General features: G+C 54.9%; 49 protein-coding genes and 1 tRNA gene (2 of these 50 cut by a window edge). 31 read left to right on the top strand and 19 right to left on the bottom strand.

Features of this window, described 5'->3' with window-relative positions; genetic code table 11:
- On the top strand, nt 1–495 hold the final stretch of the coding sequence (locus AC2FH0_RS05910; RefSeq protein WP_281972899.1) for an ATP-binding protein. The gene continues 669 nt to the left of window position 1, outside the view; 495 of the gene's 1,164 nt are visible here — the last part of the coding sequence; its start codon lies off the left edge, out of view; it ends in the stop codon at nt 493–495.
- A gap of 410 nt (nt 496–905) precedes the next feature.
- Complete coding sequence (locus AC2FH0_RS05915; protein WP_496788812.1) at nt 906–2,927, top strand: DEAD/DEAH box helicase; 2,022 nt, start codon at nt 906–908, stop codon at nt 2,925–2,927.
- 382 nt (nt 2,928–3,309) lie between these two features.
- On the opposite strand, the gene AC2FH0_RS05920 is transcribed toward AC2FH0_RS05915, so the two are convergent.
- From AC2FH0_RS05920 to AC2FH0_RS05930, 3 genes are all read right to left on the bottom strand, one after another.
- Nucleotides 3,310–4,911: a BCCT family transporter gene (locus tag AC2FH0_RS05920; protein WP_496691575.1), complete on the bottom strand. Its 1,602-nt coding sequence runs from the start codon at nt 4,909–4,911 to the stop codon at nt 3,310–3,312.
- Nucleotides 4,912–4,940: 29 nt separating this feature from the next.
- Nucleotides 4,941–6,020, bottom strand: coding sequence for an extracellular solute-binding protein (locus tag AC2FH0_RS05925; RefSeq protein WP_496788813.1), 1,080 nt, complete (start codon nt 6,018–6,020; stop codon nt 4,941–4,943).
- Between the two features lie 847 nt (nt 6,021–6,867).
- Nucleotides 6,868–7,902 carry an AraC family transcriptional regulator ligand-binding domain-containing protein gene (locus tag AC2FH0_RS05930; protein ID WP_496788815.1) on the bottom strand — a complete coding sequence of 345 codons (1,035 nt, stop codon included), beginning with the start codon at nt 7,900–7,902 and terminating at the stop codon, nt 6,868–6,870.
- A gap of 343 nt (nt 7,903–8,245) precedes the next feature.
- Between AC2FH0_RS05930 and AC2FH0_RS05935 the strand changes: the two genes are divergently transcribed.
- From AC2FH0_RS05935 to AC2FH0_RS05955, 5 genes are all read left to right on the top strand, one after another.
- Entirely contained in the window at nt 8,246–8,710 is a 465-nt protein-coding gene (locus tag AC2FH0_RS05935) for a hypothetical protein (RefSeq protein WP_496701821.1), read from the top strand.
- Nucleotides 8,711–9,348: 638 nt separating this feature from the next.
- Nucleotides 9,349–10,728 (top strand): tyrosine-type recombinase/integrase, encoded by a 1,380-nt coding sequence (locus AC2FH0_RS05940; protein WP_496788816.1) that lies wholly within the window; start codon nt 9,349–9,351, stop codon nt 10,726–10,728.
- A 567-nt stretch (nt 10,729–11,295) separates the two neighbouring features.
- A complete protein-coding gene (locus AC2FH0_RS05945; RefSeq protein ID WP_496788818.1) occupies nt 11,296–11,532 on the top strand; it encodes a hypothetical protein in 237 nt (78 codons plus the stop codon).
- A 27-nt stretch (nt 11,533–11,559) separates the two neighbouring features.
- Nucleotides 11,560–12,234 (top strand): Arm DNA-binding domain-containing protein, encoded by a 675-nt coding sequence (locus AC2FH0_RS05950; protein WP_496788819.1) that lies wholly within the window; start codon nt 11,560–11,562, stop codon nt 12,232–12,234.
- A gap of 338 nt (nt 12,235–12,572) precedes the next feature.
- Complete coding sequence (locus AC2FH0_RS05955; RefSeq protein ID WP_496788821.1) at nt 12,573–13,919, top strand: AlbA family DNA-binding domain-containing protein; 1,347 nt, start codon at nt 12,573–12,575, stop codon at nt 13,917–13,919.
- A 653-nt stretch (nt 13,920–14,572) separates the two neighbouring features.
- On the opposite strand, the gene AC2FH0_RS05960 is transcribed toward AC2FH0_RS05955, so the two are convergent.
- From AC2FH0_RS05960 to AC2FH0_RS05975, 4 genes are all read right to left on the bottom strand, one after another.
- The gene (locus AC2FH0_RS05960; protein ID WP_496788822.1) at nt 14,573–15,814 is read right to left on the bottom strand and encodes an MBL fold metallo-hydrolase; all 1,242 of its coding nucleotides are present in this window, start codon (nt 15,812–15,814) and stop codon (nt 14,573–14,575) included.
- Nucleotides 15,811–16,659: a hypothetical protein gene (locus AC2FH0_RS05965; protein ID WP_496788823.1), complete on the bottom strand. Its 849-nt coding sequence runs from the start codon at nt 16,657–16,659 to the stop codon at nt 15,811–15,813. The genes AC2FH0_RS05960 and AC2FH0_RS05965 overlap by 4 nt, the downstream gene beginning before the upstream one ends.
- A gap of 728 nt (nt 16,660–17,387) precedes the next feature.
- Nucleotides 17,388–17,464 (bottom strand) — tRNA-Pro (locus tag AC2FH0_RS05970).
- 115 nt (nt 17,465–17,579) lie between these two features.
- Nucleotides 17,580–18,695 carry a THUMP domain-containing class I SAM-dependent RNA methyltransferase gene (locus AC2FH0_RS05975; protein WP_496788825.1) on the bottom strand — a complete coding sequence of 372 codons (1,116 nt, stop codon included), beginning with the start codon at nt 18,693–18,695 and terminating at the stop codon, nt 17,580–17,582.
- A gap of 276 nt (nt 18,696–18,971) precedes the next feature.
- Between AC2FH0_RS05975 and AC2FH0_RS05980 the strand changes: the two genes are divergently transcribed.
- Genes AC2FH0_RS05980 through nqrF form a run of 6 tightly spaced genes read left to right on the top strand, consistent with a single transcriptional unit; the run spans nt 18,972 to nt 24,832 of the window.
- On the top strand, nt 18,972–20,315 hold the full coding sequence (locus AC2FH0_RS05980; RefSeq protein ID WP_496691578.1) for a Na(+)-translocating NADH-quinone reductase subunit A: 1,344 nt from the start codon (nt 18,972–18,974) through the stop codon (nt 20,313–20,315).
- A gap of 5 nt (nt 20,316–20,320) precedes the next feature.
- Complete coding sequence (locus AC2FH0_RS05985) at nt 20,321–21,529, top strand: NADH:ubiquinone reductase (Na(+)-transporting) subunit B (RefSeq protein ID WP_271948924.1); 1,209 nt, start codon at nt 20,321–20,323, stop codon at nt 21,527–21,529.
- Entirely contained in the window at nt 21,522–22,337 is an 816-nt protein-coding gene (locus AC2FH0_RS05990) for a Na(+)-translocating NADH-quinone reductase subunit C (protein ID WP_271948921.1), read from the top strand. The genes AC2FH0_RS05985 and AC2FH0_RS05990 overlap by 8 nt, the downstream gene beginning before the upstream one ends.
- Nucleotides 22,337–22,990 carry an NADH:ubiquinone reductase (Na(+)-transporting) subunit D gene (locus tag AC2FH0_RS05995; RefSeq protein ID WP_142636378.1) on the top strand — a complete coding sequence of 218 codons (654 nt, stop codon included), beginning with the start codon at nt 22,337–22,339 and terminating at the stop codon, nt 22,988–22,990. Before AC2FH0_RS05990 ends, AC2FH0_RS05995 begins: the two co-directional genes overlap by 1 nt.
- Nucleotides 22,990–23,598, top strand: a complete 609-nt coding sequence (gene nqrE / locus AC2FH0_RS06000; protein WP_142636377.1) for an NADH:ubiquinone reductase (Na(+)-transporting) subunit E — start codon at nt 22,990–22,992, stop codon at nt 23,596–23,598. Before AC2FH0_RS05995 ends, nqrE begins: the two co-directional genes overlap by 1 nt.
- A 10-nt stretch (nt 23,599–23,608) precedes the next feature.
- A complete protein-coding gene (gene nqrF, locus AC2FH0_RS06005; RefSeq protein WP_282021772.1) occupies nt 23,609–24,832 on the top strand; it encodes an NADH:ubiquinone reductase (Na(+)-transporting) subunit F in 1,224 nt (407 codons plus the stop codon).
- A 53-nt stretch (nt 24,833–24,885) separates the two neighbouring features.
- On the opposite strand, the gene tviB is transcribed toward nqrF, so the two are convergent.
- Together tviB and AC2FH0_RS06015 are read right to left on the bottom strand one after the other, a co-directional pair.
- A complete protein-coding gene (gene tviB / locus AC2FH0_RS06010; RefSeq protein ID WP_496701843.1) occupies nt 24,886–26,169 on the bottom strand; it encodes a Vi polysaccharide biosynthesis UDP-N-acetylglucosamine C-6 dehydrogenase TviB in 1,284 nt (427 codons plus the stop codon).
- A 5-nt stretch (nt 26,170–26,174) separates the two neighbouring features.
- On the bottom strand, nt 26,175–27,188 hold the full coding sequence (locus tag AC2FH0_RS06015; protein ID WP_281995105.1) for a GDP-mannose 4,6-dehydratase: 1,014 nt from the start codon (nt 27,186–27,188) through the stop codon (nt 26,175–26,177).
- A 159-nt stretch (nt 27,189–27,347) separates the two neighbouring features.
- Between AC2FH0_RS06015 and AC2FH0_RS06020 the strand changes: the two genes are divergently transcribed.
- Entirely contained in the window at nt 27,348–28,118 is a 771-nt protein-coding gene (locus tag AC2FH0_RS06020) for a metallophosphoesterase family protein (RefSeq protein WP_496788826.1), read from the top strand.
- 3 nt (nt 28,119–28,121) lie between these two features.
- Here AC2FH0_RS06020 and AC2FH0_RS06025 read toward each other — a convergent pair whose 3' ends face one another.
- Entirely contained in the window at nt 28,122–28,646 is a 525-nt protein-coding gene (locus AC2FH0_RS06025) for a CBS domain-containing protein (RefSeq protein ID WP_496788828.1), read from the bottom strand.
- 363 nt (nt 28,647–29,009) lie between these two features.
- Here AC2FH0_RS06025 and AC2FH0_RS06030 point away from each other — a divergent pair, with 363 nt between their 5' ends.
- The 6 genes from AC2FH0_RS06030 to AC2FH0_RS06055 all read left to right on the top strand — a co-directional run bounded on the left by AC2FH0_RS06030 (nt 29,010) and on the right by AC2FH0_RS06055 (nt 36,121).
- Complete coding sequence (locus AC2FH0_RS06030; RefSeq protein ID WP_496788829.1) at nt 29,010–30,035, top strand: FAD:protein FMN transferase; 1,026 nt, start codon at nt 29,010–29,012, stop codon at nt 30,033–30,035.
- Between the two features lie 14 nt (nt 30,036–30,049).
- Nucleotides 30,050–30,286, top strand: a complete 237-nt coding sequence (gene nqrM, locus AC2FH0_RS06035) for a (Na+)-NQR maturation NqrM (RefSeq protein WP_271948901.1) — start codon at nt 30,050–30,052, stop codon at nt 30,284–30,286.
- A gap of 66 nt (nt 30,287–30,352) precedes the next feature.
- Complete coding sequence (locus AC2FH0_RS06040; protein WP_496705082.1) at nt 30,353–32,026, top strand: sulfatase-like hydrolase/transferase; 1,674 nt, start codon at nt 30,353–30,355, stop codon at nt 32,024–32,026.
- Between the two features lie 103 nt (nt 32,027–32,129).
- A complete protein-coding gene (gene gpmI / locus AC2FH0_RS06045; RefSeq protein WP_496788832.1) occupies nt 32,130–33,647 on the top strand; it encodes a 2,3-bisphosphoglycerate-independent phosphoglycerate mutase in 1,518 nt (505 codons plus the stop codon).
- On the top strand, nt 33,644–34,774 hold the full coding sequence (locus tag AC2FH0_RS06050; RefSeq protein WP_281972910.1) for a murein hydrolase activator EnvC family protein: 1,131 nt from the start codon (nt 33,644–33,646) through the stop codon (nt 34,772–34,774). The genes gpmI and AC2FH0_RS06050 overlap by 4 nt, the downstream gene beginning before the upstream one ends.
- A gap of 6 nt (nt 34,775–34,780) precedes the next feature.
- Entirely contained in the window at nt 34,781–36,121 is a 1,341-nt protein-coding gene (locus tag AC2FH0_RS06055; protein WP_142636359.1) for a S41 family peptidase, read from the top strand.
- 125 nt (nt 36,122–36,246) lie between these two features.
- On the opposite strand, the gene AC2FH0_RS06060 is transcribed toward AC2FH0_RS06055, so the two are convergent.
- Nucleotides 36,247–36,603 carry a VOC family protein gene (locus tag AC2FH0_RS06060; protein ID WP_142636355.1) on the bottom strand — a complete coding sequence of 119 codons (357 nt, stop codon included), beginning with the start codon at nt 36,601–36,603 and terminating at the stop codon, nt 36,247–36,249.
- A 133-nt stretch (nt 36,604–36,736) separates the two neighbouring features.
- Here AC2FH0_RS06060 and AC2FH0_RS06065 point away from each other — a divergent pair, with 133 nt between their 5' ends.
- On the top strand, nt 36,737–37,435 hold the full coding sequence (locus tag AC2FH0_RS06065; RefSeq protein ID WP_496701850.1) for a helix-turn-helix transcriptional regulator: 699 nt from the start codon (nt 36,737–36,739) through the stop codon (nt 37,433–37,435).
- A gap of 74 nt (nt 37,436–37,509) precedes the next feature.
- Here AC2FH0_RS06065 and AC2FH0_RS06070 read toward each other — a convergent pair whose 3' ends face one another.
- Both AC2FH0_RS06070 and AC2FH0_RS06075 read right to left on the bottom strand, forming a co-directional pair.
- Nucleotides 37,510–37,857, bottom strand: a complete 348-nt coding sequence (locus AC2FH0_RS06070) for a hypothetical protein (RefSeq protein ID WP_496691587.1) — start codon at nt 37,855–37,857, stop codon at nt 37,510–37,512.
- A 10-nt stretch (nt 37,858–37,867) separates the two neighbouring features.
- A complete protein-coding gene (locus AC2FH0_RS06075) occupies nt 37,868–38,629 on the bottom strand; it encodes a DUF6478 family protein (RefSeq protein ID WP_496788833.1) in 762 nt (253 codons plus the stop codon).
- 246 nt (nt 38,630–38,875) lie between these two features.
- Here AC2FH0_RS06075 and AC2FH0_RS06080 point away from each other — a divergent pair, with 246 nt between their 5' ends.
- Genes AC2FH0_RS06080 through AC2FH0_RS06095 form a run of 4 tightly spaced genes read left to right on the top strand, consistent with a single transcriptional unit; the run spans nt 38,876 to nt 45,111 of the window.
- Nucleotides 38,876–41,974 (top strand): ABC transporter transmembrane domain-containing protein, encoded by a 3,099-nt coding sequence (locus tag AC2FH0_RS06080; protein WP_496788834.1) that lies wholly within the window; start codon nt 38,876–38,878, stop codon nt 41,972–41,974.
- The gene (locus AC2FH0_RS06085) at nt 41,967–42,863 is read left to right on the top strand and encodes a CPBP family intramembrane glutamic endopeptidase (protein WP_496703213.1); all 897 of its coding nucleotides are present in this window, start codon (nt 41,967–41,969) and stop codon (nt 42,861–42,863) included. Before AC2FH0_RS06080 ends, AC2FH0_RS06085 begins: the two co-directional genes overlap by 8 nt.
- Before the next feature lie 59 nt (nt 42,864–42,922).
- Nucleotides 42,923–43,840: an acetyl-CoA carboxylase, carboxyltransferase subunit beta gene (gene accD, locus AC2FH0_RS06090; protein ID WP_496689318.1), complete on the top strand. Its 918-nt coding sequence runs from the start codon at nt 42,923–42,925 to the stop codon at nt 43,838–43,840.
- Nucleotides 43,837–45,111, top strand: coding sequence for a bifunctional folylpolyglutamate synthase/dihydrofolate synthase (locus AC2FH0_RS06095; protein WP_496788835.1), 1,275 nt, complete (start codon nt 43,837–43,839; stop codon nt 45,109–45,111). Before accD ends, AC2FH0_RS06095 begins: the two co-directional genes overlap by 4 nt.
- A 59-nt stretch (nt 45,112–45,170) precedes the next feature.
- Here the strand turns inward: AC2FH0_RS06095 and zapE are convergent, their stop codons facing one another.
- Nucleotides 45,171–46,229, bottom strand: coding sequence for a cell division protein ZapE (gene zapE, locus AC2FH0_RS06100; RefSeq protein WP_496788837.1), 1,059 nt, complete (start codon nt 46,227–46,229; stop codon nt 45,171–45,173).
- A 146-nt stretch (nt 46,230–46,375) separates the two neighbouring features.
- On the opposite strand from zapE, the gene AC2FH0_RS06105 reads away from it, so the two are divergent.
- Nucleotides 46,376–47,614 (top strand): MFS transporter, encoded by a 1,239-nt coding sequence (locus AC2FH0_RS06105; protein ID WP_496788839.1) that lies wholly within the window; start codon nt 46,376–46,378, stop codon nt 47,612–47,614.
- Between the two features lies 1 nt (nt 47,615).
- Here the strand turns inward: AC2FH0_RS06105 and AC2FH0_RS06110 are convergent, their stop codons facing one another.
- From AC2FH0_RS06110 to AC2FH0_RS06130, 5 genes are all read right to left on the bottom strand, one after another.
- Nucleotides 47,616–48,236 carry an HAD family hydrolase gene (locus AC2FH0_RS06110; RefSeq protein ID WP_496788841.1) on the bottom strand — a complete coding sequence of 207 codons (621 nt, stop codon included), beginning with the start codon at nt 48,234–48,236 and terminating at the stop codon, nt 47,616–47,618.
- Nucleotides 48,237–48,378: 142 nt separating this feature from the next.
- The gene (locus tag AC2FH0_RS06115; protein ID WP_281972917.1) at nt 48,379–48,834 is read right to left on the bottom strand and encodes a YaiI/YqxD family protein; all 456 of its coding nucleotides are present in this window, start codon (nt 48,832–48,834) and stop codon (nt 48,379–48,381) included.
- A complete protein-coding gene (gene sthA / locus AC2FH0_RS06120) occupies nt 48,831–50,279 on the bottom strand; it encodes a Si-specific NAD(P)(+) transhydrogenase (protein ID WP_142636327.1) in 1,449 nt (482 codons plus the stop codon). Before sthA ends, AC2FH0_RS06115 begins: the two co-directional genes overlap by 4 nt.
- Nucleotides 50,280–50,282: 3 nt before the next feature.
- Nucleotides 50,283–51,116, bottom strand: coding sequence for an S-formylglutathione hydrolase (gene fghA, locus AC2FH0_RS06125; protein WP_282027190.1), 834 nt, complete (start codon nt 51,114–51,116; stop codon nt 50,283–50,285).
- Nucleotides 51,117–51,219: 103 nt separating this feature from the next.
- Nucleotides 51,220–52,149, bottom strand: coding sequence for an AEC family transporter (locus AC2FH0_RS06130; RefSeq protein WP_142636323.1), 930 nt, complete (start codon nt 52,147–52,149; stop codon nt 51,220–51,222).
- Nucleotides 52,150–52,342: 193 nt separating this feature from the next.
- On the opposite strand from AC2FH0_RS06130, the gene AC2FH0_RS06135 reads away from it, so the two are divergent.
- From AC2FH0_RS06135 to AC2FH0_RS06155, 5 genes are all read left to right on the top strand, one after another.
- Nucleotides 52,343–52,960 carry a TetR/AcrR family transcriptional regulator gene (locus tag AC2FH0_RS06135; protein ID WP_142636321.1) on the top strand — a complete coding sequence of 206 codons (618 nt, stop codon included), beginning with the start codon at nt 52,343–52,345 and terminating at the stop codon, nt 52,958–52,960.
- 368 nt (nt 52,961–53,328) lie between these two features.
- Nucleotides 53,329–54,912 (top strand): ABC transporter substrate-binding protein, encoded by a 1,584-nt coding sequence (locus AC2FH0_RS06140; RefSeq protein ID WP_496691598.1) that lies wholly within the window; start codon nt 53,329–53,331, stop codon nt 54,910–54,912.
- 65 nt (nt 54,913–54,977) lie between these two features.
- On the top strand, nt 54,978–56,072 hold the full coding sequence (locus tag AC2FH0_RS06145) for a M24 family metallopeptidase (RefSeq protein ID WP_496691599.1): 1,095 nt from the start codon (nt 54,978–54,980) through the stop codon (nt 56,070–56,072).
- Nucleotides 56,072–57,079, top strand: coding sequence for an ABC transporter permease subunit (locus tag AC2FH0_RS06150; RefSeq protein ID WP_142636316.1), 1,008 nt, complete (start codon nt 56,072–56,074; stop codon nt 57,077–57,079). Before AC2FH0_RS06145 ends, AC2FH0_RS06150 begins: the two co-directional genes overlap by 1 nt.
- Nucleotides 57,079–57,671: the 5' portion of an ABC transporter permease subunit gene (locus AC2FH0_RS06155; RefSeq protein WP_185956667.1), read on the top strand. It continues 310 nt past the right edge of the window; 593 of the gene's 903 nt are visible here — the first part of the coding sequence; its start codon is at nt 57,079–57,081; its stop codon lies off the right edge, out of view. The genes AC2FH0_RS06150 and AC2FH0_RS06155 overlap by 1 nt, the downstream gene beginning before the upstream one ends.

Below are 57,671 nucleotides of genomic sequence, written 5' to 3' on the forward strand. Positions count from 1 at the left end.
GTTGCCCGCTATCTTGATTTGCTGGTCGACCTGATGCTGGTGCGCCGTTTGCAGCCATGGCATTCCAATGCCGGAAAACGTTTGGTCAAATCTCCCAAGGTTTATATTCGCGATTCCGGGTTGGCCCATGCGCTTCTTGGGATCGAAACACCGGAAGACCTGCTTGGGCATCCGGTTGTCGGCGGCAGTTGGGAAGGGTTCTGCATCGAAAACCTGATCGCCGCGGCACCGCGCGGAACAGAAGCAAGCTTCTATCGCTCTTCAGCAGGGGCTGAGGTGGATTTGATGTTGAAACTTCCCCGCGGCGGCCTCTGGGCCATAGAGATCAAGCGGACGACATCAGCGAAGGTCACGCGTGGGTTTCACATCGCGACAGAAGAATTGGACGCCTCAGAGCGCATCCTTGTCTATGCCAACGACAAGGAAGTGCAGGGGCAGGGAGGTGTGCGGGCTATGCCTCTCATGAGCGCAATGAAACGGCTGGCGTCTGCATAGACGCAAGAGGGACCGCGCCATTGGCTCAACGTCATGCCCTAAATTCGAAGATAACGTGGTCGTAGAAGCCATCGAATCCGACTGCTTGTAGTAGATTTCCCGAAGGAGTAGTCACGTTGACCGCCAGCCCGACAGGGACAGCGGGTTTACAGACGGTTGAAAGCTCTACAGAAAAACGCCTGTTTTGACTATCCCAAGCCTGCGCTTCTGCCGCGTCTCAACAAATTGAACCGAATGCAGCGAGGGTCTCAAGCCGCTACTGAAAGGGAGCAGTACGGACAGGATACGGGATTTTCAGCGCATCTGTCCCGGTTCGTGGCTATACAATAGTCAAGACACTCGTTAAGGGGCTGTCTTTACCCATGGATGATGCATTGATTGCAATACCGCACAATCCCATCTCCTGACCGATGAAAAGAACCACCGCTGTGAAACAAACCATTGCAAATGCGCTGGCTCGCAAGGGCTATGACACCTTAACCCAAGTTCAGCAGGCTGTAACCCGGCCCGAACTGGAAGGGAAGGATATGCTGGTTTCGGCCCAAACCGGATCGGGTAAAACCATCGGATTCGGCCTGGCGATTGCGCCGCGACTTTTGGGTGACGCTGAGACTTTCGAAACCTCGGGCGCACCGCTGGCACTTGTTGTAGCACCAACAAGGGAACTGGCGCTGCAGGTAAAGCGTGAACTGAGCTGGTTGTTCGCCGATGCGGGCGCGTTTCTGGCGTCCTGCGTCGGAGGCATGGATATTCGGGATGAACGTCGCGCGTTGGCGCGTGGCGCGCATATTGTTGTTGCCACTCCGGGACGGCTGCGGGATCATATCATGCGGGGCTCGATCGACCTGACGGCCATTCGCGCCGTGGTTCTTGATGAGGCCGACGAGATGTTGGATCTCGGGTTCCGAGAGGATCTGGAATTCATTCTGGATGAAACACCATCAGACCGTCAAACTTTGCTGTTTTCTGCCACTGTCCCACGTGCGATTGCCAATCTGGCGACACGGTATCAGCGCGATGCAGAACGTGTGAGCACCGTCAGCGAAAAGACGCAGCACGCCGATATCGATTATCGTGCTATGTTGGTCGGCCCGCGCGACGGCGAGAATGCAATTATCAATGTGTTGCGCTATTATGAGGCGCCGAACGCCATCGTGTTCTGCAATACCCGCGCGATGGTGTCACGTCTGACCGCGCGCCTGTCAAACCGGGGCTTTTCGGTCGTCGCCCTATCCGGAGAATTGACCCAGAGCGAACGCTCGAACGCCTTGCAAGCCATGCGCGATGGGCGTGCCAGGGTCTGTGTGGCAACGGATGTTGCCGCCCGCGGTATTGATTTGCCTAACCTTGATTTGGTGGTCCATGCGGAACTGCCAAACAGCCATGAAACACTGCTGCACCGCTCGGGTCGAACAGGCCGGGCCGGGCGCAAGGGCGTTAGCGCACTAGTGGTTGCACCCGCGTCGCGGAAAAAGGCGGAACGTATTCTGAAATTCGCCAAGCTGACCGCCGATTGGGGGACAGCCCCGTCAGCCGAAGAGGTGACCGAACGCGATCAGGTGAGGATGTTCGCATCGGATGACTGGCAAGCAGAGATCACGGAAAGTGAACGCGCAGCAGTTCAGAAAATGGTAGAAAGCTTTACCCCTGAGCAGATTGCAGCAGCTTACCTGCGGCAGTACAAGCTGCGTCATTCCGCGCCAGAAGAGTTGTCGACGGTCGATCAGCAAAGCCAGAAACCGCGCGCGGCCTTTGGCCCCAGCGTCTGGTTTTCGCTGTCCGAGGGGCGCAATCAAAATGCGTCGCCGCGTTATATGCTGCCGATGATCTGCAAGTCAGGCAATCTGACGAAGGATGACATTGGGGCCATCCGGATTGCCGATGATGTGACCTATTTCGAGATCCGTGAGCCCAGCGTCGAAGGGTTTCTGACAGCCGTTGGGCCCGAGATGAAGATCGAAAAGGTCAAGGATCTCGTGCGTCTGGACACGGCACCGGACTTTGCTGCAACTGGCCGGACCAAGCCCATCGGAAAGCAAAAAGGCAAACCGATTACGAGCAAACGAGATACGACTCCGACCGAACGGAGCGGCACTGCAACCTATGGACGTCGCAAGCCTGAACCCGAGGGCCGGGCACCTTCCAGCCCTGCAGAACGTTCCACAAGGGCCGTCAAATCAGCCAAAGTAGAACGCCAGCGTGCTTCGAAAGACGAGGCAGATGCCTTGTTCAAACCGGTTGGTGCAAAGCCAAAGGCACGTAAGGGCGGTAAATCTGAAGCCAAAGGCGGCGATATCAAATCTGCCCGAACAGCATCAAAGGGTCCACCTCCACCCAAAGGTAAGTCAAGCAGCAAGAAGAACCGAGCGCGAGTCGCAGCGGCCAAATCTACAAAAGGTGGCGATTCTGTCCCGAAACGGCGGAAGACTTAGCCTGCATTCCATTCCGAACCTGGTTTTTTGGCTTTGGGCATTACCTTTAAGGGACAATGGAAGGCATGGGCGAAAGAAACCGCTCCATCACGACCAGGATCGGACTATCCCCCACAATGTACCTTTGGTTCACGGGTCGAGATTGTGTGAGAGGCTCACCATGGAGAGCCGACAAGCCTATCCAGTAGCTGTACCACGCGGGTAGCAGAGATGCTGGTGGAAACCATTAGGCAGAGGTTCTTTCGTATTCGTTTGATACCAGAAAGTTTAGCAAACTTCACATCAGAACGAGGAAAGCTTCGCGGACAGGTCGAAACCCATGTCTGTAATTGTCGAGAGGCAGATGTAACTGCCTCTCGACAAATTGAACCACAATGGCTGCCTATCTGTTGAGGAACTCCATTTCGTACTTATCCTCAACATCGGGCACTGGATGCTCAGCGTGAAGCGACGAGACAATACCATAGATCATGAATAACAAGATCACAGCGATTGGTAGCCCTGCGACGATGGACGCTGTCTGTAGCGCGCTCAACCCACCGGCCAGCATTAGGACACCGGCAACAACGCCTGCGGTAATACCCCAAAACACACGGAACTTGATTGGCGGATGCTCGTCACCCATCGACAGCATTGTGCACATCACCAGTGTCCCCGAGTCAGAAGACGTGACAAACCACGAAATCAGCAGAACCGTAATCAACACTGTGATCGGGTACACCAACCATGTGTAGCCAAATCCTTTGACCGTTTGGAATACGCCAGCGGCGTAGTCATTGTTGACCGCCTCGACGACACCTGCGTCGTAGAACAGATCAACCCCGGCTGCTGCGCCACCAAAGACACCCATCCAGAGCATCACGACTGAGGTTGGAATAAGAAGAACGCAATAGCAGAATTGCTTGATCGTCCGCCCCTTTGATACCCGCGCAATGAACAGTCCAACAAACGGGCACCATGCGATCCACCAGCCCCAGTAAAAGATCGTCCACCAGCTCTGCCATTGGTTTTCGGGCTCACCGTTGATCCAGAAACCCATGGGTATCACCGTCCAGAGGTAATCTCCAAATCCGGATATGGTTATGCCCAACAGGAATGCCGTGGGTCCCAGAATGATGAACAGGAGCAGCAGGCCAATACTTGCCATAACGTTGGCTTCAGACAAGATACGCACGCCTTTGCCAACACCCGATGCAGCAGAAGCCGTGCCAAGACAGGTGATGATTGCGACGAGGATCAACTGATTTGTCTGGGTGTTTGCCATCCAGCCAAGATCCTCAAGACCGGCGGCGATTGGTGTGACGCCCAACCCCAATGAGGTTGCGAGGCCAAAGATTGTACCAAATACGCCAATCAGATCGACGAGATGACCCCAGGGACCATAGATCCGTTCCTTCAGCACAGGATAAAGAGCGGTGCGCAAAGTCAGAGGAAGCCCATGGCGGTACGAGAAATATGCAAGGCAGAGGCCAACCAGCACATAAAGAGCCCAACCGTGGAAACCCCAGTGGAAATTCGTGATCGTTACTGCAGAAACCGCGGCGTCAACCGAACCTGGTTCAATTCCCGCCCGTTCAAGGAATGGGCTGCCCTGGATATGGAACATCGGCTCTGCAACGCCCCAATAGATCAGACCAGATCCCAAGCCGGCACTAAACAGCATGCAAATCCATGAAAACGTTGAAAAATCAGGCTCGTCATCATCCTTGCCCAGCTTCACGTGTCCGAACCGGCTGATCATAAGCCATATTACAAAAAACAGTGCCGCGTTAACGACCAGTACATAGAACCAGTCCAGGCTACCGATGATGAAGTTTTTACCTGTCGCAAAGATCGCACTTGAAGCTTCAACATCACGGATCGTGAAGAACACAAACCCCAATATCATCACCATCGAAGCGATACCCATCGTCGGATTCATACCTTTGAACAAGCCGCTCTTTGCTACAAGATTGTCAGGTTTCTGTGTTGATTGATCACTCATTTTGCACCTCTTAGACCTGTTGTTTCGGCTTACCGTGTTGAACCCGCAGCACCCTGACGGGCGGAGGTTGCGAGCCAGGACTGGAACGCTTCTTCCAGGCGCCGGTGGTTGGTGGCCCACCACTCGGCGTCCGACAGAATGTAAAGATTGTCTTCATACGCCGGACCGTTCGGGATGCGCTCCAAAACGTCATCTGACAGGAGTGTCATCGAAGATTTTCGGGTTGGACCATTTGGCAGGTGCCCGACCATATCGGCCAGCGAATTTGAGCTGCTTGCAAAGCGAATAAAATCAATGGCCTCTTCTTTATTCTGGCTTCCTTTTGGAATGCCGAACAGATCCAGCTCAATCACACGGCCGTCCATGTTGACCGTAAAATCGGAACCATCTTCCTGGGCGGCCGTTGCACCGGTTGTGGCCCAGATCGATGACATAGCAATGTCGCCAGAGTTCAACAGGCGTACGGGTTCACGCCCGGTTTCCCAGATTTGCAGGCCGGTTTTTATGTCGTCCATCTTTTTCAGCGCGCGCTCAACACCTTCTTCGGTTTCGAGCGTTGGATACACATCATCGCGGGCTACGCCGTCGGCCATAAGGGCCCATTCCATGATCACTGTCGGATCATTTCGGATGGCACGTGGCCCAGGATAGGTTTCTGTGTCGAAGAAATCCGAAATGGTTGATGGAGGCGCTTCTGCGAATTGAGAATTGTTATACGCATATGCGGTGCCCCATACGATGACTCCTACGCCACAATCATTCAGGGCACCTTCGACAAAATCCTCTCGAAATGGTGTGCCATCGACGCCATCAGGCAGTTCTATGTCAGATATGTTCTCCAGCAAGCCCTCTTCGCAGGCGCGAAGTGAATCTGCTTGCGTAAGGTCGACCACATCCCAAATCACATTTGCGCTTTCGACCTGATCGCGGATTTCCGAGATGCCACCATTGTAATGTGCAACATGCACATCGGCGTTTTTGGCTTGCTCATAAGGGCGCACAAACCCAAGCATCTGACTTCGCATGTAAGGGCCGGTCCAGGATGTGAAGGTGATGGACGGCCCGGGCTCTGGGATTGTGGTTTCGCTCTCAGAGTTACTTTGCGCCATCGCATTACTCAAAGAGAGAGTAGAAAACAGCGCAGCTATCATTATCCGACAGCCCCTGACCGCCTTTAGCCTATAGTACATCATCAAATTCCTCCCTAGTCGCTTCTAATTTTGTATAAGCGCTTTGTTTGGGTCGTCCTCCTGGTCAATTCCCAGCACATTCAGCAAGAATACATCAAATTCACCCTGATGATCAGCAATAATCAAAAATTGCGAAAGCTAAATACGACTATTCCGCCAGACAGAGCGACAGATTTGGCAGAGCCACCAAGAAACAAGGCTTGCGGTTACAGGCTGTTTTCCAGAAGCCCGCGATACAGAGAAACCGGTTCTTGTTCATCGACCACAGTTAATTACGGACCTGATCTTGGGGCCTATCTCACCTTCGGCGAAAGAGTCTCAGGGGCGTGCGCGGGCGCTGGAATGACGACGCCCACGGGCGTAAAGTTGATGTTTTTTCTCAAAATCTTGATGTGTCATCGCAATAAATCTGACCGACAGATCGCCAATTTGAATGCGCACACAGCGTTTCAAACACGCTCAACCGAAAGGGACCAAGAAATGAAAAAGGCACTGATTTCCTCCGTCACCGCGTTCGCCATTGTTCTGAGTGCTGGAATGTCCATGGCGCACCCGTTGGATGGCTACGACCACCAAACTTCCAAAGCGTCTGGCCCTGGCTTCCATTTGAACTCAGAACTATCGAGTTCCGACCCTTGTGATTCATGCACTGATGCATGGGGATGAACTTTAACAGCGGATGCTTTGGACTGCGTTTGAGACGATGAGCTTCCGCTTTCTTGCCCCAGCCTGCAATGTTAACCGATTTGCACATCCTGAGGTCGACCTAAGCGGTTCGAGCACTGCCCGGAGATTGGCCCGTCCAAGTCTTGTAGGCATTGCTAAACGCCGCTTGATCAGAATAACCAAGTGCAAAAGCAATCTCAGACAGACTTAACTTGGGGTCATCAAGATACTGCTCTGCCAGCCTTGCACGGATGTCCTTTAGCAGTTGTTTGTAAGTTGTGCCTTCCTTGGCAAGTTTGCGCCCAAGTGTGCTGATGCTCATCCCCAGTGTCTTCGCGATATCATCTTGTGTTGGAGCGCTAAAAGACAGTCGCGACGTTATCTCGCTCTGCACCAAAGAACTTGTTTCACCTATTACTGGCGGTAAATCGTTCATCAACGTTTGCACATGTTTTTCAAGGTGCAGAAGTAATGCGGGGTCCGTATCTTTGATCGGGATATCCATCACTGCTTTATCGAACAAGATACCGGGAACTCTTTGTTTCTGCTTGATATTGACTGACAATGCACTGGAGATTTGGGTCCGCTTTTCTTCGGTCAATTCATGCGGAAAGCGTAGTTCAAGGACTGGCAAGGGCGTCTCAGCCGCAATTTGAAGGCTGGTCAAAAAAGCAGACATTCGAAACTCATTGTGAGCTCCATCAGAACGCATCAGTTCAGCGATGGAATCTATCTCCAGAAACATGCCACGTTCTTCTTCATAGAAGGACAGTTTGGCAAAGCCCCGAGCCAAGCGAGCATAGTTCACTGCCTTCTCGATTGCCTCGCCAACGGTCGGAGAGTTCAAAACGACATAGCTGAGGAGTGTAGTCTTTCTGGGGTTGAAGGTTTTTCCCGCAGTGATCGCAAACAAGGGGTCTCGGGTCTCTTGCACTGCAAGCTCCAAGAGGCGGAGCTCATTGCGAACATCAACAAAATCCGGCGGAGTTTTGTGACAATCAACGGGTAAGTTGGTCGATCTCAGAAGCGCAACAATATCTGAACCACGGTTTTCCAGAAGCCTGGCTAAGTGATGCACACCAAAACCTGGAACATTCCAAGATTGGCCGTCAGAACTCACCTTGTCCTCTTTCATGCTCATATGCCGCCCGAGACTGAAGTGCCCTGCTAATCAGGGCGTTTTGTGTTTTAGGTAACAATACGCAGGGTCCAAAAGCCATGCCAAGAAATCGTTTAAGTGCTGCCACAAGGTAGGCAGTAGCGACCCAACACAGGGCAACCAAAGCCCACTCTTCCTTAGCTTAATCTCCTGCCGGGTGGTCCGACGAATAGGCGTAGCTCTATGCAGCTACGTTGGTCGACCTATCCGCGGCTTGGCAACTTGAAAGAAAATGCCAAAAAACTGAGCTCTTCTCACAATACCCAAAGCTGTCGCGTTCCTAGGTTTGAAATGTATCGGCAACTCAGGGAGATCAAAAATGGAACGTATTAACATCATCAAAAAGCTCATTGTTGCACCAACCCTGGTGATTGCCCTGTCCACCGGAACGGCCATGGCAGAGCCGGGCCAACACTCGGGTACCGGCGCCCATCATAGCGCCCATATCACTCAGACTGGGATGTCTCGGAACGCCACGCCTGAAACAACGGAATTCCCAACCGTTACCGGCAAAATTGTTAACCGAATAACAAACCTTTCCCCGTTGGAGGCGGCCCAAAATGTGGGAACATCCCAGGATTCTACGACTGTTACCGGGAAGATTGTTAACCTCATAGCAAACCTCTCGCCGCTTGAAACGACGCAGAATGTTGGAACATCCCACTGGATCGGAAGCAGCGACGGCGTTGCCGCCAACAATACAATAAACATCAATTCGGATGCCCAATTTATCGACCATGTGCCCACAGAAAACCAAGGCGGCATGGATTCCCCAGCTCCATAGTGTCACCGCGGGGCGTTTAGACAAGTTGAGGACCAACCTTCGCCCCGCATTACAGCCATTTGTTAGCCAGCAAAACTTGGCATACTTTTTTGCTGTTTTGGGCTCACCGCACGAGGGACGACACATAGACCGGCGAAACTTCTGTAAAGGTTCGAAAAGAACTTCATCGATCAGCTTGGGCGTTGCGTATGTCCGCTCAAAAGTCCCAACTGCAAAAGGGCTCCGACCGGCCTTGCAATTTGATACAATTTATCTTGCCCCGACGCGCCTCCGGCGATGATCGTTGTCTGAACTTTTCCTGATGGCGCGACAGAGGTTTCTAGAGGCTCGCAGGGCCTCATTCCTTGCGCCGAGCCGTTTCAACGCTTCATTGTAGGCCAACCAGTTCGTCATTTTGACTTCGTGGGGGTAAAGCTGCTCATACCACACAGCTTTCACCCAGGATTCATGCAGTGAATCCTCAAACCAATTTGTGCGAAAAAGTAGGTTAATTGGTCAAACAGCAAAAAATCTCTGCAGTTGAAACTTTGCTTTATTGGTCGGAGTGAGAGGATTCGAACCTCCGACCCCTGCCTCCCGAAGGCTGCGGTATAGCAAATCCTCGGCTTTCTAGGCTATACATCTCACGACCAAGGGATTTGATTTTTCTTAAAAAATACGGTTTTATAGTGATCTTAAAGATTGCTGTGGAGACTCAATATTACTTTTGTTTACTCTTCGCGTGCTTCCTATGTGATTACTGTGGCGAAATGGCTCGAGATCGACTGACCAAAACTGTAGTTGAAAAGCTCCAACCGCAAGAAAAAGAATTCTTTGTGTGGTGTGGCAAGCTCGCGGGTTTTGGCATTCGCGTATGGCCCACAGGACGTAAAGTATTCGTCGTCCAATATCGTGCTGGGGGAAGAGAAGTCCCAACCCGAAGGAAATCACTCGGCGTATTCGGTACAGTCACAATCGACGAGGCCCGCAAGGCTGCTGAATCCTATTTGGCGTCGGCTCATCTCGGAAACGATCTGATAGCCGAAGAGCGGCAGACCCTCACTGAAATGACCGTAAACGAACTTTGCGATGACTACATCAAGCACGGTATGACCACCAAAAAAGCCAGCACCATTAAGACCGATGTCGGGAGAATTAACGGTCACATCCGCCCATTAATTGGGAATAAGAAAATCAGCGTCTTGTCGAGGCGAGATGTAGAGCAGTTGCTTCACGATGTTGCCGTCGGCAAGACAGCGCGTGATGTTCGAACCGAAAAAGGCCGTTCGATTATCACAGGTGGAAAAGGGACAGCAACTCGAACGGTTAGGCTTTTGGGTGGTATTTTCACATACGCCGTTAACCACGGCCTTGTTGAGGTTAATCCGTGTGCAGGTGTAAAAGTTTTCAAAGATGGCTCGAAAGAGCGGTTCCTTAGCCATGCAGAGCTAGAACGTCTAGCGAAAGCTTTGGATGTGGCTGAAAGTACAGGTCTACCTTGGACACTCCGCAGCGGTGCCAAAAGCAAGCATCGCCCCAAGGAAGAAAACTTACGTGAGAAGGTTTCGCCTCATGTAACAGGTGCAATCCGTCTGCTATTGCTGACAGGGTGCCGCCTTCGAGAAATTCTGCATTTGCGGTGGTCTGAAGTAGACCTTGAGCGAGGGCTCCTAAACCTCCCGGATAGTAAGACAGGCCGAAAAACTGTCTATTTGTCCAACGCTGCAATTGATGTCCTTAGGAGGTTGCCGCGTGTTGGAACCTACGTTGTCGCGGGAGACAACCCGCAAAAACCCCGCGCCGACCTCAAACGGCCTTGGAAACGAATTTCCGAGTACGCTGGAATGGCTGACGTGCGTATTCACGATTTGAGGCATACATTTGCTTCTGTCGCAGCGGCTCAAGGTGTAAGCCTGCAGGTTATTGGCAAGCTTCTGGGGCACAAGTCACCCGAGACAACTGCTCGATATGCGCACCTAACTGAAGATCCGCTAAGGCGTGCACTTAACCAGATGTCAGACAACATGCCATTTGACTGATGTGACCGCCGTCATTGCAACGTATTGAAAATATTAGATAATATTTACTTGTAACAATTTGTTACCGTAGGGCGCTGCGTTTTTTTTAGCTCTGACTGTATATACTGTAGCGGTACCAAGGGCCGCACTCGACATAAATATAGGAGTGCACTATGGCACAAAGATTCTACTCGACACGGGAGGCTATATGCTACCTCTACGTCGATTTTAACCTCGACTACAGCGAAAAATATTTGGCTAAGCTCCGTAGTACCGGTGGCGGGCCAAAATACGCCAAGATCGGAAGTCGGGTTTACTATTTGTCCGAACATTTAGACGAATGGGTCCTGTCGCGCTGTAACATGCGCAGAACTACCTCGGATAGTGGCCCCACCCAAGCCTTGCGCCCGCTCTAGTGACCCGGCGCGCTGTTTGGAAACTGTTAAAATCTTCTGGCAGCGCGTCCACCTTTGGAGTCATTGAAGGCATGTAAAGTATCTATAATACAATGACTTGAGGTTCAAAAAAGTTGACACCGACGGAGGGTCTGGTTTGTTATTATAGGTGAAGGCTACGCATGCTTTCACCATGACACAAACCATTAGAAAGGCTCTCGTCATGGAAGAACACAATGATCAATTCATCCTTATTCCGGCTAAAAGCGGCGGCGGCGCACTACTACGGCGCAGTCAAATCGCAGGCGGTCGAGCAAACGGTGCAGACGGCGCTATTGTCTATCTGGCATGTGGTCCTTCTGTCTACACGACAGCCACCATACCTCAGCTTGCTGAATATCTTGGAGCGCATAAAGCGCAGGTTACCTAAACGTGCCAATTTTTGCGGGGTTTTGTTATGAAGCCCCGCAATAATCCTACGAATGAGCAACGCCTCCGCAGAGAGCATCGCGGCCCAATCGACAACAAAGACCCTCGTGTCAAAAACGATGCTTATTGGGCATTGCGTCATCAAGGTTTCTCGGACGCTTACGCAAAGCGAGCTTTTCGAGATTTAGCGCCGGGATTTTACACGGCTCGAATGCAGGCCGACGCAAGCGACGACGATTATCTAAAAGACGTCGACCCTGATGATATTCTCGTTGAGCCGCTCTCTGTTCCGACTGAGTGCGTTAAATTATCCGTACTTGTTCGCCCTGACTTGACCGAGGACGCAGTCGCCACAGCAGCACCGCGTGACATCGAATATACAATCTGGTCCGAGCGGCCACCCGGATTTGGGTTGCGTGTTCGTGCTTCAGGCGCGCGCTCATTCATTGTAATGTTTCGCATCAAAGGTCGCTCGAGCCAAGGAAAGATCACGCTTGGTAAGCCCGGTGAAATATCCCTTGAGACAGCGCGATGGCTTGCAAGAGAAGTCAGGATCATCGCGGCGTGCGGACGCGACCCGCGACCATTGCACAAGAATGGAGAGCTGCTGAATCAATACAGACGGGAGGCCCGACTTGGGCCGGTTCCCCCACGTTACCCCGGCTTCCAAGAAATGTTGGTTAAGGAAGATGAAAGTCCTTAACGGACGTCGGGCGTGGAAAAGCTATTGCAAGAAACGGTGCCTGTAAACGACTTGAGCTGGGAATATGCTCCGAGGGGTCATGCAACTTCGCCTCATCTGGGAAACATTGTGAAATAGAGCATTGAACACGCAAAGTTCACTATGGGCTTTATTGGTAAAGTTTGGACCATGGTCCCGCACAACTGATTGGACGGTGCAAGACGCCAATGCTCAGTAGCCTACATTTGCCCGCACTCAATCACTTCAAGATTTCTTTTTTGTAAACAAAGGCCTTGAGAGAGTTGCGGGTTGCGGCGCTCTGTGCACTGTTGCTCGTAATATTTCCATGAGGAAGATCAATGCCTGATCCAAGAATTCAACAACTCATTAACCAACTCCGGGAATCGGAATTCACCGAAGTCAAGAATTGGCTCGGAGGGCTCGCAACACGCGATGAGCAAGCGAGGTTGGCAAAGGAGATAATTGCCCTGTCAAACGTCGGGGGTGGGCATGTGTTCATCGGTTTTAACGATGACGAAGGTCAGGGCCATCAGCCGATTGTGCCGGACCCAAATGAAGCAACAAGCTTCTCACAAGACAATATATCCAGTATTGTTCATCGCTATTGTACACCTGCCATTCAGTGTAGTGTGGAGCTATACAGTCAAAACGGCGGTGAGATAGAGCATCCTGTTATCGAAGTCCCGGCTGCGAACAGGGTGCCAGTTTTTGCCTCACGGCAAAGCCCGGACAATCGAACATTGATGACTGGAACGGTGTATGTCAGACGCCCAGGCGGGAACAGTGAGCCATGTCGAACGCAGGATGATTGGGAAAGGTTGCTAGAGAGATTGGTTCACTCTAGACAGGATCAACTCATTGGAGCCATTCGGAATGTTTTGAACCCTGATCAGGAGTTTGCTCCTGCCGAGACTGAAGAAGCTTTTGATCGGTGGCTTGAGACTTCACGGGTTGCTCGCACGGAAGTTCTCGCGGACTTGCCAGCAGGACATGCGTTTCGCCTTGAATGTGGCTACTGTGAAATTGGATTTTCGATTTCACCATTTCAAGAAGTAGAGATAGCGGATCTACGTAATAACCTTGACCAAAACCGACCTCGCCACAGCGGCTGGGCACCTTTTGTTTGTCTGCATCGCGAGGGGATGGGCCCACGCCCTATGGGAGATGTCATTCAAGCTTGGCTTGTAGACGAAGAAAGATCAGCAAGAGAACCATCTCTCGCGGACTTTTGGAGATTGTCCGTTCATGGCGAGGGATATCTAGTCAGGGGGATGCAGGAAGACGACCGCGATTTCGGCTCAAACTTGACGCCGCGACCATATCGCCCGGGCTTCGATTGGGAATTGCCGATATATCGAATGACCGAAATCTTGAAATTGATTGAGTGGCTCGGATTAACTTACGCCTCGGCGGAAGCTGTCTTTCAGTTGCGAGTAACATACCATGGTATGAGCGGAAGAAGGCTCACACTTCATCGGCTGCACTACATGATGCCTCGTGGAGCAATGGCTCATGAGGCAACAATTCCTTCGCAAATTTCTGGAAGAATTGGCGACATAGCTTTGAATACTGAAGAAATGGTTCATTCACTGTTGCAACCAGTTTTTGCCCAGTTTGATTTTACGGAGTTGCCGAGGCAGTTAGTAGAAAACGTTGTTCAAGACGTGGTGCGGTACCGTCAATAAGATAGATCAGCGAGTTATTCGAAGGAATCGAATTGGCCTCAAGAAATACCAATTTAAGAATTTTGCGTGCCCCCCTTTTTGTCAGGTATTTGAAACTGAGGAGCGACTTCAGTCGCCGTTGCATGACGCACCCATTCCTCGTCGTGAGACAAGCTTACACATGTGGCGGCCCTCACGAGGTGCGGCCCGGACTGCATGACCGTGCTTGGATGACAGCAAAAAAAACGCTCGTACGAATATCAAATATCTGGACTCTGGAAAACAAACTCACACTTGGAACAATTCACCAACTGAAATGAAGAATAATCAAAACAACCAATGGTCAATGGAAGACTCACATAGGAACATCTCAACTAAGCAACCTAAGAAGAACCGGGAGTAGATGATCGCAATCAGTATTGGCAATAGACACATGCGTAACAAGTATTCGAGAAGTTGAGGTTTTGCCGTAAGCGCAGAAACAGTCGAATACCCTGCAACGGACGAGCGTAGCCTTTGGGCTTTTCCGAGGCGTGCGGTTAGTCTGCCACGCGGAGTGTTGAAAATATTGCGGCTGTCATGGATGGGTTCCCCATGGTTACCCCAAGCGTTGTCGCCATTTTCCTACGGAGGCTGAGCTTCAGGATGATCATCTCTGACGTTCTAGGTCGTACTTAAACTAGATGCCACCGATTGTCTGGAACATGTTTAACAGGTGCACCTAGGCTCTCGAAACGCTCTGGAGCAAGGGTATGGATTGGTATCACAGACTGCGGTTGAAACGCGCGCACAAGATGGGAAAGGTCCTCGTAGGTAGCGTGACCCGAGGTATGCAAAATGTCGAAAGCAACGCCTCTTTCAGTGCACCAGTCTAGCAGGTTGGACGAGCCATTCTCTAAATAACCCGGCCACATTGAATAGATCAGACGTCCACCGTTTATGAGGTCAATATTTTCAAAGTCATCCGCCATTGATGCTCGAAATGTTACGACCAACTTGGCGTTGTTGGTAAGCATCTCCTCCGGGTAGATACGAGACCTACGGAATGGCTCGACAATATCGAAACGTTGGCTCCGAATAATTTGGCGTTTCATACGATTTGGTAGGAAAACACGCATCGCGTCTGAAGTGGGGTCTGGTAACGATGGTCGCCCTATGGAGTGGAGCAGATGCGCAATGTACGCATCAGCTACGAAACTACGGCCGGTTTTCAAGGTGGCCTTGTAGAATGTGACTAGCCTATCAATGTTCTGACCAGAAAAACCCGCGAGAACGATACCTTTAGTGTCCCGGATTTTCGCTGCTATCTTATCGACCAAACCAACTTCTGTCACAGTCGGGCCGTCGCTATCCCGACTCAGCGTTGTTCCTTCCAAAAGCATTGCATCAACATGCTTAGGTGGATTGTTCAGCAATCGCTTGAAAGCCCAGTCCTTCCAACCGTGACTTCGCAGGTCTCCTGAATAGAACAATGTCTTGCCCACAGCTTCGATCAGAAACGAATAGGAATCAAAAGCGGAATGATCTGCGATGTAAGGGGTGATGCGAAATGGACCGATCTGGAATGGCTTTTTGTCCTGATAGTGGTGCACATTTTCAAAGTTCACTCCGAAAGGAGTAAACGCGCTGGCCGCTCGCAAAAGCTTGTCAGCCTCACGCCCAATAAATTTAGGAAGTTCTGGTGATGCGAATTTGACCAGACCGTAGTGATCCAAATGGGGGTGAGAAATGACTATGCCTAACAGGTTCGGATTTGTTCCATCTGTGAGGCCTTCAACCTCCGGCAACGCCTCTTCCCCGAACTCGCTGCCCATAAGCGGCTCACCGAGGTCCAACAGAATTGATACCCCTTCTGCGTGCAATTCGACGCAATTTCCGCCAATCTCATTGCTCCCCCGGTGAATACGTATTCTCATAAAGTTGGTTCTACTACTGGCTGAAGTGAATTTACTGCTTTTCTAATCCGCAACCGTGCAGCGGTTTCGTTGCCATTTTTCATCGCGTTCAATTCTGCGCCGGATGCAATAGGCAGCTCAAAACTCTCAGGGAATTTTAAAAACTGGAAGCCCATTTTAGGGCAATCTGGGCATGTGAGGGACAGTTGTTCAAGCCCGTGATTTGCGATCTCTTCAAATGCACCTAGGTCGTAGCCTGAGTAGTACTGAGCTGGTGCCAACACGACGAGCTTCATGTTAGAGGCTTCGATCAAAGGACGCCCGGAATACCGAAACTCTTGCGCGTTTTGCCTACTAAAAACAAGCGCGAGCCCATATCTAAGCACCTCAAATAAAGCAAAAAGTGGCGTGTCGCTGGCCCATTTCAACTCGACTAACTCTGCGAATTCACCGTCAATTCGGATCAAATCTAACGCAGCTCTTTTATCGGAGCGAGCATTTACCAGCCCGGAAGCAACAGGTGTCTGATTGTACCATCCGGTGAGATCACCCAAGTCCGCGAGGGTCACAATCGCCCGTTCCAGCACTACTTCTAGGCTACGATTGTAATCTGAAATCGCAGTCCGCCGTTCCTGCCGCCAATTTTCGGCGGAAGGGACACGACCAGTCCAGTTTTTTGTAATTTGTGCGAAAAGTAATGAGACAATTTCAGGTTTCAACGAAGCAGGCAGCGAACCACGGCAAAGATTTTGGCAGGTGGAAATTTGTTTGAGAGATTGGCCGTTTTGGAGGCCAAGAGCGTCATGAATTATCCTATCCGTCCCATCAAAAATCGAGGCGGCGGTTGGTGTGTCCTTCGCAAGCAAGGATAGGTCTCCCAAAGACCGTTCCCTGCGGTACGCCCCCGCAAGGTGGTCTCGATCCTGATCCTGGTGATCGGGGAGTTAGAACAACCGCACTAAGCCGGTCCCTGTGGCCTTTAGACCGGGGTCCTGGACATACGCCACAGGCTCCCCGACCGCAGGGGTCAAGGAGAGTGGCGCTGAAAACGGTCAGCACCTACCGCTTAGTGCAGGGGTGTTCTACGCCCCAGAGCCACGCGTGATGGCTCCGTTTCAAGCTGTAGCCCGAAATATGGCCGAGCTGCAAAGGCTTTTGATCATTGGCGAGATTTAAACAACGGTGAAATCAGAATTTTTTAGGGGAGGGAGGAAAGAGCAACGCTAAATGAATGCTCTTGCTCACCAAGGAAAACCCGCTTGTTCACCTCGGAGCCACCTCCGCTAAAAATATGAAGCGCGCGAAGGCGGCTCCGAGGAAAACAAGCTATCTTACCTATAGCTCTCTATCTATATCTCTATCGTAAGAGCAAACGGATGGTCTATTTTGGGAATCCGTCTTGGTGAGGTTCCCCTTTGTTACCCCAGAAGGGGTCGTGAAGATCAATCATAGCATTAAGATTTTGAAAACAAGCAATAATCGCTGAGAATTAATAGCTACAGTTCAAAACACAAGATCACAAATGCCGTGCTTACTATGTGCTTCCTGCGTACTCGGAGCAATTCGGTGGCAATTAGTAAGGTGTTGATTTTATTGGTCGGAGTGAGAGGATTCGAACCTCCGACCCCTGCCTCCCGAAGACAGTGCTCTACCAGGCTGAGCTACACTCCGACCGTGGCGGGTGATTTATACCTGAGGGTTTGGATGTGCAAGAGGGATTCTGGGTCTGGTTTGTGATTAGTAACAGGCTTTGGACAGGCTCAAAATCCCTGTGATTAGCCCCATGTCAGATCAGGCGGTCAGTGCGATAAAGTCGGATTTTTGTGCCGCCGTGATCCACTACAGGCCCTGCCGGAAGCAAAGGAAGGCGTGTGGCATGGGCCAGGGATGGGGTGCTTGTTACGATGCCAACGCGCCAGCCTTTGAAGCGTGACATCAGAACCTTGCCGAAACTCCCATACAAGGATCGCAGACGTTTTTCATCGCCTATCCTGGTGCCATAAGGGGGGTTTACGATCACTAACCCCTCAGCACCTTGCGGGGGCTTCAGATCGCTGACGGAGTGGCAATGAAATGTTGTATTGGTCGAAACACCGGCTTGTTCCGCGTTAGCTTTTGCGGCCTCGATCGCACCTGCATTCCTGTCGGAGCCGAAGAACTGAACCTCGGGGGCAGGGGAGGGTGACCCGGCGCGCATGTCGGACCAGATGTCGGGATCAAAACTCCTTAGGCTTTCGAATGCAAAATTACGCGTGCGACCGGGAAGCAGGCCCAACGAGATCTCGGCAGCCTCGATGACGAAAGTGCCCGACCCGCACATGGGATCCAGCACCGGTTCGGTCCCGTGATAGCCACATTCGCGCAGGAACATGGCCGCCATTGTCTCGCGCATGGGGGCCTTGGCGACGGAAGTCTTGTGACCTCGCTTGTGCAGGGGATCTCCGGAGGTGTCGATCGAGAATGTGCAGATGTCTTTCTCAATCCGCAAAAGCACGCGCAGGGCTGCATCTGTCGAGATTGGAGCCCCCAGTGTCTCGGCCAGCGCTCGTTCGATCCTTTGGCGCGCGGCACCCGCATGATAGATGCGCGATTTGCGGCTTGTCGCCTCGACTTTTACCGGCACTTCCGGACGCAGGAAATCTGACCACGGAAATTTTCTGGCGCGTTTGTCCAGTTGTGCAAGATGGACAGCGGGAAAGCTGCCAATCCGAACCAGAACTTTATTTGCGCCCCGAAGGCAAAGGTTGGCACGCCAGACTTCGGGCCACCCGCCCCGACAAACCACGCCACCAGCAATGACCTTGGCATCGGCGAATCCCTGTTCGGTGGCCTCGGCATGCAGCGGCGCCTCTAGTCCGGGCGTTGCTACCAGAAAAATTTCCAGATCGTTCGTTTGTTCCATCAAGGGTGCTTACACCGGACATGATCGGGGCGCGACAGGCAATTTCAGCGAAAGTGATACAAGAAAGTGAATACCGTGAGGGAATTTTGACGGTTACAGGTTTGCTTTTGGTATCATCCCCGCGTAAAGGGGCCACAATCAGAGGGACGGCCGCGGATTTCAGTCGCAATTCGACGCTTTTGCGACGACTGCTTGGAATTCTCGCGTTATTGTCTGACACTAGATAGGTGTTGGCTCAGCCGGCACAGGTAAAGAGGCTTGGAAGACCGTAGCGACATGCAAACTTTCAAACTGAAAAAAGGGTTGGAGTTGCCGGTGCAAGGCGCACCGGAGCAAACCATCCATCCGGGTCCAGAATTCAAGACTGTTGGGGTTTTGGGGGGCGATTACCTTGGCTTGAAACCGCGAATGCTGGTTCAGGAGGGGGATGACGTTCAACGTGGCACTCCGTTATTCTGTCACAAGGACGCACCCGAGGCGATGATGGTCGCCCCGCTGAGTGGTAAGATCGTTGCCATCAACCGTGGTGCGCGCCGGGTTTTGCAGAGCGTTGTGATTGAGGTTGCGGATGCCAACGACACGGGTATCGATTTCTCGGGTGTTGGTGATGCGGACAGCACCGAGGGTGTCACCGCCAAGCTATGCGCCGCGGGGTTGTGGACCGCTTTCCGTACGCGTCCCTATTCCAAGATGCCAGTTCCGGGCACCAAGCCAGCAGCGATTTTCGTCACCGCCATGGATAGCGAGCCACTGGCCGGAGATGCAGAACTCATCATCAATGACGCGGGCAAAGCATTTGCGGATGGTCTGGTAGCCGTATCCAAGCTGTCCGAGGGCAAAACCTATTTGTGCCAGCAGGACGGTGCTTCGGTTCCGGGTAGCGATCTGCCAGACGTTGAGGCGGCGGCATTCTCTGGTCCGCATCCTGCGGGTTTGGCCGGAACCCACATCCATTTCCTCGAACCGCTTGCGGGCGAAAAGCAGGTCTGGACCATCGGGTATCAGGATGTCATCGCGATTGGCCGCCTGATGCAGACGGGCCATCTGGACCCTAATCTGGTGATCGCCCTGACTGGCCCGGGTGCCCGTCAGCCGCGCCTGATCCGTACGGTGATGGGAGCGTCGACCGAAGACCTCACCCGGGATGAGATTGATGTGGACGGCACCGTACGGATCATTTCGGGCTCGATCCTATCTGGTCAGCATGCGGATGGCCCAACGGCTTTTCTGGGGCGTTTTGCAAGGCAGATGACCATCATCCGTGAGGACCACGACCAGATTCCGATGGGTTGGATCCGCCCGATGCCTTCGAAATTTGCGGTTCAGCCGGTGCTGGGTTCTGCTTTCGCCAAAAAGCTGTACGCGCTCAGTTCGAATCTGAATGGGGGGCGCCGCGCCATGGTGCCCACGGGTACGTTCGAAGAGCTGATGCCGCAGGACTATCTGCCGACGCAACTGCTGCGGGCACTACTGGTGATGGACACCGATACTGCGCAAGCTCTGGGCGCGCTAGAGCTGGACGAAGAGGATCTGGGCCTTGTCGGCTTTGCCTGTCCGGCAAAATATGAATACGGGCTGGCGCTGCGCGACTGCCTGAACAAGATTGAAAAGGAGGGCTGATCCAAATGGGTTTGCGCAGCTTCTTCGATCGGATCGAGCCGAACTTTACCAAGGGCGGCAAGTACGAAAAGTATTTCCCCATCTACGAGATGGTCGAAAGCTTTATCTACACTCCGAAAACCGTGACCTCAGTGGCCCCGCATGCGCGGTCTTACGTGGATATGAAGCGGATCATGACCTATGTCGTGATCGCGACCATTCCCTGTATCCTTTGGGGGATGTGGAACACCGGCTATCAGGCCAACTCGGCCATCGCCAGCCTCGGGCCGGACTCTGCCACCGGTTGGCGCATCGCTCTGCTCCAGATGTTTGGTCTCTCGCTGGACCCCAGCAGTGTCTTTGCAAATGTGATGCACGGGTTGATGTATTTTCTGCCTATCTACATCGTCACACTGGTCGCAGGCGGTATATTCGAGGTCATCTTTGCCACCGTGCGCCGCCATGAGGTGAACGAAGGTTTCCTTGTAACATCAATGCTTTATACACTGATTATGCCGGCCACTACACCCTTGTGGCAGGTGGCTTTGGGCATCATCTTCGGTGTGGTGATCGGCAAAGAGGTATTTGGCGGCACTGGCAAGAACTTCCTTAACCCCGCGCTGGTTGGTCGTGCGTTCCTGTACTTCGCTTATCCTGCGCAGATGTCGGGTGACTCGGTCTGGACCCCGGTTGACGGGTTCTCGGGTGCAACCGCGCTGGCGGTGTCAGCGGCCGAGGGCGTACAGGCTCTTGCTGCCGAAGGGATCACATGGTCCAGCGCTTTTTACGGCACCATTCAGGGCAGCTTTGGCGAGACCTCGACCTTGGCCTGCTTGATCGGTATGGCCTTCCTGCTGATGACCAAGATTGCCAATTACCGCCTGATCGTTGGCTGTCTGGCCGGGACCATCGGATTTACTCTGCTGCTGAACCTGATCGGGTCGGATACCAACCCGATGTTCGCGATGCCGTGGTATTGGCATGTGGTTCTGGGTGGGTATGCATTTGGCTTGGCCTTCATGGTGACCGAACCGGTTTCCGCCAGCCACACCAACCTGGGCCGCTATATCTATGGCGCCTTGATCGGTGTGATGGTTGTGATGATACGCGTGATTAATCCGGCCTTCCCCGAAGGCATGATGCTGGCCATCCTGTTCGGCAATGTCTTTGCACCGCTGATCGACTATTTCGTCGTGCAGGCCAATATCAAACGGAGGGCGCGTCGCCATGTCTGATCCGCAACCTCAAGAACCCAAGGGCGCATTGGCTCGCTTTCTGGCCGCCTCGCCGGATTCGGTTGGCAAGACGATCTTCGTCGCCGTTGCCGTCTGTCTTGTTGCCTCGATGGTGGTCTCCGCCGCTGCGGTCAGCCTGCGCCCGGTGCAAGAAGCCAACGCGCTGAAGGACAAACAGGTTAACGTTTTGCAGGTGGCTGGTGTCTTCGAGCCGGGCATAGATGTGACCGAAGCCTTCGCTGCGTTCGAGCCGCATGTGCTCGAGCTTGCCACCGGCGAATTTGTCGACGATCAGTTCGATCCGGCAACCTTTGATGACCAGGCTGCTGCAAGTGATCCTGAACTCAGCGTAGCATTGGACACTGACCCGGCGGGTATTGGTCGTCAGGCCAAGTACCGAGTGATCTATCTGTTGCGCGATGATGCGGGCGATTTAGACAAAGTGATCCTGCCGCTGCATGGTTATGGCCTGTGGTCGACGCTCTATGGTTTTATCGCTCTAGAAAATAACGGCAACGACATCTACGGCCTGCAGTTCTATCAGCATGGTGAGACCCCCGGCCTTGGCGCCGAGGTGGACAACCCGCGATGGAAAGGTCTGTGGAATGGCAAGAAATTGCGCGACGATTCAGGCGAGCTGCAGATTACCGTCGCCAAGTCGCAACCCGCCGCCGGTCCCGATTTCTATGTCGACGCGCTGGCTGGGGCTACTCTGACCTCAGTTGGTGTCGATAACCTGGTGAAATTCTGGATGGGTGACGCGGGCTACGCCCGGTTCCTGGCCAAACTGCAAGCAGGAGAGTTTTGATGTCTCAGACCAAGAAAGAGATGCTGGTCGACCCGCTTGTCGACAATAACCCGATCACGCTGCAGGTCCTGGGCATCTGTTCCGCGCTGGCCGTGACATCTTCGTTGCAGGTGGCCTTTGTAATGGCGCTGGCTGTGACCTTCGTGACCGCATTCTCGTCCATGTTCATCTCGATGTTGCGCAACCAGATACCCGGCTCAATCCGGATCATCGTCCAGATGGTGATCATCGCATCGCTGGTGATCCTGGTGGATCAGGTTCTCAAGGCCTATGCTTTTCAGATTTCGAAGACCCTGTCGGTTTTCGTCGGGCTGATCATCACAAACTGTATCGTGATGGGCCGTGCCGAGGCATTTGCGATGAAGAACCCCCCGATCGCGTCTTTTATCGACGGTGTTGGCAACGGCATGGGCTATGGGCTGATCCTGTTGCTAGTCGGTTTTATCCGCGAGCTGTTGGGGGCCGGGTCGCTGTTCGGTGTCACCATCTTGCAGACTGTGAACAATGGCGGCTGGTACGTACCTAACGGTATGCTGCTGTTGCCGCCTTCGGCGTTCTTTATCATCGGCCTGATCATCTGGGCCTTCCGAACATGGAAGCCGAACCAGGTCGAAGAACGTGAATACAAAATCCAGCAGGTAGAGGCGCACTGATGGAAGGGCTTATCTCACTGGCCGTAAAGGCCATCTTTGTCGAAAACCTTGCGCTTAGCTTCTTTCTTGGCATGTGTACCTTCATCGCCGTGTCCAAGAAGATCTCGACCGCGCTGGGTCTGGGGATCTCGGTCATGGTCGTGCAGGCGATCACTGTTCCCGCCAACAACCTGCTGCTGACCTATCTGTTGAAGCCCGGCGCATTGGCCTGGGCTGGGTTCCCGGATGTGGACCTGACCTTCCTTGGCCTGATCTCGTATATCGGTGTGATCGCGGCCATGGTTCAGATCCTTGAGATGGTCTTGGACAAGTATTTTCCGCCGCTCTACAACGCGCTGGGGATTTTCCTGCCTTTGATCACGGTGAACTGTGCCATCCTGGGCGGGTCGCTGTTCATGGTCGAGCGGGATTATAACTTTGCAGAGGCGACGACCTATGGTCTGTCCTCGGGCTTTGGCTGGGCGCTGGCGATAACTGCAATGGCGGGCGTGCGCGAAAAGCTGAAATACTCGGACATTCCCGACGGCCTTCAAGGTCTGGGGATCACCTTTATCACCGCGGGACTGATGGCGATGGCCTTCATGTCCTTCTCGGGCGTGAAACTGTAAGGGGGCGGCAATGGAAACCTTTAGCCTTGGCGTCATTCTTTTCACGCTGATCGTTCTGGCGCTTGTCGCCCTTATCATGGCCGCCCGGTCGCGGTTGGTGTCGACAGGCAATGTCAACATCACCATCAATGGTGAGAAAACCGTGTCCGTGCCCGCCGGCGGCAAATTGCTGCAAACGTTGGCGGCCGAGAAACTGTTCGTGCCATCGGCCTGTGGCGGCGGCGGGACCTGCGCACAATGCCGCGTACGCGTCCATTCCGGCGGTGGCTCGATCCTGCCGACCGAAGAAAGCCATATCACCAAGCGCGAGGCCGCTTGTGGCGACCGTCTGTCTTGTCAGGTTGCAGTTAAACAAGACATGGATATCGAGGTCCCCGAAGAGGTCTTTGGCGTCAAGAAATGGGAATGCACGGTTCGGTCGAACGAAAACGTTGCCACCTTTATCAAAGCGCTGACGCTGGACCTGCCCGAAGGTGAGGATGTGAATTTCCGCGCTGGTGGCTATATCCAGATCGAAGCCCCCGCCCATGCGCTGAAATACACTGATTTCGATGTCGAGGAGGAATATCGCGAAGATTGGGATCGCTTCAATCTGTGGCAATACGACTCGGTTGTTGCCGAACCCATCGAACGCGCCTATTCCATGGCCAACTATCCGGACGAAAAGGGCATGATCATGCTGAACGTCCGGGTTGCCTCACCGCCTCCGGGTTCCGAAGGGATACCGGCGGGCCAGATGTCGTCGTATATCTTCAACCTTAAACCGGGTGACAAGGTCACGATCTCGGGTCCATTCGGTGAATTCTTCGCCCGCGAAACCGGAAGAGAGATGGTCTTCATCGGTGGTGGTGCTGGTATGGCGCCCATGCGCAGCCATATTTTCGACCAGCTCAAACGGCTTGAGAATCGCGACCGTAAGATCACCTTCTGGTACGGTGCCCGGTCCAAGAAAGAGATGTTCTTTGTCGAGGATTTTGACAGCCTCGCGGAAGAGTTCGACAATTTCGAATGGCATGTCGCCCTGTCGGATGCCCAGCCCGAGGACGACTGGAAAGGCTATACCGGCTTTATCCATAACGTGCTGTTCGACGAATACCTCAAGAACCACCCGGCACCCGAGGATTGCGAGTTCTACATGTGCGGACCGCCGATCATGAACCAGTCGGTCATCAACATGCTGCTGGATCTGGGTGTGGACCGCGAAGATATCATGCTCGACGATTTCGGCGGGTAATCAGTTATCCGGCGCCCTGTGGCGCCGGTTTCATTTTAGGTCCTTTGGTTCGATTACAGGCGCAGGTCGCTTGCCTCGCGTGGCAGGCAGGATTTGATGTCGAAGACTACGCTGTTTTCTTTGCCATAGGCTCGAAACTGCAAAGGATCGAGTGCCCGATATTCCGCATGCGCGACGGCCAGGACGACCCCGTCATAGAGCCCTGGCTCAGGTTGGTCGATCAGGTCCAGGTCGTATTCTTCTTGCGCAGCTTTGGGGTCGGCATGAGGGTCGTGGACATCGACGCTGATGCCATAGCTTTGCAATTCTTCGATAATGTCGAAGACACGGGTGTTGCGCAGGTCGGGGCAGTTTTCCTTGAACGTCAGGCCCATCACCAGAACACGGGCGGCGCCAACATTGATACCGCAACGGGTCATACGTTTGACCAGTTGCGACACCACATAGCTGCCCATCCTGTCATTCAGGCGCCGCCCTGCAAGGATGATCTGCGGGTGATGGCCCACGGCCTCGGCCTTGTGCGTCAGGTAGTAAGGATCCACGCCGATGCAATGCCCGCCGACCAGACCGGGGCGGAAGGGCAGGAAGTTCCACTTGGTTCCGGCTGCGCGCAGCACAGCCTCGGTATCGATGCCCATGCGACCGAAGATCATCGCCAACTCGTTCACCAGAGCGATATTCAGGTCGCGCTGGGTGTTTTCGATCACCTTCGCGGCCTCAGCCACGCGGATGCTTTCGGCCTTGTAGGTTCCAGCGGTGATGATCCGGGCATAGAGCGCGTCAACCAGATCAGCGACCTGCGGGGTTGAACCAGCGGTGACTTTGCAGATGTCCGCGATACGGTGGGTCTTGTCACCGGGGTTGATCCGCTCGGGGCTGTAGCCTGCAAAGAAATCCGTGTTGAAAGTCAGGCCCGAGGCGCGTTCCAGCACCGGAACGCAATCTTCTTCGGTTGCGCCGGGATAGACGGTGGATTCGTAGATCACCAAATCACCGGGTTTCAATACGTGGCCAACTGTTTCCGACGCAGCCAGAAGGGGGGCTAAATCAGGCTGCTTACCTGCGGTGATCGGCGTGGGGACGGTTACGACATAGGTATCGCAATCGGCAATCTCCGAGGGGTTGGTTGTGAATTTCAGGCCGCCCGCCGCGCTCAGATCATGTGGCTCAACCTCATGCGTTGCATCTACGCCAGCGCGTAGTGCCTCGACCCGCGCCGCATTGATGTCAAATCCGATCACCTTGCCAATTTTGCCGAAGGCCACGGCCAGGGGCAGGCCGACATAACCCAGCCCGATCACAGCAATCTTTCGGGAATTGGGGTCGGTTTCAAGCATATGCGTCACTTACCATGATAGTCGCGGAACCATTCGACAAACTGGGCGATTCCATCTTTGAAATTTGTCTGCGGACGATAGCCGGTCAGCTTTTGCAGCAGATCACTATTCGCCCAAGTGGCAGGAACATCACCCATCTGCATAGGCATGTAATTGCGGATGGCTTTCTTGCCGATAGCTTCCTCAATGGCTTCGATAAAATCCATCAGCCGCACTTTGTCGCCATTGCCGATATTCACCACGCGCCAGGGCGCCGCCGGCGACAGGCTGTCACCTTCTTCAATCTCATCTGCGCTGTCCGGCCGCACCGGAGGGACGTCGATCAGCAGTCGGATACCGCGGACAAGGTCTTCGACATTGGTGAAATCCCGATACATGTCGCCGTGGTTATAGATATCGATCGGGCGGTCATCCAGGATGGCGTCCACAAATTTGTAGAGCGCAAGATCGGGTCGCCCCCAGGTTCCATACACGGTGAAGAACCGAAACATGGTCGTGGGCAGGTTCCACAAATGAGCATAGGAATGGCCCATCGCCTCGTTTGCCTTTTTGGTTGCGGCGTAAATCGTCAGCGGTGTGTCGGCCTTTTCGACCTCAGTAAAGGGCATGACCTCGTTGGCGCCATAAACCGAGGATGTCGAAGCCATCAGAAGGTGGTCTACCTTATGCTCGCGCGCGATTTCCATGACGTTGAACGTGCCGACCACGTTGGAATTGATATAGCTGCGCGGGTCCTCAAGGCTATAGCGGACACCAGCCTGCGCCGCGAGATGCACGATCACCTCGGGCTGGAACTCCTCAGCGACCTTTGCAAGCTGCTCGTAGTTTTCCAAAAGATCCTCGGTTGCGGAAAACCCAGGGGATTGCAAGAGCATCTGATGGCGGCGCTGCTTGAGCGAGACGTCGTAATAATCCGTCATCCCATCGTAGCCGTGAACCTGAAACCCCTCGGCCAGTAGTAGTTTTGCCAGGTGAAAACCGATGAACCCTGCTGTGCCTGTGACTAATACGCGCTTCATTTAACCCTCGACCCAAACCAAAACCGTTTGAAACATCAGGGATACTTTCAGCCCCTCAAGGTCAAGGGGATTTTCCCACAAACCGCGCCATTGGGGCAATCCGGAACCCTAATTCACTTGCGGATTGTTGTTGCCCGCCAGTCAGGGTAGGAAATTGCGATGGTGTGGGATTGGATCAAAACCAGGTGGAAAAAACCTCAGGCGGCACAGAATTCAGTTTCTGACATCGCGCCTGACCAGAGGTTTTATGCCGTTGGGGATATCCACGGGCGATTGGATCTGTTGCAGACTTTGCTGGCAAGGCTGGATCCAGATTGCCCCACAATCTTTGTCGGGGACTACATTGATCGTGGCAATTACAGCGCCCAGGTGCTGCACCAGTTACGGCACCTTAGCCGGGTCCGAGGCAATGATTTCATTTGCCTGCTGGGTAATCACGAGGAGATGCTGTTGCGGTTCACCGATGACCCAAAACGGGTCGGCAGGCTTTGGCTGCAAAACGGTGGCCTACAAACGCTCGCCTCATTTGGAATTACCGGTGTGGATGAAGACACGGTTGGTGCGGATGCTGTCTCGGTGGCTGACAGATTGCGACGCGCAATGGGCGATGATTTGCTGTCTTGGCTGCACAACCGTCCCCTGACCTGGACCAGCGGGAATGTCACCGTGGTGCATGCAGGGCTGGACCCGGGCAAGCCATTGGATGAGCAGACACGCCAAGTCCGCCTGTGGGGCCATCCGAATTTCTCACGGCAGATGCGGGAAGATGGCCAGTGGGTTGTCCATGGTCATACGATCACGTCAGAGCCCCGCGCTGAGAATGGCGTTGTTTCGATCGACACCGGCGCTTTCTTCAGTGGCAGGTTGACCGCCACTGATATTCGCGCCGGCGAGGTCCGGTTCATCGCAACCAACGAGCAGCCGGAATAGCTGTCAACCGACGATCATCTGCTTCATGCGAAGGGCTTCATACTCCAGCTCTTTGAGGCGGAAATGCACGACATCACCGATCGTGATCACGCCACGAAGATGGCCATCGCTGAGGACGGGCATGTGGCGAAAGCGCCCCTCTGTCATTGTTTTCAGTACATCGTTCAACAGATCCTCGGGCGCGCAGGTCTGTACACTGCGGGTCATCAGATCTTCGACAGATTGGGGCAGGGTCTGGCCCGGAGTATCGGCCATACGGCGCACAATATCACGCTCGGACAGGATACCCTGAAGCGTACCGTTCTGATCTGTCACCACCACAGCGCCAATCCGCTTTTCCTTGAGGATATTCACCACCGAATGAATTGTGTCTTTCGGGCGCACGGTAAAAACGGCGCCCCCTTTGCCAACAAGCAGCTTTTCGACTGTTGTCTGTGTATGAGAAAGGTTCGATTCAACCGACTGGCTATGCGAGGCAGCCGCGGCCTTGTCGCCGCGTGTCGGTGGCTGGTAAGAGCTTGGGGCCATGGGCAATCTCCTCTTGCTTTGCTTTTCACCTTACCGCAGCCATATGACCTGTATAGGGTACAAATGCCCAAACCGGGGAAAACTGCCAAAAACCAAGGAAATCCGGCCCGTTGTCCAACTTTTATCTGACCCCCCCTGTTGCCGCGCTGATATTTTTTGCGGTTGTCGTTTGTGGCCATAACTTTCGCATGACCTGGAAACAGCAGGCTCCGGGATGGCAAAAGAAAGCATGGCTGTTCGGGGTGCCCGCCGGAATCGGTTTGTTGGCGCTAGGCTTCCTGCCGCTGAAAGCCTGATGCAGGTTTGACTCTGATTGGGGCCGCTGTCATATGCCGGGCACGCTTTTCCTCAGGAGGGACCCACATGCGTTTCTTGCCAGTCCTGGCTGTCGCCACACTTATTTCCGGCTGCTTGTTCGACAAAGAGCCCGAGGTGGTACGCCTGTCAGGCGAAACGATGGGGACGACCTTCAACATCACGGCCATCGGTGTCGATGTTGATGAAGAAGCGCTGGCGGGTGCGGTCGAACAGACACTGGCCGAAGTTAACGCAAAGATGTCGAACTGGGACCCAAATTCCGAGGTTTCGACATTTTCGGACTCGGGCAGCACTGAACCTGTAGCCATTTCGGATGAATTTGCGCTGGTGCTTGATGCCGCGAATGATGTGCACGAGAATTCCGGGGGTACATTCGACGTGACTCTCGGCCCGCTGATTGAGCTTTGGGGCTTTGGTCCGCGCAAACCGGAAGATCCGGTGCCCGCAGATGCTGACATCCAGGCGGCTTTGGGCAAGGTCGGACAGGCCAGATTGCTGCAACTGGATCGCGATGCCGGAACTTTGGCGAAGGCCGATGCCGGAGTCGGCATTAACCTGTCCGCCATTGCCAAGGGGTATGGTATCGACGCCGTGGCCGAAACGCTGCGCACGGCTGGGATTGAGGACTATATGGTCGAGATCGGCGGCGATCTGGTCACAAGAGGCGATAACGACAAGGGTGAGACTTGGCGGATCGGGATCGAAAAACCCCAGGCCGATGCGCAGAATCTGCAGTTGATCGTACAGCTTGACGATCTGGGCATGGCGACCTCGGGCGATTACAAGAATTTCTTTGAACAAGATGGTGTGCGGTATTCGCATATCATTGACCCAACTACTGGCCGCCCGATCACGCATCGGACCACTTCAGTCACGGTACTGGCCGAAAATGCTATGATGGCAGATGCTTGGGCGACAGCGATGTTGGCCTTGGGTCAGGAAAAGGGTTTGAAACTTGCCGAGACGCATAAACTTGCCGTGTATTTCATCTCGCGGGATGTGACAGGCGGTGAGGATGCCTATATCACGGTACACAGCACAGCGTTCAAAGAGGCGTTGGGCACCAACTGACGGGTTGAGCTGAGATGAGCACTTTTATTCTGGCCTTCATTCTGCTGCTGATCATCATGGTTGGCATGTCGCTGGGTGTAATGTTGATGGGTAAGACCATCAAGGGCAGCTGCGGTGGCCTGAATGCGATCTCGGGGGCGGATAAATGTGTGGTCTGCCAAAAGGACGTGGACCCTAACAGCCCCTTGCGCGACAAGCTTCAGTGCAAACGCGCCCAAAAGATGCTTGAGCAGATGGAACGGCAAGCCTAATAACTTAGCGCTTCGTTTGGCTGTTGGAATTGGCTAAGCAGGTCCCTGAATAACGGGGGCGCAGATTTGGCCAAAGCAAGAAACATCCTGTTCATCATGTTCGACCAGCTGCGCTGGGACTATCTGAGCTGTTACGGGCATCCGCATCTGCACACCCCCAACATAGACCGCTTGGCTGCGCGTGGTGTGCGGTTCGACAGGGCCTATATTCAGTCTCCTATTTGCGGTTCCTCCCGTATGTCGACCTATACCGGGCGCTATGTGCATTCGCATGGGGCTTCTTGGAACGGTATCCCGCTGAAAGTGGGTGAGATGACCATGGGTGATCATCTGCGCAAGGCTGGGATGGACTGTTGGCTGGTGGGCAAAACCCATATGCGCGCGGATGCCGAAGGCATGGCGCGGCTGGGGCTGGAACCGGACAGTCTGATTGGTGCGCGCGTGGCCGAATGCGGGTTCGACGTGTTCGAGCGTGATGACGGAATGCTGCCCGAAGGGCCGGATGGGTATTATGACCCGGACGGGGCCAAGGAATACAACAAATACCTATCGGCCAAAGGATATGACAGCGACAACCCCTGGCATGACTTCGCCAATTCAGGTCTCGACGCTGAGGGCAATGTTCTGTCGGGCTGGTTTCTCAAGAACTCTTCCCAGCCGGCGAATATTGCCGAGGAAGACAGCGAAACGCCCTATCTGACCGGGCGCGGGATCGAATTCATGGAAACCCATGACGGCCCCTGGTGTTGCCACCTGAGCTTTATCAAACCGCATTGGCCCTATGTGGTGCCAGAACCCTATGCCTCAATGTACGGACCGGAACATATCCTGCCCGTGGTCCGGTCTGAGGTGGAACGCCAGAAAGCGCATCCGGTGCTCCGAGCATTCATGGACACCAAGGTTGGCGAGGCGTTCTCGCGGCAGGATGTGCGCGACGCCGTGATCCCCGCTTATATGGGTCTGATCAAGCAGGCCGACGACCAGATGGGCCGGCTGTTCGCATGGCTGGAAAAGACGGGTCGGATGGAGGACACGATGATCGTGTTAACCTCGGACCACGGGGATTTTCTGGGCGATCACTGGATGGGTGAGAAGACCTTTTTCCAGGACGCATCGGTCAAGGTGCCGTTGATCATCTATGACCCATCCCCCGAGGCTGAGGCGACCCGTGGCACTGTGAGCGACGCGCTGGTCGAGTCCATCGACCTCGCCCCAACATTCTTGGACATAGCCGGAGGCGAAGCGTCGGGTCACATTCTGGAAGGTCACTCCTTGTTGCCGATCTTGCGTGGCCATCAGGTCGAGACACCTCGGGATGTGGTAGTCAGTGAGTATGACTATTCCGCCTCGCCCATGGCGGAAAAGCTGAATGCCTCGGTTCGGGATGCAGTGATGTTCATGGTGGCCAACAAGAATTGGAAGCTGATCCATTGCGAAGGCGGGCATCGGCCACTGCTGTTCGATCTTGAAAACGACCCGAATGAACTAACCGACCTTGGCAACAGTGCTGAACACGCGGATATCATCGCCAAGATGTATGACCATCTGTTCACTTGGGCGCGTCGCCCGTCGCAGCGCACAACACGTTCCGAACAGCAACTGATCGAAATGCGCACCAATAGTCGGGGCAGAGGGGTGGTTATTGGAATCTATGACGAAAACGACGCGCCACTGGATTTGACCGTGAAATACAGAGGCCGCAAAGCTCGCCCCTATCTGGACCATACCGGCAAGGAATAGCCTTTGTAACATGAATTCTGACCTGATCAGGGCAAAAGGCGGTTCACCCTGCGCGGGGCAGGCGATACAAGACCAACCAAGAGCAGCAAACCCGGAGAGCCGAATGACCGCCCCGAAACCCGTCGTCCTGTGTATTCTTGATGGCTGGGGCCTGTCCGAGGACACCGAGGCCAATGCGCCTTACCTTGCCGACACGCCAACATTTGATGCGATCATGGCCAAGGGCCCACACGCCAAGCTGATCACCCATGGTCCGGATGTTGGTCTGCCAAGTGGTCAGATGGGCAATTCCGAAGTCGGTCACACAAATATTGGGGCTGGCCGCGTTGTTGCGATGGATTTGGGCCAGATTGATCTGGCGATTGAGGACGGTTCTTTCTTTGCCAACTCCGCGCTGCAGAACTTTATCGGTAAGGTAAAGGCTGCAGGTGGCACCGCACATCTGTTGGGGGTGGTCTCGGACGGGGGAGTGCATGGCCACCTGAACCATATCATTGCTGCGGCAAAGGCGATAACGGATGCTGGTGTGCCCGTTGCCTTGCACGCGGTTACGGATGGCCGGGATGTGGCCCCGAAATCAGCGCTGACCTATATCACAGAGCTTGAGGAGCGCTTGCCCGACGGCGCCCGTGTTGCCTCGGTCTGCGGGCGCTATTTTGCCATGGACCGCGACAACCGATGGGAACGTGTCAGCGAAGCCTATGGTGCAATGATCAAAGGGCAGGGGCGCAGCGCTGTTTCGGCGCGCAATGCCGTGGATCAGGCCTATCAGCAGTCGGAAACGGACGAATTTATCGTCCCGACCGTCCTCGACGGCTATCACGGCATCAAAGACGGAGATGGGTTCTTCTGCCTCAACTTCCGCGCCGACCGGGCCCGCGAGATTCTGCGGGCGATTGGCGAACCCGGCTTTGATGATTTCGACACCGGCCCGCGTCCACAGCTTTCAGCCCTGCTGGGCATGGTCGAATACTCCGACGGGCACAGCGCCTATATGACCACGGTGTTCCCCAAGCGCGAAATCGTGAATACCCTGGGTGAATGGGTGGCGAAACATGGGCTCAGCCAATTCCGTCTGGCCGAGACCGAGAAATACCCGCATGTGACCTTCTTCCTCAATGGCGGCAAGGAAACGCCCGAGGCGCACGAAGACCGCTTTATGCCGAAATCGCCCAAAGTGGCGACCTATGACCTACAGCCCGAGATGTCGTCGGCTGAAGTCACCGCTAAATTCGTCGAAGCCATCGGGGTGGGCTATGATCTGATCATAACCAATTATGCCAATCCGGATATGGTTGGGCATACCGGCGACCTGCAAGCGGCAATCCGCGCCTGTGAGGCTGTGGATCAAGGGCTGGCGCAAGTCGGCGCCGCGTTGGAAAAAGTGGGGGGCGCAATGATTGTAACGGCCGATCATGGAAATTGCGAGATGATGGTCGATCCCGAAACCGGCGGGCCGCATACAGCCCATACGCTGAACCCCGTGCCCGTGGCGTTGGTCGGGGGACCAGCAGGGGTATCCTTGCGGGATGGTCGCCTGTCCGATCTGGCGCCCACTCTGCTGGAACTGATGGCGTTGGATCAGCCCCCTGAAATGACTGGAAAGAGCCTGCTTTCATGACGCTTCGTGCGCTGCTTCTGGCGATTTTCTTTGCATCCAGGGCGGTTGCCCAGACCGACCCCGCGACCGCTGCATTGAATGCAGCGCAGATGCTTGAGCAGGCATCAGTATCGTTGACCGAGGCCGAAAGCGCCCGCGACCGGGTCCGTGCCCTGACCGAAACCATACAGGCTTATGAGGCTGGTCTGTCGGCCATGCGGGATGGCCTACGACGGGCGGCAACACGCGAAGCCCAGCTAACAGCCGAATTGCGCAGTCGAGAAAAGGACGTGGCACAGCTGTTGGGCGTATTGCAAACGATCGAAACTACGGCGCCTCCGGTTCTGATGTTGCACCCGTCGGGGCCGTTGGGCTCGGCCCGGGCCGGTATGATGTTGTCCGAGGTCACACCGGGCCTGAACGCAAAAGCGCAGTCCCTCGCGCGTGATCTTCAGGAAGTGCGCACGCTTCGATTGCTGCAGCAAAGCGCCTCGGAAACCTTGGTCGAGGGCTTGACCGGCGTTCAGAATGCCCGCACCCAGCTCAGCACCGCCATCGCAGACCGAACGGATTTGCCGCGGCGCTTTGTCGAGGACCCGATCCGCACTGCTATCCTGATCTCATCGACTGAAACGCTTGACGGTTTTGCCAGCGGGCTTTCCCAGATCTCCGAAGGGCAAATCGCCGAAACGGATGCGGATATATCAAGTATCAAGGGTCAGATTGCGCTGCCGACGCAGGGCATCATCCTGCACCGGGCAAATGAAACCGATGCGGCCGGTGTCAAACGCCCTGGTATCGTATTGGGCACCCGACCGCGCGCAATAGTCACCTCGCCAACGGCGGCCACGATACGGTATCGCGGGCCACTACTGGAGTTGGGGAATCTGGTGATCCTCGAGCCGCAACCGGGGCTTCTATTTGTCTTTTCCGGGCTACAAGAGGTCTATGGAGAAGCGGGTCAGGTGATTCCCCGGGGGACGCCAGTCGGATTGATGCCTGCAGAATCGAAGGAAATCGGCGCAATTTTGTCAACAAGCAGTGATGGCACTGGAACTGACCGGTCAGAAACGCTCTATATAGAGGTAAGACAGGATAACAGCCCCGTGGACCCGGAATCGTGGTTTCGGACCGACAAGGATGGATAAACGAGTATGAAGAAATTTGTGATGGCCGGTTTGGCTGGAACTATAGCAGGCCTGATTGTTACGACGCAGATCGCCGGTCCGTTGCTTGCCCAAGAAGCCGAAAACAAGGCTAGTGTCTATGAACAGCTGGATCTGTTTGGCGATATTTTCGAACGCATCCGCGCGCAATATGTCGAAGAGGTTGAGCCCGAAGACCTGATTGAAGCGGCCATTGACGGTATGCTGACCTCGCTGGATCCGCATTCCAGCTATCTGTCGCCGGATGATGCCGAACAAATGCGGGTCCAGACCCGTGGCGAGTTTGGCGGTCTGGGTATCGAAGTCACGCAGGAAGAGGGCTTTGTCAAAGTTGTCTCGCCGATCGATGATACGCCTGCGGATGAGGCCGGGATCGAAGCCGGAGATTTCATCACCCATGTCGATGGCGAAAGCATACTGGGCCTGACCCTGGACAAAGCGGTCGATCTGATGCGCGGGCCGGTGGGCTCGGAAATCGTGATCACCGTTGTCCGCGAGGGTGAACAGGAACCTTTTGACGTGCCTATCATCCGCGACACAATCAAACTGACGGCAGTACGCGCGCGCACCGAAGGGACCAGTGTGGTTCTGCGTGTGACCACCTTTAACGACCAAACTTATCCCAACTTGCAGGAAGGCCTGGCCGAGCAGATCGAAGAGGCCGGAGGGATCGACAAGGTGAATGGTGTCGTTCTGGACCTGCGCAACAATCCCGGTGGTCTGCTGACACAGGCAATCAAGGTTTCGGACGCATTCCTAAACGAGGGTGAGATCGTATCAACCCGTGGCCGCGATCCAAGCGATGGTGAGCGTTTCAACGCAACTGTGGGTGATCTGGCAGAAGGAAAGCCGATTGTGGTACTGATCAATGGCGGGTCCGCCTCAGCATCCGAGATTGTAGCCGGCGCGCTGCAGGATCATCGCCGCGCAATTGTTGTGGGAACCAAAAGTTTCGGCAAAGGCTCGGTCCAGACTGTCATGCCACTGCGGAGCGATGGCGCGATGCGTTTGACCACGTCGCGCTACTACACGCCGTCGGGCCGGTCTATTCAGGCGCTTGGTGTCAGCCCCGACATCATCGTTGAACAGCCCCGCCCAGCCCCGGAGACCGAGGAAGAAGAGGCCAATGGGAACACCCGTTCCGAGGCTGATCTGCGTGGCAGTCTGAACAATGACAGCCTGAGCGAGGATGAAATCCGCCAGATCGAAGAAGATAGGGCCAAGGCCGAAGCCACCGCCGAATTGCGGGAAGAGGATTACCAGCTGGCCTATGCCATCGACATCCTCAAGGGGCTGTCAGCCTTCAACCCGGACGGGCCATCGCAATAAATAAACCGGGCCGCCTGACAGGCGGCCCTATTCCTGATGGGGCCGCTGCCGATCGAGGTAGGGTGGCTGATTAGAGCCCGATGCCGCCTATGTTGTCTCCCAACCAACGTCCGCTCTGTGAAAAGCTAGTCAGAAAAACACATCTTGTTTCCATCCAGGTCTCGAACGTATGCAGAGAACTTTGGCCCTCGTTGGTTGGGGGCCCCCTCACAATCACCCCCGAGATCTGTGGCTAAAGCGTGCAGCCTTCTGACTTCTGCTTCGCCACCAACGCAAAATCCAACCATCGTTCCATTACCGTTGGTGGCCGGCAACGTGTCGAAGGGTTTGGCCACGGCGAAGGCAAAATCCTTTCCAAGCCAGTAAGTCATTCTTTCTGAAGGCGACATGCTTTGGAGACCCGATTGCGAAAACAGTGTGTCGTAGAAGGTTCTTGCAGCTGCCATGTCATTCGTTCCGACAACAAAGTAATTCATTTTCATCGATTTAGCTCCTGCAAGTGAGTGGCCTGCGTCAGGCATTGGTTTCAGTGATCCAAGCTATATCGACTAATGTGCCATTTTATGTCTTATTTGATTCATGGCACGGGCTAATACACACAACAGACTGAGGCGATTGGAATTGCTTGCGGTTCAACTCAAGCAAGATGCCCATTGTACGGTTAGAGACTTGGCGCAACAGCATGGTGTCAGTATGCGCACGATAGCCCGCGACCTTGTGCTTATGCGGGACCAAGGCATGCAGATAGACGCTGATCGCGGTCGTGGAGGAGGTGTGCGCCTCGACCGCAACTGGGGCGTTGGTCGCATGAACCTGACATACGCTGAGGCGGTCGATCTGCTAATCAGCATTGCTGTCGCAGAGCAGATGAAATCACCAATGTTGCTTGCGAACTTGGCTTCGGTAAGGCGGCAGCTTGTGGCCTCGTTTTCACCCGAGAAACGCAACAAGGTGAACCAGCTCAAGTCCCGTATTATCATAGGCGTCACGGCTTCGACTTATGTTCAAGCCAGCGCGAGCGCCCCACCAAAAAGGATTGTGCAAGCGGTTCATCAGGCTTTCGTCGATCAGAAGGTCTTGGAGCTGCGATATCAAAGAGAAGACGGTGTTATTTCCAACCGGCAAATTGAGCCTCAGTATCTCTTGTTGAAGTATCCCATTTGGTACGTCGTTGCGATCGACCGTCTGAGAAACGAACCAAGGACATTTCGGTGCGACCGGATGCTTGGGGCCTCAATGGGCGAAATGCGCTTCAAGCTCCTGCCGAAAGAAAAATTTCAACCCTCATTGGTAATTGATGATTCTTCGATGTGATCGGGTCATGGCCAACCGTATGTGGACAATGACGCCTGAATTATAGGCACGCACTTCGTCCGCCCTTCTACCGCCTACTGAGACCGGCGAAAGACTCGTTTTAGCATATCAAGCTCTGCTCGCATCAGGTCCAGTTCGGCGCGCAGGTCATCGGCGGCGGCGTTTCCTGCAATGATCGAGAACCCGCCCAGTTTAAGCCCTGAAACGGAATCTGAGATTACAAAACTGTGGACCCCGTCAGACAGGGCCACATCAGGCACCTGTACACGAAGCTCCCATCCGGTGTCGGCTGGTGACAGGTGAACCTCATCCAGCGCGTCACCACGGTAGGACACGCTGATCTCGGGCTGCGTATCGGTCTGCAGGTGGCCCATCCAGGTACCATTTTCCAGGCCCAGAGATGTGAGTATCAGATCGGTCATGGCAGGGTTCTCATAAATCGGCGCGATGGTGACGACAGACGGTCAGGTCCTGCAACACTATCCGGTTCATCCAAGGATTATCCAGAATGATATCCAGCCAGACTTTGTCCATGCGGCGTTCATTCAGTGGTAAATGTGCAAGATCAAAATCCACGCTGTTTGAAGGACCAGTAGGATCAAGTTTGCGCAGAACCTGTTCGGCGTTTGGGCCGTGTCGAATATTGAGCCGCGCGAACAATTCCTGTGGGCGTTCGGCCTCAATATGGCAATCGACTCGAATCAGATGCTGCCGCGTCAGCCCTTGCACTGCCTCTTGTGGAAGCTCGATAGAGAGAGAGAGAAATGATCCCTCGAACCCGAAAACCTCGACCGCCAAGCTGAACGGTGACAGATCATGCTTGCGCGTGTTCCTGATCTGGCGCGTGCTGATTTCCTGGCGCGGACAGTCGTGAAACAGCGTTGCCTCATCGTTGATACGTGCCTTACGCGGGGCCGAGGCGACACCGGGGCGGGGCTGAGGATAGCGCCACAGCTCGGGCCTCCAGCTCCAGTCGGTGCCCAACGGTTTCGGGAAATGGGTTGATCCCGCCACAGGCCGTGTAAGGCGGCTGTTAGCCTGAAGGATCAGCGCATCCAGCTCGGATCGCAAGCGACGTGCATCATCACGCTGCAGCCGCAATTCAGAAAGCACAGCTTCGGGCGCTGCCCGGGCGTCCCGCTGCCAGCGCGTAAGTGCTTTGCGGTGAATATAGCGATCCAGTAGCTTGCCCATGATCCCAATCTATTGCTCCACACATCTTTTGTCGGATATCCACCCCAGGATAAAGCCGATTTGCATCATAGCGTCGGTAAATTACCGAAAATGTGAACACGCTTTTGGCTAGGCAGCAAAGTTGTGACCTGTTACGGAGGGCGCCGTTCTTGCAATCGACCCGGTCAGTGCGTACCGTCTGACACCTGATTGCAGTGGACCATCCGTTACAACCCTATAGCAATATTTCCGAGGCAAAGACGGGGCATGGAACCCACTCTATTCGCATTCATCTGGAAGCATTCCAAGAAACAGCAACTGGTATTGTTGCTGCTGACATTGTTTTCTTTTCCCTTCCTCTATGCATCATTGGAGCTGCCCAAGCAGATCATTAACGATGCGATTGGTGCACCAGGCAGCTCGGTAACTTTCTTAGGAGTTACGGTGACGCAGGTGCAGTATTTGTTGATTCTGTGTCTGGCCTTTCTGGCGACGGTCATCGCCAGCGGTCTGATGAAAATGCGGATCAACACGATGAAAGGTGTGTTGGCCGAACGCATGTTACGCCGACTGAGGTACACGCTGATCCACCGAACTCTGCGGTTCCCGAAATCCTATTTTGCCACCACCAGTCAGGGCGAGTTGGTGTCAATGATCACGTCCGAGGCTGAACCGATGGGCGGCCTGATGGGAGATGCGATCGCACAACCCGTATTCCAGTTTGGTCAGATGATGACCATTGTGACGTTTCTGTTCATGCAAAGCGTGTGGTTTGGTCTTGCAAGTATTGCGCTGATCCCGCTGCAGGCTTGGTTGATCCCAAAATTGCAGCGCCAGATCAACCTGTTGAACAAAGACCGAATCCAGGAAGTTAGACGCTTGAGCTCAGAAATCGGCGAAAGCGCAGCCGGGATCAGTGATCTGCGCACCAACGGAGGCTGGCGGCACAGATTGGCCCAGTTCAGCCATCGTTTGGGAACTTTGTTCGAGATCCGATTCAAGATCTATAACAAAAAGTTCTTCATGAAGTTTCTCAACAATCTGATCACTCAGATGACCCCGTTTCTGTTTTATTCGGTGGGCGGATACCTGGCGATCACGGGCGAGGTAACAGTGGGCGCGCTGGTGGCGGCACTGGGAGCATATAAGGATCTTAGCGGACCTTGGAAGGATCTGCTGACCTATTACAATCAGGTTCAGGACATGTCGTTGCGGTGGGAAATCGTGACCGAACGCTTCGCACCCGACAACATGGTGCCCGAAGAGCTGTTCGAGGGCGAGCCTGATTCCATTCCGCATCTGACTGGTGAGATCAAGCTGCAGAATATTACCGTTCGGGATAACGATGGGAAAACTGTTCTCGAGGATATAGACCTCGTCATACCCAAAGGGGCCCGCGTGGCCATCAAATCCTCGAATGCGGCCGAAAGAGGGGCATTGGCTCAGCTGCTGACCCGCGAATTGCTGCCGGTTCAGGGCGACGTCACGATTGCCGGCCATGACATCCAATCTTTGCACCAATCCGTCATCGCGGCGCGGATCGGATATGCCTATTCTCGACCATATCTGTTTGATGGGTCGATTGGGGACAACTTGATGATGCCCCTGAAAACACGCCCTCAGCATGAAGCCGACGCCGCCAGGGCCCCTAGCCGCCGCCAGATCGAGGCCGCGCGAGCGGGGAACTCGGTGGATTCGCTGTCAGATGAATGGATTGATCCCGGTCTGGCCGGGCTCAACAACACTGACGACATCCAGGATTGGTGGTTCAAGCTGGTCGAGGCGATGGGAACGGATGAATTCATGTTCCGCCGCACCCTGCGCAGCCAGTTGAATCCGGATCAGCATCCCGAGTTTGTGCAAAATATCATCGACCTCCGTGGCCCCATCCATGACAAGTTGGTGGAAAAAGATCTGGACCGCTTTGTCTACCGGTTCGATCCGGACAGGTTCAACCCAACTGTGCCTTTGGGCGGCAACCTTCTTTATGCAGCACCGTCGCAGGAAATCTCGCCGGACATTCTGGCCGGCGATAATCGGTTCATGCAGATGCTGCGTACACATGAGCTTGATGACGACGCGCTGAGTATCTCGAGCGCTGTTCTGGAAACGCTGAGCCATGCTTTTGGGCGGGACGGAACCGACCATCCGCTGTTCCTGCGCCTGGGTTTGAGCAAGGAAATGTTCCACCGGCTGCTGGCAATCGAAGACAAGCGCAAGGCAAAAGGAGTGGACGAGCTATCGCAGCGCGAACACGCCTTTCTTCTGACCGTTCCGTTCCTGCTGACCGCCGAACAGATTGGCCCTGATTTCCCGGATGAATACAAACAGAAGATTCTGAAAATCCGCACTGAACAGGGCGAAAGGTTACGTGGAAGCCTGCAGGAGATATTTGTACCGGTCACACCGGACACATACATCGCGCGTATGACGGTTATGGAAAATGCGCTTTTCGGGCGGGTGTCTGTGACGGCAGGAGCTCATGCTGACGAGATAGAGGATGTGGTTGCCGAAGTGATCAATGCCGCAGGTCTGCGCAGACAGGCAGCGGCCATCGTCTATGATCTGTCCGCAGGGCTGGGTGGGAACAATCTGACAACCGTCTTTCAGGAACGAATTGCCTTCTCGCGCGCCGGGATTAAACGGCCGGATTTGCTAATCCTGGATAAAGCGTTGGCCAGCCATGACTCTGAGAGCCGTTTACGCACCCGGTTGAAACTGCGCGAACTGCTGCCCGATTCCATCATGATTTTCATGGAGGACAGTTTCGCCCATCCCGAGGCCTATGATCTGTTTGTTGAAATCAAGGATGGCCGCATTGACGGTGTCTCGAAAACGCAGCTCGAACAAGAATCCGGCACCACCGCTGACCTCAGCCGCAAGCTGAAGATTATCTCGTCAACTCCGCTTTTTGCCAATATCGACGGTCGCAACCAGAGATTGCTGGCGTTTTCGGCGCAGTGGTATGATGCTGCCGCTGGTCAGGTCATTTTCTCTCGTGGGCAGGCGCCGGATGCGGCCTATCTGTGCATTTCGGGTCATGCGAAGCTGATGTGGCACGAAGAAGACGGTTCGACCCGGTCCATATCTGTCATTGAACCCGGGCGCCTGATCGGTGACCTGTCTGTTATCACCGGTGAGACCAGGCAGTTGGATCTTGTGGCAGGCGAAAACTGTTCATTCCTGCGGATTGGTGCAGTGGAACTGCGCGCGGTGATCGAAAGCGATGCAAGCGTTGCGGTTCAGTTGCTTGAAACAGTTGCCGGATACCTGACAACCATTTCGGAAAAGATCAACGCCACCAAAGCATCGACCTTGTTCTTCGATGATGAGGACCAGACCGAAAGTTCCCACCAGAATGTCTGAAATCCGCGCGCCCTCTTACGCCCCGCATGAGCAACTGGTCGCCGACGCACGCGACAAACCACAGCTGTGGCGTCTGCTGGCCGGCCTGGCAACGATCGTGGTCGTTGCAACCGTCTTCAATCTGATCCTGTTTGCAGTCGTAACCGTGGCCGGACCGCAGGAATGGGCCAGCGGGTTGATGAACGGCTCGACCCCGATCTCGATGGTGATCCTGCTGTCAAGCTTTGGGTTTGTCACATTTGGTGTGTGGACCGCAGCGCGACAGTTTCAGAAGCGGTCCCTGGGTTCTATTTTAGGGACTAGGGGCAAAGCGGCCAGACAGTTCTGGCTTGTGCTGCGCGCCCTGATGGTGCTTGGCGTGGTTATCGTAACCGTGCCGCACCTCATTATGGGCGCGCCGCTTGTTCAAAACCTGTCCTTTTCGGTTTGGCTGGTATTCCTGCCTCTGTCGCTATTGGCTGTGTTTGTCCAAATCAGTGCGGAGGAGCTGCTTTTCCGCGGATATATGCAGCAAAGCCTGGCGGCGCGATTCCGTTCTCCGATCATCTGGATGGGGGTACCGTCGCTTCTATTCGCGGTGGGGCACTATTCGCCCGATGCGGCGGGCGGCAATGCAGAGTTGCTGGTGCTGTGGACTGGTCTGTTTGGACTTTTGGCTGCGGATTTGACCGCGCGGGCGGGAACCCTGGGCCCGGCCATAGCGCTGCATTTTTTCAACAATGTCATAGCGCTCTTGTTTGTCTCGCTACCTGACACCCTCAGCGGTCTTGCCTTATTTGTACTGCCCTTTGATATGACCGATACTCTGACATTGCGGCAATGGTTATATGTGGATTTTGCCGTGATGATTGTCAGCTGGTTTATCGCGCGCCTTGCGCTCAGGCGCTGATTGCAATTCTTTCCGTAGCGTCTTATGTGACGTCAACGCCGTACTAGCAAGGTTCCGACATGAACTGGATCACAAACTACGTCCGTCCCCGGATTAATTCGATCTTCTCACGCCGGGAAGTCCCCGAAAACCTTTGGCACAAGTGTGACGAATGCGGCACGATGCTGTTCCACCGCGAATTGGCGGAAAACCAGAATGTCTGCACCCAATGTGATCATCATATGGCGATCACACCGCGCGACCGGTTCGGGCACCTGTTTGACGGTGGTATATTTACCGAGGTCGATGTTCCCGCTCCCAAAGATGATCCGCTACAGTTCCGGGACCAGAAGAGATACCCCGACCGGATGAAAGCAGCGCAGAAGAAAACTGGCGAGCAAGAGGCGATGCTGGTCGCCAAAGGTGATATCGGACGTACGCCGGTCGTGGCAGCGGCCCAGGATTTCTCGTTCATGGGCGGCTCGATGGGTATGTATGTCGGCAATGCCATCATTGCGGCCGCGCAAGAGGCAGTGAAGTTGAAACGCCCGCTAATCCTGTTCTCGGCAGCGGGTGGCGCGCGAATGCAGGAAGGCATCCTGAGCTTGATGCAGATGCCGCGAACCACCGTGGCGGTTGAGATGCTGAAAGAGGCAAAACTGCCCTATATCGTTGTACTCACCCATCCTACCACCGGAGGCGTGACCGCTTCTTATGCGATGCTGGGCGACGTCCATATCTCGGAACCCAATGCGCTAATCTGCTTTGCAGGCCCGCGCGTGATCGAACAGACCATTCGGGAAAAGCTGCCCGAAGGATTTCAGCGCGCAGAATACTTGCTGGACCACGGAATGCTGGACCGGGTAACGAAGCGTACCGAAATGCGTGACGAATTGATCACGATTACCCGCATGCTGATGAATCAGCCTCCTGCGGTCAAAGGTGATTTGCCCGCGCCCACCCCCGAAGCCCCAGAGAAAGACGCGGATCAGGAATGACTTCGCCATCGTCAGACGTCATCCTTGATCGGATGATGGCGCTGCATCCCAAGATCATTGACCTGACGCTGGATCGGGTGTGGCGTTTGCTTGCCGCACTGGAAAGCCCTCAGACCAAATTGCCTCCGGTCGTTCATATCGCAGGGACAAATGGCAAGGGGTCTACGCAGGCTATGATCCGCGCCGGTATGGAAGGGGCGGGGAAAACGGTTCACGCCTATACCTCTCCGCATCTTGCCCGGTTTCACGAGCGTATTCGGCTGGCAGGTGAGTTGATTTCGGAAGCCGAACTGACAAACGTCCTTGATGAGTGCTATGCCGCCAATGGTGGTGAGAAAATCACCTATTTCGAGATTACGACCTGTGCGTCCCTCCTGGCCTTTGCCCGCAAACAGGCTGATTATACCTTGCTTGAGGTCGGCCTTGGCGGGCGCCTGGATGCAACAAACGTGGTGCACGAACCCGCCGTGACGGTTATCACGCCGGTTTCCATCGACCATGAACAGTTTCTAGGCGACACGTTGGGCAAGATCGCTGCCGAAAAAGCCGGGATCATCAAGCCGGGCGTCCCTTGTATCGTCGGCCCACAGCAGGACGAAGCGCTTGAGGTCATCGAATATACAGCGGCCCGTCTGGGTGCCCCATTGCTGGTACACGGTCAGCACTGGCATGTGACCGAGGAAAACGGACGTCTTGTGTATCAGGACGAAATCGGGCTGCGGGATCTGCCGCTGCCCAATTTGCTTGGCGCACATCAAATTCAGAATGCGGGTGCGGCAATAGCGGTATTGCGCCATCTCGAACTTGGTGATCAGGCCTATGAGGCCGCCGTTACCAAGGCCGAGTGGCCAGCACGGATGCAGCGTCTGAAATCCGGCCCGCTTGTTGAACAGGCCGCACAGGCCGAGCTGTGGCTGGATGGTGGACACAATGCCGCCGCGGGAATTGCGCTTGCTGAAGTGCTGAGAAAATTACCGCAATCTCCGACACATTTGATCTGCGGAATGCTCAACACCAAAGATGTCGCTGGCTATCTTGCACCGCTTGCCACGCAGGCTCAAAGCCTGACCGCAGTGTCGATACCGGGTGAGGCCGCGACGCTTAGCGCTGAAGATACGGCGCAGGCTGCTGACCAGGTTGGCATGAAAGCCGACACAGCAGAGAGTGTATCCGCGGCCCTGCAGAAAATCACAGACCAAGACCCTCAGGCCCGTATCCTGATTTGCGGATCACTCTATTTGGCGGGCAACATCCTACGCGAAAACGGATAGGTCTTCACCCGGCGGAAATACCCTGGGGGAGGCGCGCAAAACGTGACAGGGCAGCGCCCCTATGCCCCCCAATCCTCAGCCTGCATCTCGCGCAGTCGCGAGGCAGTGCGTTCGAACTCGAACGTCCCTTCACCCTCGACATACAACATCTCGGGCTCTGCTGCCGCCGAACAGATCAGGCGAACCCGCGCCTCATACAAGGCGTCAATCAACGTCACAAAGCGCTTGGCCTCATTGAAATTATTCCGGGAAAGGCGCGGGATGTCCTCCAGAACCAGAACTTTGACTGCCTCGGCAACGGCCAGATAATCTGCAGGGCCCAGCATCCGTCCGCACAGGTCATAAAAGCTTGCTCGGGCTATCCCGTTCCGAAAGGCCGGCAATTCGACAGCACGGCCATTCACCTGCAACATCAGCGGTTCCGCCGCACCGCCCGCGAGATCGTTCCAGACGGATCGGATATTCTGTCGAGCCTCGGGGCCGATCGGCGTGAAATAGACTGGCGCACCTTCAAGACGGTTCTGTCGGTAATCAGTGGGCGAGACCAGTTCCCATATCTGAAGTTGTTCCTTGATATGCGCGATGAATGGCAAAAAGAGCTGGCGGTTCAAGCCGTTCTTGTACAATTCGTCCGGGTGCCGGTTGGATGTGGTGATGACCACGACCCCGCCAGCATGCAAAAGATCAAACAACCGCCCGACGATCATCGCATCGGTGATATCGGTGATCTGCATCTCGTCAAATGCCAGCAGTTTTACGGATTTGACAACCGAGTCCGCGACCGGTGCAAGCGCATCCTCAACTCCGTCCTTACGAGCTTTGTGCATCCCCGCGTGGATTTCCTGCATGAAAGCATGAAAATGGACGCGACGGGCGGGGATGTCGCCAAGCGCGTCGACAAACATATCCATCAACATCGACTTGCCACGACCAACTCCGCCCCACAGATAAAGTCCCTGGGGCGGCGGGGGTGCTTTGCGAAAGAAACCACGCTTGACCGGGGTAGCCAAGGCCGCGCGAATGCCTTCGAAATGCGGAAGGACAGCCTCTTGCGCATCGTCCCGCGTCAAAGTGCCATCGGCGATGCGTGCCTCGTAAAGCGATATCAAATCTGACATATCCCGAGGGATACCTTCACCTCAGGGCGTTGAAAAGAAGGCATTTGGAAGATGCATCAATTTTGCTTATCCGCGGCGTCAAAACTCCTGAATTGACCACGGTACAAATTTGCGTACCGTCGCGGCTCTGCCATCCCGAGGATTCAATGCCCCAACACGCGCGCCTGCTAAACCCGATCTTGATCGTCGGCTGTATAATTATCGCCGTCAGTTTTGCCGTGCGGGCATCCTTTGGCGTATTCCAGATCCCTATTGCGACTGAATTCGGCTGGCTGCGCTCCGATTTTTCGATGGCGATTGCGATCCAGAACCTCGCTTGGGGAATTGGACAACCCATTTTTGCCGCCATCGCCGAGAAGGTGGGGGATCGCCGTGCGATTGTGCTCGGGGCATTGACCTATGCAGCGGGCATGGTGTTGTCGGCTTGGTCCGTTACCCCGTTCGAGCATCAGATGTACGCCTGGCTTGTGGGCTTTGGGATTGCCGGCACGGGGTTTGGTGTCGTGCTTGCCGTAGTTGGACGGGCGTCCTCTGATCATAACCGCTCTATGTCTCTGGCCGTCGTGACAGCGGCAGGAAGCTTTGGCCAGGTTTTGGGTGCTCCAACGGCGGAATGGCTTTTGTCTTTTATGCCCTGGCAACAGGTTTTCATCGTGTTTGCCGTTGCCATCCTGGCACTGGTCTTGACTCTGCCCTTCATGCGCGCGCCCCAAGCCGCAACCAAAGCCGAAATCGAAGAGAACATGGGCCAGATTCTGGGTAAGGCCTTCCGGGACCCGTCTTATACCCTGATTTTCCTGGGATTTTTCAGCTGTGGTTATCAGCTTGGCTTTATCACAGCGCATTTTCCCGCTTTCGTTACCGAAATGTGCGGCCCGATTCAGCCGGGTGGAATACTGCATTCCATTGGTATAACGACAACTTCCGCATTAGGGGCTGTGTCGATTTCATTGATCGGGTTGGCCAATATCGGAGGGACATTGCTGGCGGGGTGGGCCGGAATGCACTTTCCCAAGAAATACCTTCTGGCCTCTATTTATGCCGCCCGCACGCTTACAGCGGCGGCTTTCATAATCCTGCCAATCACGCCAATCACGGTCGTTGTATTCTCATTGGTCATGGGTTCGCTCTGGCTGGCAACGGTTCCACTGACCTCGGGGCTTGTCGCACATTTGTACGGGTTGCGCTACATGGGTACGCTTTACGGCATCATCTTCTTCAGCCATCAGGTCGGCAGTTTTCTTGGCGTCTGGCTAGGCGGCCGCATGTATGACCAGTACGGAGATTACACCTTTGTCTGGTGGGTCGGCGTGGCCATCGGCGCCTTCAGCGCCATCGTTCACCTTCCCATCCGCGAGAACCGCGCACAACCCGTCGCGGCCTGATCTATCGCGCTTCTTCGCGGGTCAAAAGCCCCTCAGCCACCAACCGGTCTGCCCATCCTTGCGGGCCCTCAAAATGATGCGTTTGCCAGCCTCGCGCCTGCGCCGTTTCGATATTGTCGATCCGGTCGTCGGTGAACAACAACGTCTCGGGCGCCAGACCACAATCGGCTTCGACCATCTCGTAAATCGGGACATGCGGTTTCACGGTCTGCATGCGACCCGAAACATATTGCCGGTCAAACTCGTTGAGGAACGGATAGGCCGTGGTGGCATAGTCAAAATTCTGCACACCGAAATTTGTCAGCGCAAAGACCGAGATGCCTTTGGCGCGCAACGCACGTTGCAGCCGTACCGAGTGGGGAATTTCTGGCGTGGCCAATTCGATCCATTTGTCGTGCCACATCCGGATTTCATCCCGCCATTGGGGATATTTATCAGCCCAGCCATAGATAGTGTCAGTGAAATGTTGCCCCTGATCAACCAGATCGTTCATTCCATGCAGGTCAACCTCGGCAAACATGGCCCGGCGACGGTCTTCACCAATAACCGCGTCGTAGTACCGTTCTGGCTGCCATTCTATCAGGACATTCCCGATGTCGAAAACCACCGCTTCTATTGGCATGAACAATCCTTCTTAGAATCTCTGCTGGGGCTGACTGAATCAATCCTTGCTGCGCTTTTCAAGACAGGAACTGCAGCGCGCAGCGCTGCCCGGCCCAACCGGAGGGGACGCATCTCTGATGCGTCTGTGACGGGCGGGAGGGTCACGCCCTTAGTGCCGCCCGCAATTCCCGTTCCAACGCATCCAAAAACCGGGACCTATCGGCCTTGCCAAAAGGCTTGCCACCGCCCCCGGCGCCCAGAGGGTTTGCCGAACGCAGGTCTGCCATCAGGTCGCGCATCGCCAGTTGCTGACCAATATTGGCGGCGGTAAAGGCCTCGCCGTTGTGACGTAATACACGCGCACCTGCTTCAACACATTTCGCGGCTAAAGGAATGTCTGAGGTCACAACCACGTCCCCTGTACCACAACGCTCTGCGATCCATTTATCGGCCTCATCCGCACCTGCGGACACGATCACAACCTGTACCAGAGGATTGGCCGAAGGCCTCAGGCCACCGTTCGAAACCAGAGCCATCGGAATCTTATGTCGGGTCGCTACACGCTCGGCCTCGGCCTTCACTGGACAGGCATCTGCGTCTATGTACAGGGTTGTCACGCTTTCTTTGCCTGTTTCTCGGCAGGCTTCTTCTTGACCTTGAATTCCTCGGGGATGGGCATCCGGTTGAACGCATCCAGACCAGCGATCTTATAAGCCTCGGCCAAGGTCGGGTAGTTGAATGTGTTTTGAACGAAATAATCCACTGTGCCTTTCAGGTTCAATACAGCCTGTGCGATATGGATCAGCTCAGTCGCGCCTTCGCCTACGATCTGCACACCAAGAACCCGGCGGGTTTTCAGCGAAAACAGCATCTTCAACATGCCATGTTCCAACCCCATGATATGCCCGCGAGAAGTTTCGCGGAATCGCGCGACGCCGACCTCGTAAGGGATATCGCGCTCCTGTAGCTCCTCTTCGGACATGCCGCAGGTGGATATCTCGGGCACCGAATAGATGCCGTAAGGGTACCAGGGGCTTTCCGGAAGGGTCGGGGTCTCCAACGCATGACATGCCGCCACGCGCCCCTGCTGCAGCGAGGTTGATGCCAGCGAGGGATGTCCGATTACATCTCCGGTCGCATAGATATGCGGTACCGCTGTCTGATAGGTCTTGCGATCGACCTCAATCCGGTTGCGGTGATCGGTTGTCAGCCCGACCGCATCCAGATTCAAGGCCGAGGTCGCGCCCATCCGCCCGGCGGCAAACAGCAACATCTCGGCCCGGACATGCCGTCCATTCTCGAGCGTCACTTCTACGTGGCTACCTCCATCTTCGATCTTTTCAACGGCAGAGCCCAGCCGCAAATCCACGCCGTTTTCGCGGATTTGGTGGGTAAAGTCGTGGATCAGCCGGCTGTCGATGAAATCCAGAAACGTCTCGCGGGGTTCAATCAGGGTGACACGTACATCAAGCGCGGAAAACATCGTGGCATATTCAACACCGATTACACCGGCCCCGATCACGCATAGCGAGCGCGGTATCTCGGCCATCTCCAGAAAATCATCGCCATCGACGATGGTCTTCCCGTTGAAGGGCACATAATCGGGACGATAGGTCTTGGTACCGGTGGCGATCAGGAACTTTGCGGCGGACAGACGTGTGGTTTCGCCTGCGTCGGTTGCAACCTCAATCTCGTGGGGACCGACAAATCTTGCCAGACCATTTAAGGTTTCCACGTGGTTCCGGTTGAACTGATGTTCCAGCACATCGACCTCATGGTCCAGCGTCATGTGCAGCCGAGCCTTGAGGTCTTCGGCCCGGATCTGATCCTTTACCCGGTACGAGCGCCCGTAAAAGCTGCGCTCGCGCCAGCCAGACAGGTTCAGCACTGTCTCGCGGAGGGTTTTTGACGGGATGGTCCCGGTATGGACCGAGACCCCACCCAACCGATCCTTGCGGTCGATAACCAGCACCCGGCGTTTCAACTTGCCTGCCTGAATCGCCGCCGAACGACCGGAAGGGCCGGACCCGACAATGATCAGGTCATAGTCGTATTTGCTCATGCCTCAGTCTCCATACAGTGCTTCGGCGTGGAAAGTGATGTGGTCTTCCATGAAGGTCGACACAAAGAAGTAAGAATGGTCATAGCCGGGCTGCAGACGGAAAACTGCCTGTTGGCGACGTTCGGCTATCGCCTGGGCCAGCGCCTCGGGGCGCAACAGGTCGATGAACTGGTCATTGTCGCCGGTGTCGATCAGGACAGGGCCGTCGAAACCGGTTTTCTTCATCATCAGCGATGCGTCGTGCTTGGCCCATTGGGCCGCGTCATCGCCCAGATATGCCTTCAGTTGTTTGCGGCCCCAATCGGCGCTTGTTGGGTTTGAAATCGGTGCAAATGCCGAAACCGATCGGAACCGACCCGGTAGGTTCATTGCCAATGTCAGGGCGCCATGGCCGCCCATGGAATGGCCGGTAATGGCCTGGCGGTCTGCGTCGATTGCAAAGGTTTCAACCAGAAGAGCGGGCAATTCCTCGGCCACATAGTCCCACATGTTGAAGTGCGGTGCCCAGGGTGATTGCGTGGCATTCACATAAAACCCCGCGCCCTGGCCCAGATCGTAGTCCTCGTGATCGGCAACGCCTTCGCCGCGCGGGGATGTGTCAGGGAAAACAAGGGCGATACCCTGTTCCGCGGCCCAGGCCTGCGCCCCGGCCTTGGTCATGGCGTTTTCATGGGTACAGGTCAGACCAGACAGATACCATAGAACCGGAACCGGGCCGTCCTTTGCCTCGGCGGGCAGGAACAGTCCAAAAGTCATGTCGCATTGGCAGGCAGCCGAGGCGTGGCGATAGACGCCCTGGACGCCTCCGAAACAAGCGTTTTCCGAAAGGGTTTCCATTTGGTTCCGTCCTTACGTTAGGTTCGCGCCATGGCTATCGTTACTCGGTCCGTGCGTAAAGTCTGTGTTCCTGCGGCCAGCGAGTATTTTCCCTATCTGTGGCTTAGAATGTTCCGGCTATGGCAATCACCAGTGGCAGTGTCAGGATGCTGACCACGGTAGACAAGAGAATTGCGGCCGAAGCCCGATGGGGTGCGACCCCGTAATAGGCCGCCAGCATATAGACATTCCCAGCGACCGGCAGTGCTGCCGCTGCAATGGCAACCGAAGCCGAGAAGCTTTCCGCCGGGATCAGCCAGATTACGAAGACAGCAACGCAGAGCGGATGAATGATCAGCTTGCAAAAACTCAGCCAGGCAGCGATCTGAACACGCTCGGCGGATTTGCTGGCGAGCGATGCCCCTATCGCAAACAAGGCTCCCGGAGTGGCTGCCCCGCCCAGGATTGTCAGAAAATCGTTCAGTGGAACGGGCACGGGAATTTGGAAGGCTGACCACAAAAGCCCCGCTGAAATAGATACGATCATCGGGTTTTTGAGCAAACCGAGGCCAATCAACCGAAATGTTGCCGGCGTCAGCCGCCCATCGCGTCCGGCATTGATCAAAATCACGATCAGCGAGGAAAACACCACAAGGTCGACAGTCAATACCAGCATGACCGGGCCGATTGCTGCTTCGGTGAACAAAAGCGCAAGCATCGGCAGCCCCAGAAAGCCGACATTGCCGATCGCAGCGCATTGGGCCTCGACGGCAGAGGTTGGTATGTCAAGGCCGCGCATCCACGCGATCAGACTGGCCAGAGCATAAACCGTAAGCGTTCCCAGCAGATAGCCCGCGACCAATCTGCCGTCGAATATCTCGGCAAAGGGCAGGGTGGCGGCAAAGCGGAACAACATTGCCGAAAGTGCGAAATAGAACACGAATTTCGTCAGATAGGCCGTGGCTTCTTCCGAGAAGAACCGACTGCGCCCAGCCCAATACCCCAGGCCGATAATCGCAAAGAACGGCAGCGTACGCAGAAAAATATCAGCCATGGCCAGAGTGTTAGCACGGTTTTCTCTGGCGGCAACCCCTGGCCAATCAGGCCCCGCCGAACGAACTACGCGGACTGACCTAACGGAAAAATTACCATAATCCCGCCTGCCCATGGCCGAAATCCTATGCGAATCGTTGTATCTGAACTGATCAGTTTATAGATTCGACGAATCCACCCCTGAAGGAGAGCGCATGTCCGAAGCAACTGCCATTTTGCGAACAGGCCGAAAATTTGATCAGGTCCTGCAAGGAGCCCGATCGGTGTTCATGGCAGATGGTTTCGAAGGAGCTAGCGTAGATGACATTGCGCGCGCGGCGGGTGTTTCCAAGGCGACTTTGTACAGCTATTTCCCGGATAAGCGTCTTCTTTTCATGGAGGTCGCTCAGAACGAATGCTGCCGTATGGCCGAGAATGTCGTTTCGATGGTTGACGATACAAAACCTGCACGCGAGGTGCTGACCATCGCTGCGACCCAGCTGGCCGCATTTCTGGTGTCGGATTTTGCGCAGCAGGTGTTCCGCATCTGCGTGGCCGAGCAAGATCGGTTCCCCGAACTTGGCCGCGCCTTCTATGAGGCGGGGCCGCAAAATGGCACCCGGCAACTTGCAGAATATCTGCAAAAAGCGGTGAATAAAGGCGAATTGGTTATCGAGGACCTTCAATTTGCCGCTGAACAGTTTTCGGAATTGTGCAAGGTCCGCCTTTGGCCCCGATCCACATTCGGCATTCAAAGCAGCTTTTCAGAGGCTGAGATTGAAGAGGTCGCGCTGCAGGCTGTCGACATGTTCATGGCCCGTTACGGCGCCTGACATTTGGGTCGGATCGACTCGATTCAAGATATGGATGTGGAGGTCGATCCCTGAAGCCCGCGGCATTTAGGATTGATGGCATTCAAGAGTTCGGACGCTCCTGCCCGGTGGCTTCGCCACTGCTTGGCTCTAATCGCCAAAGAACCGAAATCAGTTAGAAAACAGGCCCGACCAGGCAAATCATAACGCTGTACCTGCCCTCTTTTTTACTTCCTGATCGCTGGGCGGTGAACTCAGTTGACAATGGATTTTGTATTTTGGATACATTGGGCAGGGATTTCGCGGCGGTGACAGTCATCAAAGATTGTTCTGACTAGAAATTAGAACAACGCGAAAATCTGAAGAAAAAACATTTCTGGGAGAAACTCATGAAACTTAGATTGATGGCCGCAACTGCAGCGATTGCGTTGTCCAGTGCTGCGGCCCAAGCAAATACTTTGGTATATTGCTCGGAAGGATCACCCGAAGGCTTTGACCCGGCGCTATTTACCGCAGGGACAACCTTTGATGCCTCGTCACACCCGATTTACAACCGTCTGCTCGAGTTTGAGACCGGTACGACCAATGTTATCCCCGGTCTGGCGGAAAGCGTTGAGGCCAGCGATGATGGTCTGGAATATACCTTCAAATTGCGTCAGGGCGTCAAATTCCATTCGAATGACGAATTCACGCCGACGCGTGATTTCAATGCTGATGACGTGATCTTCTCGTTCATGCGCCAGAAGGATGAAGGCCATGCCTATAATCAGGTATCTGGTGGTACCTGGGAATATTTCCAGGGCATGGGTATGCCGGACCTGGTCGAGTCGATTGAAAAAGTCGACGACTACACAGTGAAGTTCACCCTGTCCAAGCCTGAAGCGCCTTTTGTGGCCAACATGGCGATGGACTTCGCCTCGATCCTGTCTGCGGAATATGCGGATGCGATGATGGCCGCGGGTACGCCTGAGAATCTGAACACAGCACCGATCGGGACTGGTCCGTTCTCGTTTGTAGCCTACCAGAAAGACGCAGTGATCCGCTATGCGCAGAATGCCGACTACTGGAAGGCCCCTGCGGATGTGGAGAACCTGATCTTCGCGATCACGCCGGATGCATCGGTTCGCTATCAAAAGCTGAAAGCGGGCGAATGTCATATCATGCCTTATCCGAACCCGGCCGACATTCAAGCGATGCAGGACGATGCAGATATCAACATGTTGGAGCAGGAAGGCCTGAACGTCGGCTACCTCGCCTACAACACCACCATGGCACCGTTCGACAATCCGAAGGTCCGCAAGGCGCTGAACATGGCGATCGACAAGAATGCGATCATCGACGTCGTGTTCCAGGGCTCGGGCCAAGTTGCCAAGAACCCGATCCCGCCAACCATGTGGGGCTATAACGACGCCATCACCGATGACGCGTATGATCCCGAAGCGGCCAAGGCGATGCTGGAAGCCGAAGGCGTATCCGACCTGTCGATGAAGGTTTGGGCTATGCCGGTACAGCGTCCCTATAACCCGAATGCACGCCGTATGGCCGAGCTGATCCAAGCGGATTTTGCCAAGGTTGGTGTCGACGTCGAAATCGTGTCCTATGAATGGGGTGAATACCTGTCGCGTTCGAAAGATCTGGACCGTGACGGAGCCGTTCTGCTGGGTTGGACCGGTGACAATGGCGATCCAGACAACTTCTTGGCGGTTCTGCTGGGTTGTGACGGACGCGAAGCCTCGAACCGGGCGCAGTGGTGCCACGAGCCCTTCGAAGAGCTGATCCTCAAGGCCAAGCAGTCCACTGATCAGGCCGAACGCACCAAGCTGTACGAAGACGCTCAGGTGGTCTTCAAAGAGCAGGCGCCTTGGGCAACGATCGCACACTCGGTGGTCTTTATGCCGATGCGCAACGAAGTGCAGGGCTATAAAGTGCACCCGCTGGGCGGCCACATCTTCTACGGTGTGAGCGTCGAATAATTCATCACTTACCGACCGGAGCCGCCCGCGTGGCGGCTCCGGTTTCTTATTGGAGGTCGGCCCTGATGCCGAATTTGTCCGAGTACCGTCAACTGGCAAAGGACATGTCAGTTGATGCCGTGGCCCTTGTGCCCGGCCCGAATTTCACCCGCGCATTGGGAAAACCTTTCATGAGCCACGAACGGCCCTTTGTGGTCGTGGTCCCCGGCGAAGGTTCTCCTGCGGCCATCGTTCCCAACCTTGAGCTCGGCAGTTGGGACCTGGTTGGATTTGAAGGCGCCGTTTTCGACTGGTTCGACCAGACCGGGTATGATGACGCCTTTGCAGCCCTCGCCAAGCATATGCCGCTGACATCGCTGGCTGTGGAAGGGCAGGTGATGCGAGTCTTTGTGTCGAAGGCGTTTACCAACGCGTTACCGGACCTGCAGATTGTCGATGCCGAGCGTGAAATTTCTGGCTTGCGCATTATCAAGACAGAAGACGATATCGCAGCGCTTCAAGCCGCGATCGACATCTCTGAACGCGCGTTAGAGCGCGTGATTGCGGATGTGCGCGTCGGTCAGACCGAATTGCAGATTGAACAGGCCTTGATTCAGGCACTGTTTGCGGAAGGCGCCGCCTCGCTGGCATTTTCGCCGATTGTTGCCGCCGGGGACAACTCGGCGCGGCCCCATGGCAAGGCGCGGGCGGATTACCAGATCAAACCGGGCGATGCGCTTTTGTTTGATTTCGGAGCCCGCAAACATGGGTTTGCCGCCGACATCACCCGGACATTCTTTGTCGAAGAGGTCTCGGACGAGGGCAGGGCGGTCTATGACACCGTTCTGCGCGCCAATCTGGCAGGATTCAAAGCCTGCCGTCCCGGTGTCACGGCGCATGATATCGACGATGCCGTGATCGGCGTGCTCGAAGCGTCACCCTATGCCGATCGGATCCGCACCAAAACGGGCCACGGTCTGGGCCGCGACGTTCACGAAGCGCCGTATATCATGCGTGGAAACGACCAGGAAATCCTGCCGGGCATGGTTTGGACAAACGAGCCGGGCCTTTACGCGCTGGACAATTTCGGCGTGCGCATAGAAGATGACGTGCTTGTTACAGGGGATGGCTGTCGGTCGCTGACCCACTTTCCCAAAGATCTCACAATCATAGGTCGCTGATGTTTGGCTACTTTCTTTCTCGTCTCGGTATGTTCATTCCGACATTTCTGGGTGTAACGCTTATCTCCTTCATGTTCATTCGGGTTTTGCCCGGTGATCCGATCATCGTCATGGCCGGTGAACGCGGAATGTCCGAGGAACGCTATCAGGAAATGGTGGTCAAACTGGGCTTCGACAAGCCGGTCCTCCAACAATATTGGGACTATCTGACCGGCGTTATGCAGGGCGATCTGGGCGAAAGCTTTGTCACCAAGAAACCGGTTTGGGACGAGTTCTTTGCCCTGTTCCCAGCGACGCTGGAGTTGTCAATCTGCGCGATGATCTTCGCGGTGGCCCTTGGGTTGCCCGCCGGTGTCATTGCCGCAGTCAACCGGGGCAAATTCTTTGACCGGGCGCTGATGTCTTCGGCGCTGGTTGGGTATTCAATGCCGATCTTCTGGTGGGCGCTGCTGCTGATCATCGTGTTCTCGGGCAATCTGGGCTGGACGCCTGTTTCGGGCCGGATCGACCTTCTGTATTACTTCCCCAGCGTGACCGGCTTTATGCTGATCGACAGTCTTTTGTCGGGGCAACCCGGGGCATTCACGTCGGCTGTTCGGCATTTGATTCTGCCAACGATAGTTCTGGGGACGATCCCGCTGGCTGTCATTGCGCGTCAGACGCGCTCGGCGATGCTTGAGGTTCTGGGCGAGGACTACATTCGTACCGCGCGGGCAAAAGGCCTGTCACCCACTCGGATCAACGGGCTGCATGCTCTGCGTAATGCGTTGATCCCCGTGATTACGGTGATCGGCCTGTCGGTTGGAACTTTGCTGGCTGGTGCAATTCTGACCGAGACGATCTTTAGCTGGCCGGGTATCGGCAAGTGGATGGTCGACAGCATCTTCCGGCGCGATTACCCGGTGGTGCAGGGCGGTCTTCTGATGATCGCCGTGATCGTGATGCTGGTGAATCTACTGGTCGATGTCCTTTATGGCATCATCAATCCAAAAATCCGGAGGCGGTGATGGCTGAACTATCTGCAAACGCACCCAAAACCGAAGACCGCCCAAGCGCCTTGCGCGAATTCTGGTTTTATTTCAGTGAAAACCGCGGCGCGGTGATTGGCCTGTGGGTATTCGCGGCCTTTGTCTTTTGCGCTGCCTTCGCACCTTTGCTGGCCCCCTACGATCCAACCGAACAGTTCCGCGAGCATATCCTGCAACCTCCGGCATGGCAGGAAGGCGGCAGTTGGGCCTTCCCGCTGGGAACTGATCCGCTGGGCCGGGATATGCTGTCGCGGCTGATTATGGGATCTCGCTATTCCTTCTTTGTCGGGATCGTCGTGGTTTGTGTGGCCGTGTCAGGCGGTGTGGTTCTTGGCCTGCTTTCCGGGTTTGCACCCAAATGGGTCGATACGATGATCATGCGCGTGATGGATATTATCTTGTCCTTTCCGTCGCTGCTGCTGGCACTGGTTCTGGTCGCCATTCTGGGCCCGTCTCTGACCAATGCAATGATCGCCATCGCCATTGTGTTTCAACCACATTACGTGCGCCTCACCCGCGCCTCGGTTCTGGCCGAACGGCAAAAGGATTATGTGACCTCGGCTCGTGTGGC

The sequence above is a fragment of the Ruegeria sp. CDSC051 genome (assembly GCF_059610665.1).

Bases quoted from the DNA above. Each gene is read 5' to 3' on its own strand.
- AC2FH0_RS05960 (WP_496788822.1), bottom strand. From the start codon at position 15,814: ATGAGAATACGTATTCACCGGGGGAGCAATGAGATTGGCGGAAATTGC.
- AC2FH0_RS06105 (WP_496788839.1), top strand. From the start codon at position 46,376: ATGCCCCAACACGCGCGCCTGCTAAACCCGATCTTGATCGTCGGCTGT.
- AC2FH0_RS05995 (WP_142636378.1), top strand. From the start codon at position 22,337: ATGTCTCAGACCAAGAAAGAGATGCTGGTCGACCCGCTTGTCGACAAT.
- AC2FH0_RS05920 (WP_496691575.1), bottom strand. From the start codon at position 4,911: ATGAGTGATCAATCAACACAGAAACCTGACAATCTTGTAGCAAAGAGC.
- AC2FH0_RS06130 (WP_142636323.1), bottom strand. From the start codon at position 52,149: ATGGCTGATATTTTTCTGCGTACGCTGCCGTTCTTTGCGATTATCGGC.
- AC2FH0_RS06020 (WP_496788826.1), top strand. From the start codon at position 27,348: ATGGTGTGGGATTGGATCAAAACCAGGTGGAAAAAACCTCAGGCGGCA.
- AC2FH0_RS05930 (WP_496788815.1), bottom strand. From the start codon at position 7,902: ATGAAAGAGGACAAGGTGAGTTCTGACGGCCAATCTTGGAATGTTCCA.
- AC2FH0_RS06015 (WP_281995105.1), bottom strand. From the start codon at position 27,188: ATGAAGCGCGTATTAGTCACAGGCACAGCAGGGTTCATCGGTTTTCAC.
- AC2FH0_RS06050 (WP_281972910.1), top strand. From the start codon at position 33,644: ATGACGCTTCGTGCGCTGCTTCTGGCGATTTTCTTTGCATCCAGGGCG.
- AC2FH0_RS06095 (WP_496788835.1), top strand. From the start codon at position 43,837: ATGACTTCGCCATCGTCAGACGTCATCCTTGATCGGATGATGGCGCTG.
- AC2FH0_RS05985 (WP_271948924.1), top strand. From the start codon at position 20,321: ATGGGTTTGCGCAGCTTCTTCGATCGGATCGAGCCGAACTTTACCAAG.
- AC2FH0_RS06070 (WP_496691587.1), bottom strand. From the start codon at position 37,857: ATGACCGATCTGATACTCACATCTCTGGGCCTGGAAAATGGTACCTGG.
- AC2FH0_RS06060 (WP_142636355.1), bottom strand. From the start codon at position 36,603: ATGAAAATGAATTACTTTGTTGTCGGAACGAATGACATGGCAGCTGCA.
- AC2FH0_RS05980 (WP_496691578.1), top strand. From the start codon at position 18,972: ATGCAAACTTTCAAACTGAAAAAAGGGTTGGAGTTGCCGGTGCAAGGC.
- nqrF (WP_282021772.1), top strand. From the start codon at position 23,609: ATGGAAACCTTTAGCCTTGGCGTCATTCTTTTCACGCTGATCGTTCTG.
- AC2FH0_RS05945 (WP_496788818.1), top strand. From the start codon at position 11,296: ATGACACAAACCATTAGAAAGGCTCTCGTCATGGAAGAACACAATGAT.
- AC2FH0_RS05925 (WP_496788813.1), bottom strand. From the start codon at position 6,020: ATGGCGCAAAGTAACTCTGAGAGCGAAACCACAATCCCAGAGCCCGGG.
- AC2FH0_RS05975 (WP_496788825.1), bottom strand. From the start codon at position 18,695: ATGGAACAAACGAACGATCTGGAAATTTTTCTGGTAGCAACGCCCGGA.
- AC2FH0_RS05935 (WP_496701821.1), top strand. From the start codon at position 8,246: ATGGAACGTATTAACATCATCAAAAAGCTCATTGTTGCACCAACCCTG.
- AC2FH0_RS06080 (WP_496788834.1), top strand. From the start codon at position 38,876: ATGGAACCCACTCTATTCGCATTCATCTGGAAGCATTCCAAGAAACAG.
- zapE (WP_496788837.1), bottom strand. From the start codon at position 46,229: ATGTCAGATTTGATATCGCTTTACGAGGCACGCATCGCCGATGGCACT.
- nqrM (WP_271948901.1), top strand. From the start codon at position 30,050: ATGAGCACTTTTATTCTGGCCTTCATTCTGCTGCTGATCATCATGGTT.
- AC2FH0_RS06150 (WP_142636316.1), top strand. From the start codon at position 56,072: ATGTTTGGCTACTTTCTTTCTCGTCTCGGTATGTTCATTCCGACATTT.
- nqrE (WP_142636377.1), top strand. From the start codon at position 22,990: ATGGAAGGGCTTATCTCACTGGCCGTAAAGGCCATCTTTGTCGAAAAC.
- AC2FH0_RS06085 (WP_496703213.1), top strand. From the start codon at position 41,967: ATGTCTGAAATCCGCGCGCCCTCTTACGCCCCGCATGAGCAACTGGTC.
- gpmI (WP_496788832.1), top strand. From the start codon at position 32,130: ATGACCGCCCCGAAACCCGTCGTCCTGTGTATTCTTGATGGCTGGGGC.
- AC2FH0_RS06055 (WP_142636359.1), top strand. From the start codon at position 34,781: ATGAAGAAATTTGTGATGGCCGGTTTGGCTGGAACTATAGCAGGCCTG.
- AC2FH0_RS06135 (WP_142636321.1), top strand. From the start codon at position 52,343: ATGTCCGAAGCAACTGCCATTTTGCGAACAGGCCGAAAATTTGATCAG.
- AC2FH0_RS05990 (WP_271948921.1), top strand. From the start codon at position 21,522: ATGTCTGATCCGCAACCTCAAGAACCCAAGGGCGCATTGGCTCGCTTT.
- AC2FH0_RS06025 (WP_496788828.1), bottom strand. From the start codon at position 28,646: ATGGCCCCAAGCTCTTACCAGCCACCGACACGCGGCGACAAGGCCGCG.
- tviB (WP_496701843.1), bottom strand. From the start codon at position 26,169: ATGCTTGAAACCGACCCCAATTCCCGAAAGATTGCTGTGATCGGGCTG.
- fghA (WP_282027190.1), bottom strand. From the start codon at position 51,116: ATGGAAACCCTTTCGGAAAACGCTTGTTTCGGAGGCGTCCAGGGCGTC.
- AC2FH0_RS05915 (WP_496788812.1), top strand. From the start codon at position 906: ATGAAAAGAACCACCGCTGTGAAACAAACCATTGCAAATGCGCTGGCT.
- accD (WP_496689318.1), top strand. From the start codon at position 42,923: ATGAACTGGATCACAAACTACGTCCGTCCCCGGATTAATTCGATCTTC.
- AC2FH0_RS05950 (WP_496788819.1), top strand. From the start codon at position 11,560: ATGAAGCCCCGCAATAATCCTACGAATGAGCAACGCCTCCGCAGAGAG.
- AC2FH0_RS06110 (WP_496788841.1), bottom strand. From the start codon at position 48,236: ATGCCAATAGAAGCGGTGGTTTTCGACATCGGGAATGTCCTGATAGAA.
- AC2FH0_RS06075 (WP_496788833.1), bottom strand. From the start codon at position 38,629: ATGGGCAAGCTACTGGATCGCTATATTCACCGCAAAGCACTTACGCGC.
- AC2FH0_RS06140 (WP_496691598.1), top strand. From the start codon at position 53,329: ATGAAACTTAGATTGATGGCCGCAACTGCAGCGATTGCGTTGTCCAGT.
- AC2FH0_RS05955 (WP_496788821.1), top strand. From the start codon at position 12,573: ATGCCTGATCCAAGAATTCAACAACTCATTAACCAACTCCGGGAATCG.
- sthA (WP_142636327.1), bottom strand. From the start codon at position 50,279: ATGAGCAAATACGACTATGACCTGATCATTGTCGGGTCCGGCCCTTCC.
- AC2FH0_RS06030 (WP_496788829.1), top strand. From the start codon at position 29,010: ATGCGTTTCTTGCCAGTCCTGGCTGTCGCCACACTTATTTCCGGCTGC.
- AC2FH0_RS06145 (WP_496691599.1), top strand. From the start codon at position 54,978: ATGCCGAATTTGTCCGAGTACCGTCAACTGGCAAAGGACATGTCAGTT.